49 protein-coding genes and 3 pseudogenes (1 of these 52 running past the window's edge) are annotated in these 57671 nt (G+C 59.6%); 22 read left to right on the top strand and 30 right to left on the bottom strand.

Going from position 1 to position 57671, the window contains the following annotated elements; translation table 11 throughout:
- The coding region (locus tag FPT12_RS02430) for an MATE family efflux transporter (RefSeq protein ID WP_256676574.1) at positions 1-242 on the bottom strand (242 nt) is incomplete at its 3' end.
- A gap of 524 nt (positions 243-766) precedes the next feature.
- Here FPT12_RS02430 and FPT12_RS02435 point away from each other — a divergent pair.
- The gene (locus FPT12_RS02435; RefSeq protein WP_138867792.1) at positions 767-1150 is read left to right on the top strand and encodes a tautomerase family protein; all 384 of its coding nucleotides are present in this window, start codon (positions 767-769) and stop codon (positions 1148-1150) included.
- Between the two features lie 233 nt (positions 1151-1383).
- Here FPT12_RS02435 and FPT12_RS02440 read toward each other — a convergent pair whose 3' ends face one another.
- Positions 1384-2040: a hypothetical protein gene (locus FPT12_RS02440; protein WP_256676575.1), complete on the bottom strand. Its 657-nt coding sequence runs from the start codon at positions 2038-2040 to the stop codon at positions 1384-1386.
- Positions 2041-2136: 96 nt separating this feature from the next.
- Between FPT12_RS02440 and blaOXA the strand changes: the two genes are divergently transcribed.
- A complete protein-coding gene (gene blaOXA / locus FPT12_RS02445; protein WP_145014483.1) occupies positions 2137-2958 on the top strand; it encodes a class D beta-lactamase in 822 nt (273 codons plus the stop codon).
- Positions 2959-3656: 698 nt separating this feature from the next.
- Positions 3657-4457 (top strand): PhzF family phenazine biosynthesis protein, encoded by an 801-nt coding sequence (locus FPT12_RS02450; RefSeq protein ID WP_145014484.1) that lies wholly within the window; start codon positions 3657-3659, stop codon positions 4455-4457.
- A 366-nt stretch (positions 4458-4823) separates the two neighbouring features.
- Here the strand turns inward: FPT12_RS02450 and FPT12_RS02460 are convergent, their stop codons facing one another.
- From FPT12_RS02460 to FPT12_RS02480, 5 genes are all read right to left on the bottom strand, one after another.
- A complete protein-coding gene (locus FPT12_RS02460; protein WP_145014485.1) occupies positions 4824-5153 on the bottom strand; it encodes a hypothetical protein in 330 nt (109 codons plus the stop codon).
- Positions 5154-5396: 243 nt separating this feature from the next.
- Entirely contained in the window at positions 5397-5876 is a 480-nt protein-coding gene (locus FPT12_RS02465; RefSeq protein WP_145014486.1) for a DUF6882 domain-containing protein, read from the bottom strand.
- 7 nt (positions 5877-5883) lie between these two features.
- Positions 5884-6876, bottom strand: coding sequence for a hypothetical protein (locus FPT12_RS02470; protein ID WP_256676576.1), 993 nt, complete (start codon positions 6874-6876; stop codon positions 5884-5886).
- 226 nt (positions 6877-7102) lie between these two features.
- Positions 7103-11482 (bottom strand): response regulator, encoded by a 4380-nt coding sequence (locus tag FPT12_RS02475; RefSeq protein ID WP_145014487.1) that lies wholly within the window; start codon positions 11480-11482, stop codon positions 7103-7105.
- A 42-nt stretch (positions 11483-11524) separates the two neighbouring features.
- On the bottom strand, positions 11525-12682 hold the full coding sequence (locus tag FPT12_RS02480; protein ID WP_145014488.1) for an HD-GYP domain-containing protein: 1158 nt from the start codon (positions 12680-12682) through the stop codon (positions 11525-11527).
- A gap of 441 nt (positions 12683-13123) precedes the next feature.
- On the opposite strand from FPT12_RS02480, the gene FPT12_RS02485 reads away from it, so the two are divergent.
- Entirely contained in the window at positions 13124-13396 is a 273-nt protein-coding gene (locus FPT12_RS02485; RefSeq protein ID WP_145014489.1) for a hypothetical protein, read from the top strand.
- 151 nt (positions 13397-13547) lie between these two features.
- Here FPT12_RS02485 and FPT12_RS02490 read toward each other — a convergent pair whose 3' ends face one another.
- The 4 genes from FPT12_RS02490 to FPT12_RS02510 form a co-directional block, all read right to left on the bottom strand.
- The gene (locus tag FPT12_RS02490; protein ID WP_145014490.1) at positions 13548-13838 is read right to left on the bottom strand and encodes a hypothetical protein; all 291 of its coding nucleotides are present in this window, start codon (positions 13836-13838) and stop codon (positions 13548-13550) included.
- 195 nt (positions 13839-14033) lie between these two features.
- Positions 14034-15212, bottom strand: coding sequence for a cystathionine gamma-synthase (locus tag FPT12_RS02495; RefSeq protein ID WP_145014491.1), 1179 nt, complete (start codon positions 15210-15212; stop codon positions 14034-14036).
- The gene (locus FPT12_RS02500; RefSeq protein ID WP_145014492.1) at positions 15209-16585 is read right to left on the bottom strand and encodes a cystathionine beta-synthase; all 1377 of its coding nucleotides are present in this window, start codon (positions 16583-16585) and stop codon (positions 15209-15211) included. The genes FPT12_RS02495 and FPT12_RS02500 overlap by 4 nt, the downstream gene beginning before the upstream one ends.
- 332 nt (positions 16586-16917) lie before the next feature.
- On the bottom strand, positions 16918-17253 hold the full coding sequence (locus FPT12_RS02510) for a hypothetical protein (RefSeq protein WP_054597088.1): 336 nt from the start codon (positions 17251-17253) through the stop codon (positions 16918-16920).
- Between the two features lie 145 nt (positions 17254-17398).
- Between FPT12_RS02510 and FPT12_RS02515 the strand changes: the two are divergent.
- A pseudogene (locus FPT12_RS02515) lies at positions 17399-17632 on the top strand (DUF3592 domain-containing protein); the annotation flags it as partial.
- A 33-nt stretch (positions 17633-17665) separates the two neighbouring features.
- Here the strand turns inward: FPT12_RS02515 and FPT12_RS02520 are convergent.
- Entirely contained in the window at positions 17666-18148 is a 483-nt protein-coding gene (locus tag FPT12_RS02520) for an ATP-binding protein (protein ID WP_145014493.1), read from the bottom strand.
- 258 nt (positions 18149-18406) lie between these two features.
- Here FPT12_RS02520 and FPT12_RS02525 point away from each other — a divergent pair, with 258 nt between their 5' ends.
- The 7 genes from FPT12_RS02525 (at position 18407) to FPT12_RS02555 (ending at position 24591) form a co-directional block, all read left to right on the top strand.
- The gene (locus FPT12_RS02525) at positions 18407-19447 is read left to right on the top strand and encodes a DMT family transporter (protein ID WP_145014494.1); all 1041 of its coding nucleotides are present in this window, start codon (positions 18407-18409) and stop codon (positions 19445-19447) included.
- A 106-nt stretch (positions 19448-19553) separates the two neighbouring features.
- Complete coding sequence (locus FPT12_RS02530) at positions 19554-20495, top strand: chromate resistance protein ChrB domain-containing protein (RefSeq protein ID WP_145014495.1); 942 nt, start codon at positions 19554-19556, stop codon at positions 20493-20495.
- Entirely contained in the window at positions 20492-21850 is a 1359-nt protein-coding gene (gene chrA / locus FPT12_RS02535) for a chromate efflux transporter (RefSeq protein ID WP_145014496.1), read from the top strand. The genes FPT12_RS02530 and chrA overlap by 4 nt, the downstream gene beginning before the upstream one ends.
- Positions 21851-21934: 84 nt before the next feature.
- Complete coding sequence (locus tag FPT12_RS02540; RefSeq protein ID WP_145014497.1) at positions 21935-22387, top strand: chromate resistance protein ChrB domain-containing protein; 453 nt, start codon at positions 21935-21937, stop codon at positions 22385-22387.
- Positions 22388-22520: 133 nt separating this feature from the next.
- Positions 22521-23561 carry a YncE family protein gene (locus FPT12_RS02545; RefSeq protein WP_145014498.1) on the top strand — a complete coding sequence of 347 codons (1041 nt, stop codon included), beginning with the start codon at positions 22521-22523 and terminating at the stop codon, positions 23559-23561.
- 161 nt (positions 23562-23722) lie between these two features.
- Positions 23723-24334 carry a DNA-3-methyladenine glycosylase gene (locus FPT12_RS02550; protein ID WP_145014499.1) on the top strand — a complete coding sequence of 204 codons (612 nt, stop codon included), beginning with the start codon at positions 23723-23725 and terminating at the stop codon, positions 24332-24334.
- A complete protein-coding gene (locus FPT12_RS02555) occupies positions 24331-24591 on the top strand; it encodes an Ada metal-binding domain-containing protein (RefSeq protein WP_145014500.1) in 261 nt (86 codons plus the stop codon). The genes FPT12_RS02550 and FPT12_RS02555 overlap by 4 nt, the downstream gene beginning before the upstream one ends.
- Before the next feature lie 63 nt (positions 24592-24654).
- On the opposite strand, the gene FPT12_RS02560 is transcribed toward FPT12_RS02555, so the two are convergent.
- Positions 24655-25548, bottom strand: a complete 894-nt coding sequence (locus FPT12_RS02560; protein ID WP_145014758.1) for a LysR family transcriptional regulator — start codon at positions 25546-25548, stop codon at positions 24655-24657.
- A 102-nt stretch (positions 25549-25650) separates the two neighbouring features.
- Here FPT12_RS02560 and FPT12_RS02565 point away from each other — a divergent pair, with 102 nt between their 5' ends.
- Positions 25651-26313, top strand: coding sequence for an NADPH-dependent F420 reductase (locus FPT12_RS02565; RefSeq protein WP_145014501.1), 663 nt, complete (start codon positions 25651-25653; stop codon positions 26311-26313).
- A 135-nt stretch (positions 26314-26448) separates the two neighbouring features.
- Here the strand turns inward: FPT12_RS02565 and FPT12_RS02570 are convergent, their stop codons facing one another.
- The 7 genes from FPT12_RS02570 to FPT12_RS02600 form a co-directional block, all read right to left on the bottom strand.
- Positions 26449-27768, bottom strand: a complete 1320-nt coding sequence (locus tag FPT12_RS02570; protein ID WP_145014502.1) for an outer membrane protein transport protein — start codon at positions 27766-27768, stop codon at positions 26449-26451.
- 161 nt (positions 27769-27929) lie between these two features.
- Positions 27930-29831: an acyl-CoA synthetase gene (locus FPT12_RS02575; RefSeq protein WP_145014503.1), complete on the bottom strand. Its 1902-nt coding sequence runs from the start codon at positions 29829-29831 to the stop codon at positions 27930-27932.
- Positions 29831-30787 (bottom strand): fumarylacetoacetate hydrolase family protein, encoded by a 957-nt coding sequence (locus FPT12_RS02580; protein WP_145014504.1) that lies wholly within the window; start codon positions 30785-30787, stop codon positions 29831-29833. The genes FPT12_RS02575 and FPT12_RS02580 overlap by 1 nt, the downstream gene beginning before the upstream one ends.
- A gap of 81 nt (positions 30788-30868) precedes the next feature.
- Positions 30869-31960: a VOC family protein gene (locus FPT12_RS02585; protein WP_145014505.1), complete on the bottom strand. Its 1092-nt coding sequence runs from the start codon at positions 31958-31960 to the stop codon at positions 30869-30871.
- Positions 31961-32048: 88 nt separating this feature from the next.
- On the bottom strand, positions 32049-32663 hold the full coding sequence (locus tag FPT12_RS02590; RefSeq protein WP_145014506.1) for a TetR/AcrR family transcriptional regulator: 615 nt from the start codon (positions 32661-32663) through the stop codon (positions 32049-32051).
- 253 nt (positions 32664-32916) lie between these two features.
- Positions 32917-33561: a TetR/AcrR family transcriptional regulator gene (locus FPT12_RS02595; RefSeq protein WP_145014507.1), complete on the bottom strand. Its 645-nt coding sequence runs from the start codon at positions 33559-33561 to the stop codon at positions 32917-32919.
- A gap of 2 nt (positions 33562-33563) precedes the next feature.
- Positions 33564-35222 (bottom strand): bifunctional 3-(3-hydroxy-phenyl)propionate/3-hydroxycinnamic acid hydroxylase, encoded by a 1659-nt coding sequence (locus FPT12_RS02600; RefSeq protein WP_145014508.1) that lies wholly within the window; start codon positions 35220-35222, stop codon positions 33564-33566.
- A 294-nt stretch (positions 35223-35516) separates the two neighbouring features.
- Here FPT12_RS02600 and FPT12_RS02605 point away from each other — a divergent pair, with 294 nt between their 5' ends.
- From FPT12_RS02605 to FPT12_RS02630, 5 genes are all read left to right on the top strand, one after another.
- Positions 35517-38417 (top strand): AAA family ATPase, encoded by a 2901-nt coding sequence (locus FPT12_RS02605; protein WP_145014509.1) that lies wholly within the window; start codon positions 35517-35519, stop codon positions 38415-38417.
- Positions 38418-38637: 220 nt separating this feature from the next.
- Positions 38638-38853 (top strand): hypothetical protein, encoded by a 216-nt coding sequence (locus FPT12_RS02615; RefSeq protein ID WP_145014511.1) that lies wholly within the window; start codon positions 38638-38640, stop codon positions 38851-38853.
- Positions 38854-38971: 118 nt separating this feature from the next.
- The gene (locus FPT12_RS02620) at positions 38972-40477 is read left to right on the top strand and encodes a TolC family protein (RefSeq protein ID WP_145014512.1); all 1506 of its coding nucleotides are present in this window, start codon (positions 38972-38974) and stop codon (positions 40475-40477) included.
- A 30-nt stretch (positions 40478-40507) separates the two neighbouring features.
- Positions 40508-41620, top strand: coding sequence for an efflux RND transporter periplasmic adaptor subunit (locus FPT12_RS02625; RefSeq protein WP_145014513.1), 1113 nt, complete (start codon positions 40508-40510; stop codon positions 41618-41620).
- Positions 41617-44715, top strand: a complete 3099-nt coding sequence (locus FPT12_RS02630) for an efflux RND transporter permease subunit (RefSeq protein ID WP_145014514.1) — start codon at positions 41617-41619, stop codon at positions 44713-44715. Before FPT12_RS02625 ends, FPT12_RS02630 begins: the two co-directional genes overlap by 4 nt.
- Positions 44716-44810: 95 nt before the next feature.
- Here the strand turns inward: FPT12_RS02630 and FPT12_RS02635 are convergent, their stop codons facing one another.
- Positions 44811-45506: a tRNA (adenine(22)-N(1))-methyltransferase TrmK gene (locus FPT12_RS02635; protein ID WP_306108830.1), complete on the bottom strand. Its 696-nt coding sequence runs from the start codon at positions 45504-45506 to the stop codon at positions 44811-44813.
- Positions 45507-45715: 209 nt separating this feature from the next.
- Here FPT12_RS02635 and FPT12_RS02640 point away from each other — a divergent pair, with 209 nt between their 5' ends.
- Complete coding sequence (locus tag FPT12_RS02640) at positions 45716-46015, top strand: hypothetical protein (protein ID WP_145014516.1); 300 nt, start codon at positions 45716-45718, stop codon at positions 46013-46015.
- Between the two features lie 40 nt (positions 46016-46055).
- Positions 46056-46235: pseudogene (locus FPT12_RS02645) on the top strand (DUF1810 family protein); the annotation flags it as partial.
- A gap of 161 nt (positions 46236-46396) precedes the next feature.
- On the opposite strand, the gene FPT12_RS02650 reads toward FPT12_RS02645, so the two are convergent.
- The 8 genes from FPT12_RS02650 to FPT12_RS02685 all read right to left on the bottom strand — a co-directional run bounded on the left by FPT12_RS02650 (position 46397) and on the right by FPT12_RS02685 (position 53524).
- Entirely contained in the window at positions 46397-47365 is a 969-nt protein-coding gene (locus FPT12_RS02650) for a fatty acid desaturase family protein (RefSeq protein ID WP_145014517.1), read from the bottom strand.
- Complete coding sequence (locus FPT12_RS02655) at positions 47352-47975, bottom strand: phosphatase PAP2 family protein (protein ID WP_145014518.1); 624 nt, start codon at positions 47973-47975, stop codon at positions 47352-47354. The genes FPT12_RS02650 and FPT12_RS02655 overlap by 14 nt, the downstream gene beginning before the upstream one ends.
- 50 nt (positions 47976-48025) lie before the next feature.
- The gene (locus tag FPT12_RS02660) at positions 48026-49129 is read right to left on the bottom strand and encodes a hypothetical protein (protein ID WP_145014519.1); all 1104 of its coding nucleotides are present in this window, start codon (positions 49127-49129) and stop codon (positions 48026-48028) included.
- Complete coding sequence (locus FPT12_RS02665; protein ID WP_145014520.1) at positions 49126-49860, bottom strand: diiron oxygenase; 735 nt, start codon at positions 49858-49860, stop codon at positions 49126-49128. Before FPT12_RS02665 ends, FPT12_RS02660 begins: the two co-directional genes overlap by 4 nt.
- Positions 49857-50891 carry a hypothetical protein gene (locus tag FPT12_RS02670; protein WP_145014521.1) on the bottom strand — a complete coding sequence of 345 codons (1035 nt, stop codon included), beginning with the start codon at positions 50889-50891 and terminating at the stop codon, positions 49857-49859. Before FPT12_RS02670 ends, FPT12_RS02665 begins: the two co-directional genes overlap by 4 nt.
- A gap of 53 nt (positions 50892-50944) precedes the next feature.
- The gene (locus tag FPT12_RS02675) at positions 50945-52006 is read right to left on the bottom strand and encodes a glycosyltransferase family 2 protein (RefSeq protein WP_145014522.1); all 1062 of its coding nucleotides are present in this window, start codon (positions 52004-52006) and stop codon (positions 50945-50947) included.
- Between the two features lie 426 nt (positions 52007-52432).
- Positions 52433-52783, bottom strand: a complete 351-nt coding sequence (locus tag FPT12_RS02680; RefSeq protein WP_145014523.1) for a hypothetical protein — start codon at positions 52781-52783, stop codon at positions 52433-52435.
- Between the two features lie 132 nt (positions 52784-52915).
- A complete protein-coding gene (locus tag FPT12_RS02685; RefSeq protein ID WP_145014524.1) occupies positions 52916-53524 on the bottom strand; it encodes a hypothetical protein in 609 nt (202 codons plus the stop codon).
- Between the two features lie 737 nt (positions 53525-54261).
- On the opposite strand from FPT12_RS02685, the pseudogene FPT12_RS02690 reads away from it, so the two are divergent.
- Positions 54262-54507: pseudogene (locus FPT12_RS02690) on the top strand (DUF1810 family protein); the annotation flags it as partial.
- A gap of 43 nt (positions 54508-54550) precedes the next feature.
- Here the strand turns inward: FPT12_RS02690 and katG are convergent.
- A complete protein-coding gene (katG, locus tag FPT12_RS02695) occupies positions 54551-56785 on the bottom strand; it encodes a catalase/peroxidase HPI (RefSeq protein WP_178098584.1) in 2235 nt (744 codons plus the stop codon).
- A 356-nt stretch (positions 56786-57141) separates the two neighbouring features.
- On the opposite strand from katG, the gene FPT12_RS02700 reads away from it, so the two are divergent.
- Positions 57142-57671 carry the 5' portion of a hypothetical protein gene (locus FPT12_RS02700; protein ID WP_145014526.1) on the top strand. The gene runs 133 nt beyond the window's last position, so the window shows 530 of its 663 coding nt (coding positions 1-530); the start codon lies at positions 57142-57144; the stop codon falls past the right edge of the window.

Consider the following 57671-nt stretch of genomic DNA (forward strand, 5'->3'; position numbering starts at 1 on the left):
CCCCACGCCTGACCAATCAACACCCCCGCCCCCGCACCGAGGCCAATGACCAGCGCGATGAAGAAAAATACAATCGGGAACATCCCCGACACGGCCGCCAGCGCTTGAGTGCCGAGCATTTGGCCGATGTAGATGCTGTTGATCGTGCCTGACATGGATTGCAGGAAGTTCGACAGGACCATGGGGGCGAGGAACAGGAGGTAGGTTTGCCAGAGGGGGCGTTGGGTGGTTGGGGTTTGCATGGAGGTTCCGTCTCGGGTGGGGATGCCGTGACGGGATTCTACGGGAGGGCGGAATGAGTAATGAACACAAATAATCGGGATCGATCATGTACTCAAAATCGGTGGATGACCGAGTCGATGACTCGCCATTCGGGAGCCTGCATACGTTGCCTCATGCCCATGCTCAACCCTTTGCTGGCACACAGCGCATCGAGCGACAGTGCGGGGTCGTTAGCTGCCAATCACGAATGGGAGGTAACGAAGCGATCATTTGTGACAGGCAGAAATCGGCCAAAAGTGGACGGTGGACACGGTGATGGCAAATGAGTAGTGTCACGGATGCTGCTTTCGACTCTAGAGGGCAGCAGGGCTTGCCGTCATCCGTGTCGCGTTTCTCCCTGAGTAATGTCGCATTTACCGCGTCCACCTCTAAGCTAGGTAAGGACTTACAGGACGACAAGGAACGTTATACGACACGCCATCGCGACAAGAAACGCGACATGGCATGTCAGCTAATAGTAGTTATACGCTTGCAAGGAGTCGCAATGATCACCGTCTATGGAATTGACTACAATTTAAATGCCAAAAAAGCACAGATGTCCGATGTGCTACATAATTGCATGACTACTGTTCTTGGGTTACCCGAAGACAAGCGTGCTCACCGTTTCGTCCCTTTAGATAAAACTAATTTTTATTACCCCGGCGGTAGATCTGAAAAATACACAGTAATCGAAATAAGCATGATTTCTGGGCGAACGGAAGAAACAAAAAAGAAGCTCATAAAGCAAATATTTACAGCCTTTGAGCGAAACTTGGCTATAAATCCGGTTGACGTTGAAATCACAATATTTGAGCAGCCAAGTCATTGCTGGGGATTCCGAGGGATCACAGGCGATGAGGCAACCTTGAGTTACAGGGTTAACGTATAACAAGCGGTTCAAGCCGTTCGCTTCGCTCTCTGGGACCGCGTACCGCGGCTCCTTAACCTAAACGTTAGGCAGTCATGAATATTGTAAGTCCGGCAACACGCCTTCTTGAGGCCATCGCTTAATGATCAATTGCACTGACTTGACCACCCGTTCGCAATTAACTAACCCAGCGTTTGCATCGGACTTCAACGCTCAGTAAACAGCACCGGCAGAGGACGACCCATTGCTGCCGCTCATGCTGTCGTGTCCCAATAGAAGTGGATGTACTCATCTTCATACTCCGCGAACAGCGAAACGATGAACTCCGTTTTCATTGAGTACATCAATAGCGCTCCTACGAAACCTGTGGACTCATGCAGCGGTTGTTTGAGCGGAGCGATCAAATCGATCGCCTGCTCCGCAACCATCTGGTTGAAAACAGCTTCCGATATCTCCTCAAACTTAGCGTCGGAAACGTATCCCGCGAAATAACTTTCTCCTCCAGGCCGCCAATCGATCCATTCCGCGAAAAGCCAGAAATTTAATCCGTTCTCGCCTTGCCGCTTGCGGACTCGGGTTACTCTGATGCGTTCCTCCGATGAGCGGGTTCGAAAGGCGCTTTGTGGATAAGCGGTGTAGTAGATACCGGGACAATGATTGTGCGCTGTCCAAAAAGTCAGTTGCTCACTGGAGAGTTGATCAAAGTCGCTTCTATCGAACATGGAAGAACCTAATGCTTGCGTCGTGCCAAAGGTAAGAGCGCCCGATAGTAGCAAAATGCAACGAAGATCTTTTTTGGGGACCGTCTGCTCTTGGCCGATTGTTGCCTGACAGCAAGGGCTACTATCGACCCGAAGCTGACATTGATACAGCGCCTGCCGGTAGAATTTGCTCGGACTGATGAGTTGCATCCGCCCCAGCGGGCAGGCAACAGTTTTTCCCTACGTTCGCTCAAGACTCTTGAGAGGGGCTTATGGGGGCGCCTACTAACTAAAGGAATAGAACACATGTTCATGCGCAGCGTTGCATTGAGTTTATTGACTCTGGGATTCAGCATTTCAGCAGCACAGGCCGGGACTATCTGCACCATCGTGGCAGATGCCAAAAGCGGTGACGTTTTACAGCAAGAGGGTGATTGCTACCGTCGCGTGACTCCTGCCTCAACATTCAAGATCGCGATAAGCCTGATGGGTTTCGACGCGACTTTTTTGCGAGACGAACATTTTCCGACCTTGCCATACCATCCCGGTGATCCTGATTGGGGAGGTGCTGCCTGGCTGGAGCCTACAGATGCAGTTCGATGGTTTCAGTATTCTGTGGTGTGGTTCTCTCAACGCGTTACTCATGCGCTTGGAGAGGCAGCGGTCAAGCGATATGCCGAGGCATTCGATTACGGGAATACCGACCTGTCCGGTGATCCCGGAAAAAACAATGGCCTTGATCGTGCCTGGATCAGTTCCTCTTTGAAGATTTCCCCTCACGAACAAATCACTTTTTTGAAGAGACTGGTTAACCGCCAATTGCCAGTGAGCCCACATGCCTTTGATATGACGAGTCGGATTTCGCAAATTGCCCAACGGCCCGATGGTTGGAATATTCACGGTAAAACAGGCACGGCCTTTCCTCGAATGGAGGATGGGAGCAGCGATGAAGCTCACGGATACGGCTGGTTTGTCGGCTGGGCGACAAAGGATGAGCATTCGCTGGTTTTCGCCCGTCTAGTTCAAGACGATCACGCACAATCCGTCCCCGCAGGACTACGAGTGCGCGATGTATTGATGGAGCAATGGCCTAAGCTAGCGAACTCGCTAGTGAAAAGAGAAGACTGAAACGTGGCGGGAGCAGCAATGTCCGATTTTGGCCGACTTTGGCCTTTGACGACCGATAGACAGAACGCCGCTTATGTTTAACAGGCCCCCACACCTTCCGCTGAGGTGACCTACCATGACCAACCCAGCCGAAACCGCAATCTTCGCCGGCGGCTGCTTCTGGCTGATTTCTGCCTGTCAGCAAGGGCTGTTATCGACCCAAGCTGTGTAAAAACGTTTTAGAGCAGGTTTGAAAGTCAGAATCGGAACGAAAACCGCGTTCCTGCGAAAATTTCAGGACCCACTGATCTGCAACCAGTGTCAGAATTTACGTAGCAACGCAGACTCCAAAACAGGGCCTGCGTTTTTACACACTCTGGACCCCTAGCTGTCGCTAGAATCAACGGCCGTCCGAGGCGTTAGCGGTCAAAAGTCGGACTCGACAGCGAACAACTTAAGAACTTGGTACTAGATTTGCCTTGGCAGCGGCTCGGCACAGGCGTGCTCTGACGCCATTCACTACCTCATTGGATTATCGCTGCTGAACGGGCATGATCCGTATGTGTATCCCAATATGTACTGGCGCCGATTCCAACACAGCAGGCAGACAATGTCGGGCAGCTGCTGCCGCAGCAGTGGATGCCTTCCTCGCTACGTTAGAGTAGGTTTGGCGCCCCCTAACACTAAATATCCATTACCAAACACTGTGAATCTAAAAAATGCACTTAAAGCGATTTAAATGTTTTGGAGCAGAACCAAATAGCGGCAATGAAGCTTTGGTCATTTTTGAAGGTGTTTCCTCTGGATGGTCGATAGCTGAGCGTCAAAGTTTTGCAGCCGCGCAGAAAGTTAATGCTTGTGTGTTCATCAACATAGTGGAGGGTGGCGTCGGACCGTGCATTCTCGATTTTTATTATCCACATGCCAGAAGTCCTCTCTGTTTTCACGCTTCACTGGCGGCGGCATATTACATGCACACCCATAATGTCGCTGAATATTCTGGGTCAATGCAGACATCTATGAGTAACCAGTTGTTGACCTTTACGCACTCGGGAAATGAGCTGTACATCAGTGTCGAACCGGATCAAGTGAAAAGGCCTGTACCCTCTATGGGTGCCGTTGCAAAACTGCTGGGCTGCGCTGAAACAGCGATCAAGTCCCCCGCGGCAATAGCGTCGGTTGGTAGTCCGAAGCTATTGGTTGAAATGGTCAGTCCAGAGGAGTTGTACGCATTGCGTCCCCAACTAACTGGGATTGTCGAATGGGGGAAGGTGTCCGCTGTGAACGGCGTTTACGCCTACGCGCACCGCGAACTGAATAAGTACGAGGGACGAAATTTCAATCATCTGGCAGAGAACCTGGAGGATGCTGCAACTGGCGTAGCCGCGGGCGCGCTCAGCGTATGCCTGGCAAAAAACATCATCCTGTACCAAGGAGTCATGCTGGGTAATAGGTGTCAAATCAGTGCGTCTAACTGTGATGGAATGATCAGTGTTGGAGGTTTGGTTTTCGAAGCATGACAACGGAGTTTGCCTGCATGGTAACTCGTTTCTTCGCGCGCCGGCACGAAGCGAATCGTCTAACAATAGACGACCATCCGAGGGGCACATTTGCTGGAGGGGGCTTTCCAAATAATACGCAGGCGAATGGAGGTCAAGGGGTAAGGAATGTCGGCTTCTGGCCGATTCTGTTGAAAAAGTCGGTTTGCCCAAACTGCTCGAATACTGATGGGTGAAACTCCCATTTTTTCACACTGCTACGTGAAATCCGAGTCCCGCAGCCTCTGCTGAAGGTAAGGATTTCAATCTCAGACGCATACTTTTCAGCCATGGAAGCCAGGCCGGACTTTTTCAACAGAATCGGCCGATAACAGCCAGACATAGGATTCAGCTACCTGATTTTTTCCGACCAACAAGCCTACGTGCCCTATGACGGCGAGACTGGGACAACATTTTGTCCTCGGCGCAATGCGCCAAGAGCGCAGTCAGCTCAACGTCTATAGGAAAACCATCCTCAAGCCATTTAAGCGCCAGCCCCGACCAATATTCGGAATGCGACGTCAAGGCTGTGATCACCAGCGGCTGCAACACTATATCGGCAGGCAGTGTATATTTTTTGCTAAGAGCTCTTACCGCATCTGGCAAATCAAGTGCAGCTGTTTCGAAAGGTTTCTCAAGCAGTGGCAACAACCAGACATAGCTGAATTCTTCGTTCATCTTCTCCCCCCGATTGTAATGGCGACGTTCCGTATTCCAGAAGGCAGCTCCCAAAGTGGACTGTGAGCACTGGAAAAATAAGAGACCAGTGGACGTTGGGCTGCGGCTACAAAACCTAGGGCGACTCACTCTGAGGAAGCCACTGGTACCATCGTTCGGGTCAACGATACGTTCGCAACCCCCAAAAACTGGGGATATCCTCTTATGACTGAGGTCGGACTCTTCGCAGTGTAAGCAAAGACTTCAGTCGCCAAGAACCTTAATAGACGTGATAGCCAGATAAGTGTTGGGGCCCTCAGATGAAGTTGGTGCCCGGTAGCACCCTACGGCCTTAAAGAAATGAACCGCCGAGGCTGCCAGCTCCCATGCCATCGTTTCGTCTTGAATTGAAAATGCCTGTTCGTTTCCGAATAGATCAAGCCCTGTAATGGCTTGGAGCTGCTTCAGCGGGAGCGCTGCTTGGCGTAATGCAGGTTCAATCGAGGGATTGCTCCAAGCCCATTTCCAACTACACGTTTTGATCGAGAAGCTTCCAATGCTCACGACTTTTGCCTCAACTACCAGCCTGTCGCTGTTATCGAAGAATTGGACTGTGCCAGTGCTTTGCTCGAACCACCAGCGAGCCATCTCTCCGAGCGCATAAATCCGGTTTAGCTCCGCTTGTTTCAGTAACAGTTCATCCGTCACCATCATTAGAAACGCTTCAAATTCATCGTCTGTCATAGTTTCCCTAAGGTGACTTTTTCGAGTGTGAACCAGATTTCATCACATAATGAATCGCCTCTGGTAGAGGACATCCGTTGGCGTCCGCTAACGGCCGATTACTGGCTGTCTCGTCCGGCCGGGGGCCGACGCTGGCTTGCGCCCTGTCCACCAGCCGTTGCACCCACTCGGCATCCTGGTTATTGACCACGGCGTAGCGGTCCGGGGGGAAAAAGGCCCAGTGATGGGCGACCTCGACAAGGCGCTTGAGCTCATCGGCAGACACCCAATACGGCGTGTCGACCAATGGCATCGGCGCGCCGCCGAAACGCCGGCCAAGAGGGAGGTTGGTGCCGGGGGCAAAGGCGATCGCCAGTTCCTGGCAGGGTTGCATTTGCTTGTCCGGCGTGGGCATTTTCCCAACCCGTCCATAGTTGAAGCTGCCCGGATATTCTTCCTTGAGCACCAGCCAGTGGCCCGCAGTAGTCTTGGCCAGGACCCATTGCGACACACCGCTGTCTTGCACGCATTCAAGCTTGCCGTTTGTCCATTGCATGAGGGTGTAGCAGTCCGGATCATAATCGGAGGACCACAGGCTGGTGCCAGATACCAGGCTATGGTGCTCAAGCTCGGCCAACCCTTGGTCCGGCATGGACTGCCAGTAGCGTTTGGTCGGGTCGTGGGCATCGCGCAAGAAGTTGCGTAACCCCCAGGCAGCCATGAAGAGCAGCGTCGCGAGAGCAAGCCAGCCAAAGGAGGCTCCGACGATCCGGTCAATATCCAGGCCGGGGGCGAATAACGAGCGATAGAGCAACAGGCCCAGTAAAAACGCGATACCCGGCAGAACAGGGCCAAAGCACAACGGCGGCACTAACACCTCGATCCAGCTGAAGCGGTGCCTGGACGCGTGCTCCCGCGCCCAGGCTTGCTCCTGGGCGAGCATCGGCGCCTGTTCGCGTGGGGCAATGCCAGGGGCGGGTGTCTGAAAGCGCATGGACAGTGTGTAGGGGTCATCTCTCATGGATCAAATCATGCTCTTGAAGTAATCGCTCTTCGGATACTTGAGTCATTCCTGCAACTCAGATCCAGTGACGTCCGACGCAGAATAAGGCGTAAGAATGAAATGCATACCTTCGAGTGACCGTATTGGCCGTTTTCTGCCTGTTGTGATTGACCAACATCGACCCAAACCGGCCAGTCGGTCTCCAGTTGCCAGGAGAGGTCAGTAGCTCCTCTCCTGGCAAAACTCACCAGTCCTGCAACAGTTCCAGGGCGTTATCAAAGTCGAACAACTCCACCTGCTCAGCGACCAGAGCCAGACGCTTGGCCAAGGTTCGATCGAGTGACAGATTGCGTAGCTCGGCAAGCGCGTCCATGGCTGCCGTGTCGCTTTCGGCCAACAGACCTTTGAGCCTGTTCAACTGCTCGCTCAACTCGGGGCCATCCTGCTGGGCCTCGCCCATCGATGCTGGGGCGTTTCCGGCGAGGCCGGCCAAGGCGGCCAATGTCGGCAGCAGGCAACGCTCGACCTCTGTCGCCAGCTCTTGCACCACCATAGCGGGCTCGTCGTTCTGGCAGGCCAGCTCCAGCACAGCGGCGGCCTGCGCTACGGCCCTGGCACCGATGTTGCCGGCCGTGCCGCGCAGGCTGTGAGCCACACGTCCGGCCGCGCTATCATCCGAGTCGGCCAGTGCGGCCTGGAATTGCTCGGCAAAACCTGTCTGAGTGTCGCGAAACTTGCAGAGCAGGCGCAGATAGAGTTCTCGCCGGCCCATACAGGTCGCTAGGCCGGCAACCATATCAATGCCCTCAAGACGATCCGGCAGCCCATCTGACAGGCCTGCATTTGGCGATGCTGGAGCGGCCTGTGGCCTGATCCATTTTGCCAGTGTGGCGAACATGTCATCGACATTGAGTGGCTTGGATATATGGTCGTTCATGCCACTGTTCAGGGCTCGCTCGCGATCACCGTCCATGGCATTGGCGGTCATGGCGATCACCGGCAAAGCATTAAAGCGCGGCTGTTGGCGAATCCGCTGGGTGGCGGTGTAGCCGTCCATCACCGGCATTTGGCAATCCATCAGCACGCCGTCGAAGTTGCCGTCCTCGGTAAGGATGTCCAGGGCCTCCCGGCCGTTCCTGGCCAGTCGCAGCTGTATTCCGACACTCTCCAGCAGCTCGCAGGCCAGTTCCTGATTCAGCTCGTTGTCTTCTACCAGCAACAGCCGGGCTCCATTCAGGCTGGCTACGGTGCTGGCATTCTGTTGGGAGCGTTCGCCGGCCCGTGTATCGCCGTGCGGGCCTTTACCCAGCACCTTACCGATGGCTTCGAGCAAAGAGGACGGTGTTACTGGCTTGGTCAGTACCACCGGTAACTGGATGCCCTGTCGCTCGGCTTCCTCGCGTGCCTCTTCGCGGCCAAAGGCGGTGACCATGATGACCGACGGCGTATGCATCAGGCTGGCGGAATGCATTCTACGCACGGCTTCTATGCCATCCATGCCGGGCATCCGCCAGTCCATCAGCACTAGATCGTAGGGCAGCACCCTATGCTCGGCATCGGCCAGCATGTGCAGCGCCAGGCTACCATTCTCCGCGACATCCACCTCCAGGCCAAAGCTGCGCGCCATGCCCGAGAGGATTTCACAAGCACTAGCGTTGTCGTCCACCACCAGCACCCGCATACCCAGCAGTTCGTCGGCCTTGAACATGCGACGCGGCTGAACGCCTTGCTGCACGCCAATGCGTACCTGGAAATGGAACGTGGAGCCGACCCCCGGCTCGCTCTCAACCCAAATGCGGCCGTCCATCAGCTCCACCAACTTCTTCGAGATGGACAAGCCCAGCCCGGTGCCACCGTACTTGCGCGTGGTCGAGCTGTCGGCCTGACTAAACGACTGAAACATGCGCGAACACTGCTCGACGGTCATGCCGATGCCAGTGTCGCGTACCCAGAAATGCAGCTGTACGCGCTCCTCGTGTGTGCCAACTTCTTCCACGCCGACCACAATCTCGCCGCGCTCGGTGAATTTGGCAGCGTTGTTGCCCAGATTGATCAGCACTTGACCCAGGCGCAAGGGGTCTCCGAGCAGTGCGGTGGGTAACTCAGGCTGGGTCTGGAACAACAACTCCAGGCCCTTGTCCTCGGTCTTGAGGCCGATCATGGCGGCGAAGCTGTCGAGTACGTCCTCCAGGTGGAAGGGAGTTTGTTCGAGGTTCATCCTGCCGGCCTCGATCTTGGAGAAGTCGAGGATGTCGTTGATGATCCCCAGCAGGCTCTCCGCCGAGCGGTGCACTTTTTCAATGTAGTTGCGTTGGCGATTATCCAGTTCGGTACGCAGCGCCAAGTGGCTCATGCCGATGATGGCGTTCATTGGCGTGCGGATCTCGTGGCTCATGTTGGCGAGGAACTCGCTCTTGGCCTGGGTCGCGTCCTCGGCCGCCGACCTGGCCTCTGCCAGTGCAGTCACGTCGATGTTGATGCCGGTTGCGCGCAATGGCTTGCCATCAGGCGTGCGTGAGAAGCGGTTGAGCGATTTGAACGTGCGCACCAGCCCATCGTTTTGCCGCACGATGCGGAAGTCGAACTCGACGCGATCATCGCCACTTTGGACTGCGCTCTCGAACGTACTACTGATACGCGCCACGTCATCGGGATGCACCAACGCCTTCCAGTGCTCCAGAGTGCCACCGAATCCGCCAGGCTCAAGCCCGAACAGCGTTTCGAGCTGTGGCGTCCAATAGTTTTTACCGCTGACCAGATCAACGTCGAATAGACCGATGTCGCCGGCCTCTTGCGCCAGATTCAGACGATCGCTGGCAGTACGTAGCTTGGCCTCCATCGCCCTGCGCTCACTCACGTCTCGCACCGAGGCACAAACGCAGACACCACGCCCTTCCAAGCGGGGCAGATGGGACAGGCCAATTTCCACGGAGAACAGGCTGCCGTCCTTGCGCACGCCGTGCAGGTCATTCAAATCGCCGCCCATCTGCCGGGTTCCGCCGCTGGCAATAAACCCGTCGCGTAGCCGAACATGCCGCTCGCGGGCGGCCTGCGGCACCAGACACTCGATGCTGGCACTGATCAGTTCGCCGTGTTCGTAGCCAAACAGGGCATCCATCTGCGGGTTGGTCATCAGGATGCGGCCGTCGGCGCCCAGCACCAGCATGCCGTCCGGTGCCGCCTCGATAATGCCGCGGTACCACGCCTCGGTGGCGCGCAGTGCCACCTGCTGAGCCTCCAGCTCCCTGGCCTGGTGTTCCAGTTGCAAGGTTTGGGCCCCCATCTCGTCAGCCTGGCGCCGAGTTTCCTGCAGCAGCGCCTGGGCCGCCTCGCTGCGCTCCATAATGGCCATAGCACCGGCCAGCCTCGGTAGCACTTCCTGCAGCAGCAATGCCTCATTCTCTTCCAACGGGCGAAAGCCGGCCATTTCCACAACCCCGAGCAGACGCTCGCCACGCAGCACAGGCTGAACCAGCAGATGGCTGGCGAAGGCTTCACCCAACTGTGCGCGCACACGCCAGAACTGCTCAGGTAGATTGTTGAGCTGGCGGGGTTGGCGATCCAGTGCACACTGGCCAAGTAGCCCTTCACCGAGCTCGAGCTCAGCGCGCAGTGGGTGCTCACTGTCCACCGCATAACCACCCAGCAATTGCAGGCGTGGTGCGCCTTCATAGAGAACGTACAGCGCCCCTTGGCACATACCCAGCTGTGGCGCGATGCGGCAAAAAAAAGCTTGGGCCAACTGCTGCGGCGTCTCTGCCTGTTGCAGATCCACTTGCAGGCGCGAGGCATGGGTTTTGACCCAGCGCTGGCGCTCAAGTTGACAAGCCTCCAGTTGCAGCGTGGCGATGGCGCGCGCCAGGTCGCCGGTTTCGTTGCGCAGGTCGGTGTGAGGAATCTGACCGTACAACTTGCCGGATGCCAGTTCGTCAACCGCCGCGCGTACGCGGTTCAGCGGCACGCGGATGGAGCGGCTGACCAGCCAGGTCAGCAGCAAGGCCAGCGTCGAACCGCCCAGCAGCAATACATAAGTGATCGTGCCGCTACGCCGCGCATACTCGGCCAGATTTTTCGCCGTATCGTGGATGTCGGCTTCCTTGTTTTTCTCTATCTGGATGAGCAGCCCGTCGCTTTCCTGCTCCAGCGCGAGAAATTCCTTACTGTTGAGCAACGTCAGCGCCTGACCCAGGGAGCCCTTGCCGACCAACTCCAGCGCTTCATCGCCATTTTTTTGCAGGCGCTGCAATACCACCTCAAACGCCAACAAGCTGTTGAGGCTGCTCTGTCGCCGCAGCGTTGGACGAACCTGCTCCAGGGCCTCGTGCAGACGCTCCTGAGCGACGGCCATCTGGGCTCTGGCGCTGATGCGGATGTCCGCGTTGCTGGTAGCGACGGCGCGTTGCAGTGCCAGCAACAGATGCGGCAGCTGCACCCGAACCTCCTGCACATGCTGGATACCGACCAGATCCTGCTGGTACAACTGCTGCATTTCGTACCTGAGTGAATACTGGGTGCGTAGGCTTTGCACGCCCAGCATCAGGATCAATATCAGCAGCGCCGCGAAGCCGATGATCAATTTACTGCGCAGGGACAGGCGCTCGAGCAGCTCGAACAGTCTGTTCATATACCGCCTCGTTTAGCTTGGTGTGCAGAATGATGCAAGGGCTCAGGGCTGCTCAGCGATCTGCTCTAGTGAGGCCAACTGCTTGGCCATGTCCTGATCGCTGTCGGCGAACCGCTCGGCAATTTCCCGGAACCGTTCGGCATTGGCCAGAAAGGTATCGCAGATGTCTGGGTCGAAATGCGAACACCGGCCTTCGCGGATAATTTCCACCGCCTGTTCATGGGGCATACCTGGCTTGTACACGCGGCGGCTGATCAGCGCATCGTAGACATCCGCCACGGCCATCAAACGGGCGCTGATGGGGATGTCGTCGGTGGCCACCCCTTGCGGATAGCCACTGCCATCCCATTTTTCCTGGTGGCCGTAGGCGATTTCCTTGGCCAGATGAAGGAAGTCGACGCCTATCCCTAACTGATCCTCGGCGTGTTGGATGGCATCGCGCCCCAATGTAGTGTGGGTCTTCATGATCTCGAACTCTTCCAGAGTGAGACGTCCCGGCTTGAGCAGGATGCGATCGGGAATGCCGATCTTGCCGATATCGTGCAGCGGTGCCGACTTGAACAGCAGCTTGATGGTTTCCTCGTCGAGGAAGTGGCGGAAGCGAGGATGCTCGCGCAGTAGCTCGGCCAGCAGTTTGATGTAGTGCTGGGTACGGCGAATGTGGTTGCCGGTTTCGTTGTCGCGGGTTTCGGCCAGCGATGCCATGGCGTGGATGGTGACGTCCTGGATGGCGGTCACCTCGCGGGTGCGGCGCTGCACCTCCTGCTCCAGAAATTCGTTCTTGTCACGCAGGAAATCCGCAGCCGCCTTGACCTTGATCTGGGTCGCGACCCTGGCCATGAGTACCGGGGGGATAATCGGTTTGGTGATGTAGTCCGCAGCGCCCAGGGTCAGGCCGCGAATCTCGTCCTCGGTGGCAGCCATGGCGGTAAGGAAAATGATCGGAATGTGGCGAGTGCGGGTGTCAAGCTTGAGCTGCTCGGCAACGTCGTAGCCGGACAGGCCTGGCATCATGATGTCCAGCAGGAGCAGGTCGGGAAGTGGGTCGAGCTGGAGTAGACGCAACGCTTTTTCGCCGCTGTTGGCTGCCTTGACCCGATATCTGTCCTTGAGCAACTCGGCTATCAATATCAGGTTGTCGGGGGTGTCGTCGACCACCAGAACGGTGGCTGATGGATAAACGTTCTGCATGCTATCCATAAATGTTGGCTCCCTTGCCTGACAATTAAGGGGAGGCCGCACCCACGCCTTTCCCTTGCAGGCAAGCGTAGCTAGGAAAATCTGCAATCGCCAGGAGAAAGTCGGAGGCTTGTGGGTGTCCGTATATGGCCGATTTCTGCCCCTCCGGTCTGGCTACTTTGGGCTCAGGCTGTGTAAAAACGCAGGCAGTGTTTTGAAGTCTGCACCGCCACGTAAAATTTGCCAGTAATGGGTTGATCAGCCGGACTGGAAATTTGCGTAGGAAAGCGATTTCGTTCTGGTCCAGGGCCACATCAATACAGATCCTACAGCAGCCTCAGAATCCCTCACCTTTCCCCCTGATTGGATGAAGCTTATAGTCCCCCCGTCGCCCATATGGCGACCAGGTTTGGCGACCTGCTGATCGGATCAGCCCTTTAAATCTGATTCGGAGCTCCACCCATGGATAGATACATGCCCCTCACCGGAATCGACCTGATCCCGGCCTCCCTGCTCATCGACACCCAAGCCCCACTCGACGTGCTGCAAGCCACCGCCGACTACCGCATCCGCACGGTCACACAACTCCTCGAAAATATCGCTTTTCGTGCCGACATCGAGAGCGACACCGTGGTGCTGGCCGACTTCGCCAAGCTGCTGGCCATTCCATTGCGCGATGGGTGTGATGTGATGGATGTGATCGGCAGACGCTTGCGGGCGCAGGCGTCGAAGTGAGTGAAAGCGGGGGGGTCTGAAGGCGTAATGCCTGCCCGTTAAGCGTTTAAAAGATCGCAGCCTGCGGCGGCTCCTACGAATTGGCGTAGGAACTGCCGCAGGCTGCGATCCTGGCGATGCAAACATATCGTGAGATTATCGGGACGGTGCGCTATTTGATTTGCACAATGACCGGGCCTTCTGTGACGATCGGCGGGTTCGCGTGGATATGCGAGGCGTTTTTCTGAATCCAGTCGCGTGCGACTTTCAAGCTCGCATCGCAGCCGGCCTTATCCGTGCAAACCGTCACTGCCGTACCGCCATCACCGGTATTCAGCAGTGTGTAGCTGACGAGGCCAGGCACTGTCCGCAGGGTCGCTTCGACGTCGGCGTTGCGCTGTTCTAAAAGCGTGAAAAACTGCTTTGCTCCAGCACCCAGGTAGGTTCTTATCACCGCATACATAGTCGTCTCCTTTGGGAGTCCCGTCTTGATGCCCATCCAGATCCGATGATGGCCGCTATCGCTCAGGTTTCAGTTCACTCCCGACTTATTAAGCTTAGCCAAACGCTGGCGATAAACGAGATGCAACGACTACCGGCCGATTTTGGCTGTTTGTCGTTAGCGCCCCTTCGTGAGAGGCGGCTAGCGACCCATTGCTCAGATCTGCGCCAGCGCCTGGGCCAGGTCGGCGCGCAGGTCTTCGACATCCTCGACCCCCACGGACAACCGTATCAGCGCATCGCCGATGCCAAGCTGTGCGCGGGTTTCGGCGGGGATGCTGGCGTGTGTCATGATCGCCGGGTGCTCGATCAGGCTTTCGACCCCGCCCAAACTCTCGGCCAGGGCGAAGATCTGCACACTCTCGAGGAAACGCCTGGCGCCAGCCAGGTCGCTGTTCAGGTCGAGGGAAATCATCCCGCCGAAACCGCGCATCTGCCGCCGCGCCAGTTCGTGCTGCGGGTGCGACGACAGGCCCGGATAATAGACGCGCGCCACCTGCGGCTGAAGCTCCAGCCATTGCGCCAGTTTCAGCGCGTTGCTGCAGTGGCGTTCCATGCGCAGCGCGAGGGTCTTCACCCCGCGCAAGGTGAGAAAAGCGTCGAACGGCCCGGCGATAGCACCCACGGCGTTTTGCAGGAAGCCCAGGCGCTCGCGCAGTTCGGCATTCTGCCCGACCACCGCAATGCCGCCGATTACGTCGGAGTGGCCGTTCAGGTACTTGGTCGTCGAGTGCAGCACGATATCGAAGCCCAGCTCCAGCGGGCGCTGTATCCACGGACTGGCAAAGGTGTTGTCGGCCACACAGATGATGCCTCGCTCGCGGCAGATGCGCGCGACGGCGGCGAGGTCGGTGAGGCGCAGCAAGGGATTGCTCGGGGTCTCGACCCAGACCATCCGCGTGTCGTCCTGTAGCGCCGCTTCGAAGACCGCCAGGTCGGTCAGGTCGACGAAGCTGAAGCGATGCCCGGCGCTGCGTTGACGCACTTTGTCGAACAGGCGGAACGTACCGCCGTACAGGTCATTACCGGAGACGATGTGCGAACCGGCGTCGAGCAGTTCGAGCACGTTGGAGATTGCCGCCAGCCCGGAGGCAAAGGCAAACGCCTGGGTCCCGCCCTCGAGGTCCGCCACGCACCGCTCCAGCGCAAAACGCGTCGGATTGTGCGAGCGCCCGTAGTCGAAGCCCTTGTGTACGCCGGGGCTCTGCTGCAAGTAGGTGGAGTTGGCGTAAATCGGCGGCATCAACGCCCCGGTGGTAGGGTCCGGCGTCTGGCCGGCATGGATCACCCGGGTGGCGAAGGCCTGTGGCGTGGCGTTTTCATCGTGCTGGCTCATGTGAGGGATCTCCGCAAGTGATTGAGCATGTCGACTCGAGTGATCAGGCCGTGGAAGCCCGAGGCGTCGGCGATGATCGCCACCAGCCCACGGTCGAGTTCCGCCTGCAGTTGAGCCAGGCTGGCGCCAGGAGGCAGGGTTTCGACCTTGTTGGTCATCGCGCTGGCCACGGTCATACGAAAGTGCGAAGCGTCTTTGTGTACGCCCAGCAGAATATCCGACTCGTCGATCACCCCGACCAGCCGCTTTCCGCCCACCAGCACCGGCAATTGCGATACATCCGCCAGGCGCATGCGCTGGAACGCGGTCAGCAGCGTGTCATCCGGTCCGACGCTGATCACCCGGCCATCCTCGAAGCGCCGCGCGATCAGGTCGCGCAGATCGCCGTAACGCTTGCGAGCGAGCAAGCCCTGATCGGTCATCCACTGGTCGTTATAGATCTTCGACAGGTAACGGGTGCCGGTATCGCAGACGAAGCTGACCACCCGCTTTGGTTCGGTTTGCTCGCGGCAGTAGCGCAACGCTGCCGCCAGTAATGTACCGGTCGAAGAGCCACCGAGAATGCCTTCGGCGCGCAGCAGTTGGCGCGCATGATCGAAGCTTTCCTCGTCGCTGATCGAGTAGGCGTGGCGCACGCTGGAAAGGTCGGTAATCGATGGAATGAAATCTTCGCCGATGCCTTCCACCGCCCACGAACCGGGTGTGCCGAGGGTGCCGCTGCGGCTATATTCGGCCATCACCGAGCCGACCGGGTCGGCCAGCACCATTTCCAGGTTCGGCTGCACGCGGCGAAAGAAGCGGGTCAGCCCGGTCAACGTGCCGGCCGAACCGACACCGACGACGATGGCATCCAGATCATGCTCGGTCTGTGCCCAGATCTCCGGAGCGGTGCTGCACTCATGGGCCAGCGGGTTGGCCGGGTTGTTGAACTGATCGGCGAAAAAGGCGTCGGGAATCTCCTGCGCCAGCCGCGCGGCAACATCCTGGTAGTACTCGGGATGGCCTTTGCCGACATCAGAGCGGGTGATGTGCACCTCGGCGCCCATCGCCTTGAGGTGCAGGACTTTTTCGGTGGACATCTTGTCCGGCACCACCAGCACTACCCGGTATCCCTTGGCACGGCCGACCAGGGCCAGGCCGAGGCCGGTGTTGCCGGCGGTGGCCTCGACGATGGTGCCGCCAGGTTGCAGGCGGCCATCGCGCTCGGCGGCGTCGATCATCGCCAGGCCGATGCGGTCCTTGATCGACCCACCGGGGTTCTGCGATTCAAGCTTGAGGAACAACGTGCACGGGCCGGTATCGAAGCGGCTGACGCGCACCAGCGGCGTATTGCCGATCAGACCGAGCACGGCCGGGCGAGAGTTGTTCGGCATGTCTTCACCTCCTTGCGGACTATCACATTGGATGGACTGCAACCGACGGTGAGTCAACATGCGTCCATCGCAGGAAATATCTCGCTTGGACCATAGGCCGGGATTGTGCCGCCCGCAACTTTGCGCAGCCAATCGGTAGCGTCGCCGACGGCCTCAAGCCCTCCTCGCAGGGCAAGCGTATTGCATTCGATGCTCCCGGCCGTACGGTTATCGATGGACCTGTCACAACAATAATCCCGCCGCCATTTCGCGCAACGAGCACAGACAAAAAAGCCCGGAAACCCGGGCTTTTTTACGTCAGAGCGCACTCGCCAGTAGGCTGAGTACCGCGTTTACTGAACGTTTTTCAGCTTGATCACATCGCCGGAAATCTTGGTGGTGTAACCGGTCAGGACCCAAGCCCAGAACCATTTTTCCTGCACCTGGGTGTTGATCATTGCATCGCCGCCCTTGGCCTTGATCGCCGCGTCCTGAGCACGAACAAAACGGCTGTTCTGCTGGATCGGGATGCAGCCAAACAGCATGAGGCCTGTGGCGCTCGCTTCACTGTGACCCAGAACGGTGTATTGGGTGCTGTCATAGTGCTGGGTTTTCATCGAGGTGCCGGTGCAACCCGCCAGAACCAGGCCAAACAGTACAACGGCAACAACTTTGCTGAGGTGCTTCACTGAATTACTCCATGAGAAAAAGCCCGGGATCCATCTCTCGAGCGGCGCATACTTTAACGGATGTGATGATCAAAATGGTATCAGCCGCGAAATCCGTTAAACCGCCCGACACCTGTGATAAAAATACCGGTCCCGCTTCTGGAGTCTGCCCCGCGCGCTGATTTTCATTCCGCTGGGCCTGTGTCTGCTCTACCTCACCCTATGGCTGGTCGAAGACCGGCTTGGCTTTCTGGCCCAGGCGCAACGCGCCGAAGGGCATGTCAGCGCCCTGAACGCGGGCGGCAGCCACCCACAAATTGACTTCACCGACGCCACGGGCAAGGCGTTCAGCTACCCCGAGAGCGGGTTTATATTCGGCTACGCGGTGGGCGACTCAGTACCACGTGGCCGCCCAGCGCAAAGTTGATCGTTGCTAATGCGCAACGACAACCAGCCCCTCCTCCTCACCCGGAATGCTGAAGTAGCGTGTGATCAGATCAAACTCGGCGTCTGTGGCTGCAAAATCATGTGCGCCCTCGGCGTTCCGTGCGTGCAATCTGGCGCGGCAAGTCTCTTCGTCGACATCCAGATAATGCAGGCAGTGCTGCGTTTGTGCACGATCTGCCAAGGTGCGCAACCACTCACGATCAGCGACGGTGTTTGCAGGAAAATCCAGTACCACGCAAACACCTGCCGCAAGCATGTTGGTGACCAACGGCCCCAATACCCCACGAATGCGATGTGCACACCGCACATAATCGCTCACCGAACGGATCTCTCCGGGGTAAAGCATCGAAAGCCAATGGTCTTCGCTGAGTAGGATGGCAGCGTGGTTGTCGGCAAGTACTTTTGCCAACGTCGATTTACCGGACGCGATCTTGCCGCACATCAAATGCAACGTAGGTGTAGTAGTCATGGGATACGTTCCTTCATATCGGGCAAAGGATAATGCCCAATGCTTGCTGCCAGGACAATCGACCGGTTGAGTCCCCATCGTATAGTGGACAGTCATTGCCCAGGACACCGCAGTTTGGCGCTAGGGCAGTGCTTTTTTGCCTGGAATGAACGCCAACCGGGCATCATGCTCGAGTAGCGCGATATCATTGGCAGTATTGGTATTTCTGATGGCCCGCAGGGCCTGAATCTCCTTGAACGTTTAAGGCACTGAGCCCCCATGAACCTGAGTATTTTCTACGCCTTGAGCGCGGCCGCACTGTTTGGCGCCAGCACCCCGCTGGCCAAACTGCTGGGTGTTGAGGTCTCGCCGATTTTGCTGGCGGGGCTGCTGTACCTGGGCAGTGGCCTCGGCTTGACCCTGGTCAGGTTTATCCGTGACCGCGGCTGGCAGGCAACCGGCCTGACAGCTGGCGAGTGGCCGTGGCTGATCGGTGCCATTGCCTTCGGCGGTGTGCTTGGGCCGGTGGCATTGATGTTCGGCTTGACCCTGACTTCAGGGGCCGCAGCCTCGCTGATGCTCAATCTGGAATCGGTACTGACGGCGCTGCTGGCCTGGCTGGTGTTCAAGGAGAACGCTGATCGGCGAATCGTTGCGGGGATGTTGGCCATCGTCGCTGGCGGAGTGTTCCTGGCCTGGCCGCAGGACTCGACACAGGCGCAAGGCTGGATCGGCCCGCTGGCCGTCGCGCTGGCCTGTGCCTGCTGGGCCATCGATAACAACCTGACCCGCAAGATCTCGGCCTCCGATGCCCTGTTCATTGCCGGTATCAAGGGGCTGGCTGCGGGAGCGGTCAACTGTACGCTGGCGCTATCGTTGGGGGCCAAACTGCCGAACATTGCCACGCTCGCGCCGATACTCCTGGTCGGTTTTCTCGGTTACGGCATTAGCCTGGTGCTGTTCGTGCTCGCCCTACGCGGCCTGGGCACGGCACGCACCGGCGCGTACTTTTCGACCGCGCCGTTTCTGGGGGCGGCGATAGCGATTCTGATCCTCGGCGAACCGGCGTCACTGACGTTCTGGATCGCTGCCCTGCTGATGGGCATTGGCGTGTGGATTCACCTCACTGAAAGCCATGCGCACGACCACCAGCACGAGCCGCTCCTCCATGGTCACCGGCACGTTCACGATGAACACCATCAGCATGAGCATGACTTTGAATGGGATGGCAGCGAACCCCACAGTCACGTTCACCAACATCAGGCGATCCGCCACAGCCACCCGCACTTCCCGGACATTCATCACCGGCACAAGCATTGAAGCCAGTTCAGGCAAACCGACAAAATGCTTTGCCGCGCGAGGGCTTTTCAATCGGCCCGGAGAGGAATATTGTAGAGATACAAACTTTTTTTGAATGTATCTCTACATGAAAAATTGGCTCGCATTAATCCTTGGCCTACCGACCGCCAATGCCACGGAGCGCATGCGAGCGTGGCGCGCCCTGAAAGCCTCTGGAGCGGCGGTGTTACGCGATGGCGCCTATCTGTTGCCGGACTCCGACGCCTGTCGTGAAGCGCTGGCCTCGGTCGAGCGCGATATTCTGGCCATCAATGGCACCGCCTATGTCCTGCCTGTCGTCGACCCAAATGGCGAACGCTTCGTAGCGTTGTTCGACCGTAGCGATGAGTACAGCAAGCTCGGCGCCGAGATCGATGCCTGCCGTGCTCAGCTCAATACCGAGAATGCGCTGGCGACCACCAAGCAGATTCGAAAGCTGCGCAAAGCCTATGAGCAGCTGACGACTATCGATTATTTTCCTGGCAAGCCGAAGCAGCAGATCGACGCGGTTTTGCAGGAGCTTGAGACCGCTGTCAGTCGAGCATTGTCGGCGGACGAACCCCATAGCCGCGACCAGCCAATCGTGCCGCTGAGTCTCGCGGACTTTCAGGGTCGCGTATGGGCAACACGCAAGCGGCCCTGGGTTGATCGACTGGCCTGCGCCTGGCTGATTCGGCGCTTCATCGATCCAGACGCTCAGATCCTCTGGCTGAACAGCCCGCAGGACTGCCCAGCCGATGCCCTGGGTTTTGATTTCGATGAGGCGACCTTCAGTCATGTCGGCAATCGTGTGAGCTTCGAAACCCTGCAAGCCAGCTTTGAAATCCAGGAGCCCGGCCTGGAGCGCATTGCGGCCCTCGTGCATTACCTCGACATCGGGGGTATTCAGCCGGTGGAGGCTGCCGGCATCGAACGGGTGCTGGCCGGACTACGCGAAACCATGACTGATGACGATCATTTGCTGGCGGCTGCGAGCGCCATCTTCGACGGCCTGCTTGCCGCGTTTGTGAAAGAGGAACAACCCCAATGAGTAAGGTATCTCCATCGCTCGTTGAAGAGGAACTGCCAAGGCCCGAGACGATCAGTTTGCGTGAGGCGTTCTGGTTCTGGCTCAAGCTTGGTTTCATCAGTTTCGGCGGGCCGGCAGGACAGATCTCGATCATGCACCAGGAGCTGGTCGAACGACGGCGCTGGATTTCCGAACGGCGATTTCTGCACGCCCTCAACTACTGCATGTTGTTGCCAGGGCCGGAAGCCCAGCAGTTGGCAACCTACATCGGCTGGCTGATGCATCGAACCTGGGGCGGCGTCATCGCAGGCGGGCTGTTTGTGCTGCCCTCGCTGTTCATCCTGATTGCCTTGTCCTGGATGTATATCGCCTTCGGCGACGTACCGATGGTCGCCGGGCTTTTCTATGGCATCAAACCGGCCGTGACCGCCATCGTGGTGCAGGCGGCACACCGAATCGGTTCGCGAGCGCTGAAGAACAATTGGCTGTGGGCCATGGCGGCGGCGTCATTCGCGGCGATATTTGCATTCAATGTCCCCTTTCCTCTGATCGTGCTCAGTGCGGCCTTGATCGGCTACCTGGGTGGCCGTTTTGCTCCCGAGAAGTTCCGGATCGGAGGCCACAGCGCTGCCCAAAAATCCTATGGTCCGGCATTGATCGATGACGATACCCCCTCCCCCGAACATGCCCGGTTCAGTTGGTTGAAACTGGCGCTGCTGGCACTCATCGGCGCGGTGTTATGGGCGTTGCCAATGGCGATCTTGACCACGCTCTTTGGCTGGGAAGGTACCTTGACCCAGATGGCCTGGTTCTTTACCAAGGCGGCACTGCTGACATTTGGCGGCGCCTACGCGGTGCTCCCGTATGTCTACCAGGGCGCCGTCGGACACTATGGCTGGCTGACCCCGACACAAATGATCGACGGCTTGGCGTTGGGGGAAACCACGCCGGGGCCGCTGATCATGGTGGTGGCTTTTGTCGGCTTTGTCGGGGCTTATGTTTCGCAGGTGTTCGGCGCCGACCAGGTGTTTCTCGGCGGCGCCGTCGCGGCGACGCTGGTGACCTGGTTCACCTTCCTGCCTTCGTTCCTGTTCATCCTCGCCGGCGGCCCGCTGGTGGAGACGACGCACAACGAACTCAAGTTCACCGCGCCGCTCACCGGGATCACTGCCGCTGTGGTTGGGGTGATTCTTAATCTGGCAGTGTTCTTCGGCTATCACGTGCTGTGGCCCAAAGGGTTCGGCGGCACCCTCGACTGGCCCTCTGCGCTGATCGCCATTGCCGCAGCGATTGCCTTGTTTCGCTTCAAACGTGGCGTCATTCAAGTACTGATGGCCTGTGCGCTCATAGGTTTGGCAGTGCATCTGCTGCGCTAGCGAGCGTGCGGCGATCAAACGTTTCCTGGCAGGCATCGGGCCTGCCGGATCATCCAGCCTGTCGAACCAGGCAGGAGGTGTTCCATGAGGTGGATTACCCGTGAACGACCCAAGATTGATCGCATCGCTTGTCCTTGGCTGATCACTCGCTTTATTGATCCACAAGGCGAGTTCTTGTACGTCCCCAGCAAAGACGTTCTGCGGTTTGCCGCTGAGAAAGATGCAACGCCTTACGATATTCCGGGCGTCGAGCTTTCCCACGTAGGTGAGCTGTGCAGCTTTGATGCGTTCCTGAAGAAGTACCAGCTCAGTGACCCTGCCCTGCAGCATTTGGCCAAAGTCGTGCGTGGGGCGGATACCTCCCGCCTTGATCTGACGCCGCAATCGGCTGGGCTGTACGCGATTTCGCTGGGACTGTCGCAATGCTTTGCCGATGACCAGGAAATGCTTTCGCACGGTTTGATCCTGTATGACGCGCTGTACGCCTGGTGCAAGGAGTGTCAGGGCGAGACGCATAACTGGCCTCCGCAGATGTGAAGAGGCCTGTTCACACCGAAGCCCGGCCCTGAGCCGGGCTGATGACCCGTGAAACACTGAACGTTCTAATCCTGCATTACCGGGACAAAGGCAGGGCGATTGACGTCGCCCTGCCCGAGCAAAAGAGGGCCTTATGAACATACGGCACAAACGACGTTTTGCTCTGCCAGTCTTCGCCGCCCTGTTGACGGCGCTAGCTGTCATGAACATCGCGAGCCTTCGTGACGTTCAGGCAGCAGACGAACCATCGACCAACGACCTGCCACTGAAACATGTCACCGACATTCCGTTGCCCGGTGGCGCTACTCGGCTTGACTACGAGAGCTACGATCCAGCGCGCAACCTGTTGTTCATCGCCCATTTGGGTGACAGCGAAGTGATCGTCTTTGACCTGCGTGAGTCCCGCGTCGCTGGACGCATTGCGAACGTTTCGTCGGTGCACGGTGTGCTGGTTATTCCTGAGCAGTCGCGTGTCTACGCGTCGGCGACGGGCACCAACGAAATCGTTGCGATTGACGAAGCGACCCTGGCAGTTGTCAGTCGTATGCCCGGCGGTGTCTATCCAGACGGCATGGCTTATGTGCCCGACCTTCACAAGCTTTACGTATCGAACGAAAACGGCAAGACCGAAACGGTAATCGACGTGAGCACCAACACTCGCGTTGCAACGATTCCCCTGGGAGGTGAAGTCGGCAATACACAATATGACCCTGTATCACGACACATTTTCGTCAATGTCCAGACACGTCAGCAACTGATCGAGATTGATCCCGCAACCGACCGGATCGTTGCGCGCATTGATTTGCCGGGGGCAAGAGGCAACCATGGCTTGTTGATCACCCCGCGTGACCGGCTGGCCTTTATCGCGTGCGAAGGTAACGACAAGCTCCTGGTACTGGACATGCGCACGATGCAGGTTATCCGGGCGTTCGATACTGGAGGAACCCCTGATGTGCTTGCGTTTGACCCCGTGCCGGGCACACTTTATGTGGCTGCAGAGACAGGCATAGTGTCGATGTTCCACGTCAAGAACACCGTCGTCACGAACATCGGCAGTGGCCGCGTAGGCCCGCATGCGCACGTCGTTGCCGTGGATGCAGCGACACACCGCTCGTATTTTCCGCTCAAGGATATTGATGGGCACCCGGTACTCCGGATTATGGAGCCCCAGTAGCGCATCCGTGCTGCGGCAATCTCGGCAACTGGAGTTTTGATGGCTGAATGCGTTAATGGCGCTGCAACCTGCGCGACAATTTGAGCGCAAGAGACCGGGTGCGATCCTGCGGGCAGACCTTTAATCTGCCTGCAGTACCTGAACTTCTGCCTGGAATTTCCATGCCCTATCACCCCGCCAGCCAATACCTGTCCGCCATCGACCCGGACTGGGCGCGACACATCGCCGCCATCGGCCCCTGTCTGCACCAGCCAAAACCGGCTCGCGATCCCTACGAAGCGCTGGTTCGGGCCATTGCTTATCAGCAACTCCATGCCAAGGCCGGCGATGCCATTCTCGGCCGTTTGATCGCGCTGTTTCCCGACTCGCCGTTCCCGACGCCCGAGCAATTGCTGGCCTGCGAATTCGAGGTGCTGCGCAGCTGTGGTTTTTCCGGCAGCAAGATCGCCACGCTCCAAGGTATCGCCCAAGGCGCGCTGGAGGGGCTGGTGCCGGATCGTTCAAACGCGCTGTCGATGAGCGACGACGCACTGATCGAACGCCTGACCCGGTTACGCGGTGTCGGCCGCTGGACTGTCGAGATGCTGCTGATCTACACCTTGGAACGCATGGACATCCTGCCCGCCGACGACTTTGGCGTGCGCGACGGCTACCGCCGTTTCAAGAGCCTGGAGCAACAGCCAAGCCGCAAGCAGATGGTCGATATCGGTCAGGCATGGAGCCCCTATAGAACCGTCGCGGCCTGGTATTTGTGGCGAGTGCCGACCTCATGAAACGCTTTGTGCTGATCAATGCTCAGGGCAAACCGCTAGACAGCGCCGAACCCGGACAAATGGGTGGTCATCGACAATCGCGAATTTACGGTCGACTCGACTGCCCTGCTGCACTGCGTGCCATTGCCCGTGGCGGCTATGTCGCGCACCGGGTATTTTTCGCCGATGAAACCACTGCCCGCGCCGCGGGTTATCGACCGTGCGCGGTGTGTTTGCCGCTGGCGTATATGGAGTGGAAAAAAGCATCCAGTCAATGAAGCGCTCACCTGCGACCGGGATCAATCACAGGTCAATGCGGCCTGGACAACTCAAAAGCCGGCTCAAGTCGCACCAAAGCGGGCGATTGCAGCCTCGATAAATCGTCGGAGTTTGGCTGTTCTCTGACGATTTGCCGTGTAGAGCAAATGCATGTGTCGGCTCGGCGCTTCGAAATCAGCCAACAGTCGCACCAACTCGCCGCTTTGCAGCGCCGGCTGAAGGAAGTCTTCGGATCCAAGGACAATTCCAAAACCGTCAAGCGCGGCTGACAGCAATGCTTTGCTCTCGTTGACCTGCAAACGACTGGAGACCTGTACCTTATGAACGGTGGAGCCTTTGCAGAACTGCCATTCGCGGTCGGCCGGGCGGGACCAATAGGCATATCCCAAACACTCGTGGCTCTCAAGATCAGCCGGTGTTTGTGGCGTTCCGCGCGCAATCAGGTAGCTCGGTGCCGCGCAGGCCACCAGCCGATAAGGGGCCAACGGTCTGGCGGTCAGACTGGAGTTGGCCAAGGGGCCGATCCGGAAAGCCACTTCATACCCCTCTTCCACCAGATCGACGAAGCGGTCCGTCAATTGCAGATCGATTTCCACTTCAGGGTGCTGACGCAAAAAATCCGTCACGAACGGCATAAGGTTATAGGAACCGAAAGTCACGGGAGCACTGATTTTCAGTTTGCCACGAGGGGTGTCGTTCATGATTTGCGCAAGGGAGTCGGCAGCCTGGGCTTCGCTCACAATATGCTTGCAGCGTTCGTAGTAAGCACTCCCCAGTTCAGTCAGGCTTTGCCGCCGGGTAGTACGGTTCAGGAGCCGCGCCCCGAGCCGGTGCTCAAGAGCAGCAACATGCTTGGCCACCATCTGCGGCGACATGCCCAAGCGCTCGGCGGCGCGGGCATAGGAGCCTGATTCCGCCGCCATCACAAAAGCGCCCATGCTCGTCAAGCGATCCATCATTCAACACTCCTGGTAACGAGACTAAGTACACGATCGTTATTTATCCCCTATTGGTTGCCAATCATCATAGCCTCTCCTACCAACCAACGGAGTAAGGACATGCGGATAGGCATTATTGGCGCAGGGTTCATCGGACGTGCAGTGGCGCAATTGGTTATAGCTGCCGGGCATGAGGCAATGCTCAGCAATTCACGTGGGCCACAGACCATGAGCAGCGTGCTCAGTGACATTCCCGGCAGTAAAGTCGGGACCCTCGAGGAGGCTGCGCAGTTTGGTGAAGTGGTTCTCGCGGCAATCCCCCTGGCGCATTATCGAAGCGTGCCGGCCAAGTGGCTAGAGGGCAAAACCGTCCTGGATGCCAACAACTACTACCCGGAACGAGACGGCCACATTCCCGTCCTGGACCGATTCGAAACCACCACCAGCCGCCTGCTCGCCGAACACCTGCCCCACTCCAGAGTGGTCAAGGTTTTTAACGCAATCCTCGCTCAAGACCTGGTGCAGGACTCGCGCCCGAAAGCTGCGCCCGACCGACGCGCACTGCCGATCGCTGCGGATGACCCGGTTGCGAAAGCCTTGGTGATCACGTTGCTGGACGAGATTGGGTTCGACGCTGTCGATGCTGGCAATCTCGATGAAAGCTGGCGATTCGAACGGGCCAAACCCGCCTACTGTATCCCCTTGGATAAACAGGGGCTGAAGGTTGCCTTGGCAGCGGCTCAGCGGCAGGTTGAATTGCCTCATGGATCGTGGCGCCGCTGAATAGCCCTCCCCCCACTGGATCGAGAGAAGACCTGGAGTTGCCGCCCCCCACTCACCGCCGCAAAACGTGTTCGCGGCAGTGGGTGCTGATTGACAGGCAACAATTGGCTCCCTTGAAAAGGGCTGTCGCGTCAATCAGTACCGATAGGTTGCCTGCACTGAAATTCCGTTCGCACTGTTTTCATAATTGGCACTGTAGGCCGGTTGAAGACCGGAGCTGTTCGGCTGGTTTACCGAGGCTTTGGAATCCCAGAGATAACCATAAGCAAAGTCTATGGTCAGATCGGGAGTCGGCAGATAAGCGCCGCCAAGGGTCACGGCCTGGCGGTTGCCAACCGGAACGCGCACGCTGCGATCGGCATTTCCAATTGGCGACGGATCATAGGCGTAGCCTGCGCGCATCAGCCATTGCGGGGTCAATTGATAGGATGCGCCAACTGCGGTGGACCACGTGTCGTGCCAGTTCAATGGTTCGCCCACACGCTCCAGGCCCGCACTCTGGCCAAGGGCGGAAACTTCGCTGTTGATTGCCTCGAACTTTTCGAGCCGGCTCCAACGTTTCCAGGTGGTCCCCAGGTATCCCGTCCAGCGACTATTGAAATGATGGGTGATGGACGTATCCACCGATTCGGGCATAGTCAGATTTATCGTGGCGGGATAGTTTCCGTCCAGCGGGATAACGCTCGGGGAGCCGGAAACCTCGGTATGCCCTTTGAGGTGATAGTTCACCTTCGAGTGATAGTTAATCCCCCAACTCGTTGCATCACTCAAGTCAACCAAGAGGCCGACGTTATAGCCAATTGCCGTGTCATCGCCTTTGATGGTGACCCGTGTGTCCTGGCCGTTGTTCAGGGTGCCGGTGGCCAGGTAATTCTGAAGATTGGCATCGAAATGGTTGATGGTCGGCCCGCCACCAATGGACACGTAATCATTGATCCGATAGGCAATGGTGGGCTGCAGGGTTACTTCCTTGGTCGAGCTATAGGAACCATGGTAGCGGCCCTGAAAACTGCTCTCGTAGTCATTGATCAGACCACTCGGAGCATAGAGCCCCAAACCAATCGAAAGCCGATCATCAAGCGGCGTCGACATATAGGCGAAGGGCACGACCGCCAACGGTACCGAGTTCCCCTTACTCGTTCCTGCGACACTGCCGTGAGCATCACTAATGTCATCGCTCCCCGAGAGGATCGCGGCCCCGCCGGAAATCTCACTGCGCTGCAACTTGGTCAAGCCTGCAGGGTTTCCGTAGATGGTGCTGGCGTCCAGCGCGGATGACGACCTGCCCGCATAAGCCGTTCCCGCACTGCTGGCACTTTGTTCGTTAAGGGCAATGCCATTGGCACCTGCCAGTGTAGAGGCGCTGAGCAGTGCCATGGCACTGGTGAGCTTGATCCACGCAGCACACTTTTGCTGAGCAGAGAGACACTGGATCGCACGGTTATTCAATTTCATTTTCCACCTCTCTTTTATTGTTTTTGTTGGTTGCACGCAGGCAAGGCTTCGCCTTCCTGTGCACTTGTCAGTGCCGGTTGGAGTGGATCGGAGTTGTGTAAAAGGCCCTGACTGATGAGTGCCAGGGCAGGTTTGCTGGAGTTACGGAAGCGAATTCGGGCTCATTTAAGCCACTCGACCTGAAAGCTATAGTGTCCAAGGAGAGGAGCCAGGACTTCCTGGCCAATTCCAGCCCTGATGCAAGCGACCGGCCCACGGCGATTATCCTGCACGACCTCCACTGCGATATTCGAAAGCCCCAAGCGCTCTACTGCCTGATGGACCACCCTGGCAATCTCCCGCAGCTGCAAGGCAGGCTTGAATATCTTGCCCACGGCAGTCAGTGGCAGTGCTTCGAGGATTTCAATGCGTTTGGGAACTGCCGCCCGCTCGCTGATGTTGAGATAAGCGAACGCCTCAAGCTCTTCGGCGTTGCAGGCTTGCCCGGGGCGCAGTTGAACGTAGGCAACCGGCACCTCGCCCGAGTAGACATCGGGGCTGCCGATTGCAGCGGCCAGGGCGACGGCGGGATGCGCCTGTAGAGCCTCCTCGATTTGCTTGGGATCGATGTTGTGGCCGCCGCGGATGATCAACTCCTTCTTGCGTCCGGTCAGCCAGAAGTAACCTTGCGCATCCTGGCGCCCCAAATCCCCCGTATTCAGCCAGCGCTGACCGTCGATATCGATCCAGAGGCCGCGGTTATGACTCTCCTCCAGATAGCCAACGAAGAGGTTCGGGCCACTGATGGTGATGAGGCCGGTCTCATCCACATTGGCGTCACGCAGGTACTCTCCAGAATCATCGAGCACAACCGCGCGCATATTCTGGTAGGCGATCCGCACCCCGATGGAGCCGATACGGCGCTCGCCGTGGGGCGGATTGATCGAGGAAACGCAGGCACCCTCCGTCAGGCCATAACCTTCAAGGATCTTTACCCCGGTCCGGCGCTCGAACTCCCGGAACAGCTCGGCCGGCATCGGGGCGGCGCCACACATGGCATAGCGAAGACTGGAGAGGTCGCGGCCCTGCCATTCATTTTGCAAAAGTGCGGCATAGACAGTGGGTACGCCGGAAAAGAAGTTGATACCGAAGTGCTCGACCATCTCCCAGAATCGTCGGATCACTCCCTCGCCACGATACCCATGAGGCGTCCCGAGGATCACCTGGTCGCCTTGAGTCCAAGGCATCAGGCCCGTCACCAGCTGTCCATTGACATGAAACAGCGGCAGGCCACAAAAGATAACCTGGCCACTGCTGCGTGGCTGCAGGTGAGCGGCCATGGCCCATGCATTGAAGACTTCCGAGCCATGGGTTCGCGCGGCGATCTTCGGGAGCCCGGTGGTGCCGCCCGTACAGATGTAGGAGGAGCATTCATCCTGGCGGATTTGCCGACCGCTCTTCAGGTGTGTGTGCGGCTGAGTATTCATCAGCGATTGCCAATCATGGATCGCGATTGCGCTGTGCACGGCTCGTTCCTTCAGTGCCACGGATTTCAGGATCCCGCGCACAGGTTCGGCGACATAGGGTTCCATGCTGACCCAAACGACAGACCTGACCGCGGGTAACTGATCCAGCTGCGAAGCCAGTTTGGGCCACAGATCGCTACCCGGAGTCGGTGCGAGCGTCACCACCACGGAGGCCTTCGCGGCATTCAGCAAGCCGGCCATCTGCTTGGCTTCGAGCAGAGGATTGATTGCCATGACGATGCCTGCCGCCTCCCCGCCCCAAATAGTGAAATGGGTTTCCGGCAGGTTGGGCAGGATGAACGCAAGCACCTCGCCCGGTTTTATGCCCAGGTCATGGAAGGCATTCGCCGCACGGGTGATATCCGCGAAGAGCTCGGAATAGCTCCAGTCGTGGGTGTTTTTGAAGTCAGTGGCGTCGGCGAAGAAACTCAATGCGGGCGCCTCGGGAGTGCGATCAGCCGTACGTCTGAGCGCTTCATAAGTGCTGGACGCCAGGCCACGCTCCGACAAGGGGACTCGTTCGATATTTTCGATGTCGTTCAGGGTCTGCACCGTCATCAGGCTTCTCCCACAACTCGGTTGCGTTGCACGCCAAGGTCGATCACGCCATCGGCGCTACGAATGCGCGCCTCGACCACATCACCCGCCTGGAGATACTGCGTCCGGCCTTCCTGCGCCTTGAGGAAAAGCTTCCACTTGGTGGCTTCCGGCATCAGGGCCGCAATGCGCTGTTTGGCAGGCGAAGGTACCGTTAGCGCGCAGCCCGCAGGGGTACCGGTGGCGATCAGGTCCCCGGGGGCGAGATCCTGCACGCGGGAGAGTTCGGTCAGGGTTTCAGCGGGGCCGTAAACCAGGTTCGCCGTGCTGTCGTTCTGTCGCACCTGGTCGTTGACCGTCAGGCGCAGCTGCAGTGCTTTCAGGTAATGCATGTCCTTGGCATCCAGAAGGCAGAGGTAGGGACCGACCGGGCCAAACGTGCGGAAGCTCTTGCCCTTGTAGAACTGCATCTGGGGAATCTGAATGTCACGAGCGGAGTAGTCATTGACGATGACGACGCCGGCGATGAACTCATGCAGGTTGGCGTCGGTGACAGTCACGGCGCCGCTGATCGCACGTTTCATCACCAGCCCCAGTTCGATCTCGTAGTCAAGGAAGCGCACGCTGCGCGGCTTGATCAGGTCGCTGTCAGCCGCCACCAGGCAACTCGTCGCCTTGGTGAAGATCATGTTGAATTTCTTCGCATCCGGGTCCATGCCCGACTCGATCATGTGCTGGCGATAGTTGGCGCCCTGGCAGACGAACTGCTGGTTACGAGTCACCGGCGACAGCAGTTTCACGTCGCCTGCATCCAACTCCGTACCGCTCATTCGAGCGAGGTCGTCGATACTGTTCTGGCAAATGAAGTCACCAGTGGTTTCAAAAACACCGGGGACAACAGTGATACGGCCTTGGCGTAGCACGCCCCAGTGGATACCGTTCTGAAACTCAAAGCGGACTACGTGTACAGCAGACATTGAAGGTACTCCTGGAGCGTGTTTGTCCCGCGCGCGGCAGCACGAGAACTGTGGTGTTGTTCTGAGGAAGGGCTGGCGGATCTACCCGAACATCCGCATCAGCGTTATCAACTTGCGAAATGTCAGGTCCGGGCTGCGCCGCAGGTTACGGATCAGCGCACGCAGATTGGTCACGTTCATCTTGGGTTTGGTAAAACTCTTGGGCATGCGCTGCCCCCACTGCGCCATCGCCTCGGGACTCACGGGATGGATGCCCGTAGGCTGAGCATCCGTGAAGATATCCCCGTCGCAGTAATGCTCGTGTTTATCGCCCCAAGGGTCTTGCCAGTAATCGAAGATCTGACTGCCCAGGATGTGCCGGCCGATTCCCCAGGAGTGCTCCCACCCCCGCTCCCGCAGGACGCGCTGCCCCATGCCCACCGCATCTGCATCGACGACCTCATAGGCGCTATGGCTGTAGGTGGCCATGAACCCTTGCGCTATCGCGAGCGTGTGGTGAGCCGTTGGAATCTCACCAAGGTCAAGGCGCATGAAGGCGACGATCGGTGTACCGTCGGGAAGTACCTGCACATCGCTGGGAATAAACCCGAAATGCTGCGTATACCAGGCACAGGTCGCCTGATAGTCAGCCACTTCAATCACGATGTGGCCGAGTTTGAGTACTTCAGGCGGTGCAATCGGCGGACGCTGAGTCGAGTTGATGCGTGGCTGATCTTGCGTCAGATTCCACGGAAGTGGGGCTCTGTGCACCAGGGTCTTACCTGGAGCCTGGTCGCAAACGGCTTCCACAACGAACCCTGAAGGATCGGTCAGCCGGACGTAATGCCCGCCGCCTGGATGTGCCGATTTCTCGACCGATGACGCGCCCGGGATTCGAGCCAGCTTGTGCAGATCCTCGAGAGACTGGACTGCCAGTCCAAACCCGACAAAGCGTGCGTGGTCTGCACGATGGACACGGTAACAATAGGCAGCCGGTCCAGTGGCGCGCAGATAGAGCGTATCGGCGCTCTGATGACTGACCGTCAAACCGAAGTCCGTCAGGAACCGCGCCGCCTCGTTCAAGTCCGGACGTTGAAAGATCAGGTGAGTCAGATCCCGGGCCTTCACCGTCGGCTGCGGATGCCGGGCAGGATGTTGTGTCGCCAACTGGCACATTTCATTTTTGTTGTTCATTGTTCTTGTTTTCCGGTTTTTCAGGACAAAACGATCCCCGCACCTCTGAAAATGCCAGAGGTGTTTTTTGTCGGGTCGGTTACCGCGCTCAGTCGAGTGGGGGAAGTGCCGGCAGCTCTGTGGTCGCCAGCGCTCTAGCCTCTTCGTGAGGCACGCCCAATGCCCGTAGCACCAGCTCGGCCGTGTCAGAGCCCGATTCGCGCCACGTTCTGTGCCCTTCCAGCACCAGGAAAATCGAGCCGAGGACGCTGCTCGATATCAGCGTCAGTACCGAGAGCAATTGCTCCTGCGCAAACGTGTACCGCCCACTGGACAGTCCGCTCAGAAGATCCGTAGTCGCTTGGCTGCTGAACATTTCGCGCAATGAAGAATTGCTCATGGCGAATTTATGTATGAACGCCCCCCACTGGGGATCCTCATGAGCTCGACGAATGAAGAAGCGAATGCCATTGGCAAGGCGCTGAGCCGGATCGGAGAGGGTATTGAAGCTCTTGTTGACGCGCTCATGCATCTCTCTCGCGAGATAGCCGGCGACCTCCTCGAACAGGTTTCCCATGCTGCCGATATTGCTATAGATCGTACCACGCGCCACGCCTGCCTCTTGCGCAAGGTCGAGGATGTTCACCTGGGAGGTGCCTTTTTCAGCGAACAGGCGAAAGGCGGCTCGGTGAATGCGGCGCTGTATCGGATTTAGGGATTCCACGCTCTCTCTCCAGAATGACTTGATGAGCCAATTGAACACTAGTGTTCAATTGCAGTCAACAAGGTTTTTTGAATTAAGAACGTACCCCACAATAAAAACCGTTATACGCCCCGTTACTTTGGACGTGCTGAGTGATATGGCAAGGCCAATGAGGGAGGCTTATAGATTTCTACACACCGACGAAAATGAACACAAGTGTTCAGAAGCGTGGAGCTTCTGGCAGGGCCTGGCGGGCCGAAGGTGACATCAGTACTTAGGGGAGCGGCTTACCGGCGATTCGCTTGGCTCTGGCAGGTGTTGCGCCCAGAGCCTTGAGAATCATCTCGGCGACCCGCAGATCGTGCTCCGGCACCGTACGCCCCTCGACCACCGAACGCATCGCTCCGGTGGTGCACGATACGACCATGTCCAGGGCGACCCCTTCGTCCTCGTAAGCCAAAGTACCCGCGCGCAGGCCATCACGCAGGTCGCCCAGCACATGGGCAGCCAAGCGCGAACGCATGGTCTGATCGGAATGGATGATGCGCAGCAGCGCGTTGGCCCATTGATGGTCGTACGCGGCCCGGCATACGAACATCCGCACACCAATCGAAAGCCGCTGCGCGCCGCAGTGCACGTCAGAACTCAAGGCGGAAATGGCATCGGAGAACTCGCTCGCCATGGCGATCCCAACCGCCTCGAGCACTTCGTCGCGTGTTCGAAAATAGTTGTAGATGGTGCCGTTGGATACCTCGGCCTCCGCAGCGACGTCGAGCAGTGCAATCTCCCCCACCTCCTTGCGCGCGACAAGACGCAATGCCGCGTCCACCAGGCCGCGACGGGTGCGTTCACGCTTCTTGTGGCCTCGGGTGAGAGGCTCTTGCGCAGTTGCTTCTGAAGGACAAGTGGGGGACGGCATCTTCAGGCTCTTAATCGAGGGGGTTCGTTGATGGTAATGGAAACGCTATCGGCAGTGGAATTGGTGTGCGCCATCAGGATCTGGCAGTCTCGAACGAGACTGCCAGCCTCTACGCCGGGAGCGTGGTGCATGATGATGCGGTCAGGGCGAATCGCGACGAGCGTGCCTTTGGCAGCCAGCGGCAGGATGTCATGGTTCAGGTCTTCGATGAAGTCACAACGGCCGCCGGAGCGTTGGCCGCGTGTTCTGATTTCCAGGAAATGCCCGCCCATCTTTTCCCAGGAAACGACTTGAGCAGTGGTCAGCAGTGACAATGGGTCTACGCCGAAACCAACCAGGGTCAGGTTGTCCCCAAGCGCATCGTCGCTCAGTTGGATCTGCTTTTGCAGAGTGCGAACCCAGGCCTGGGGAAACAGGCTGCCACGTACCAGTTTGTCGCCCCGACGGTGCTTCACGAATAGCCCGTGCCTGAAGATGTTCTTCGGCTTGATATCCAACTGTTCGAAGTACCTCCGGGTAGCGGGAGTCAACGTCAACATGCGCATCAGGCCGTGGATGAAGAAAGCCGCGAGCTTGTTCTTGGGCATCACCAGGCGGCCCATGAGTTTTGCCAGATTAATCATCGCCTGAGCATGGGGGCGGCGCTCTTCGTCATAGGTATCGAGCACCGCGGGCGCGGCATAACCGCGAAGGACCCAGGCCAGTTTCCAGGCCAGGTTGGCGCCATCTCGAAGTCCCGCTACGAGACCTTGCCCGACAAAAGGCGGCGTGATGTGCGCGGCGTCGCCGGCGAGGAAGACGCGGCCCTTGCTGAAGCTGTTGCAGCAGCGCGCATGGAATCGATACACCGCCTTGCGTTCGATTTCCAGCTCCTGCGGTTTGATCCATGGCGCAATCAGCCGGGCGATGCTTTCCGGGCTTTCCAGCTCTTCGCGCGATTCGCCGGGTTGCAGCATGAACTCCCAGCGCTCCCTGCCGCCGGGTGCGGGCATGTGCGGCGTTGGGCGCCGTGGATCGCAGAGAAACTCAATATGATCAATGGCTGACTTATGCCGGTTCATGACATCGACAATCAGCCAATCCTCCGCGTAGGTCTGCCCTTCGAACTCCTGGCCTATCAGTGTTCTGACCCTGGAGCTTGCACCATCCGCACCGACCACGTACTGGGCGCGAACGGAATGCGAACGCCCCTCCTGATCCCGTACGGAGGCGACGACGCCGTCCGCCTCCTCGACCAGGCTTTCGAGCTCGAAGCCGCCCAGGCTGGTCACTGACTTCAGCCGGGAAACCTGGCTGCGCATCGCTCGTTCGAGGTCGGGTTGATAGAAGGTCACAAGCTTGGGGTGGCCGTCGATACACCCAGCAGTGTTGGCGCGACCAAATTGCCCGAGAACCGGTGAGTGCATCTTTACTTCCGGGATAGCGATCTTCTCGAAAGCCTCCTCCGACAATCCGGCGAGTTGCAGGATACGCAGCGCCTCGTTGTCCAGGGCAATGGCGCGGGGCATTAGTACGATCTCATGGATCTTGTCCAGCACCAGTGTCTTGACCCCATAGCGGCCGAGCAGCGCCGCGATTGTCGCACCGACCGGACCGTTACCGACGACCAGCACATCGACGGCGGCGGGCGGCAATTCGGATACTTTCTTGTTGTTGTTCATATCGAGCCCTTGTTGTGATTGAAGTCGTGGGACGCGCAGGTCTCATCGTCAGGCAATGTGAAGGTATGCAAAATTGAGAGATATTTCAATATTGATGTTTTAGTCATTAATTTTTTGAGATCATTGCCACACCCAAATGAGTCCACTTGGGCTGTGCTCAACCGGATGCCTGAGGAGTGAAGTCACGCTGCGTCAGTTTCCGACCGGTGAGGCTTGGCTTCTGAGCCGATCAGCGTTGTCATGGAAGCCATGCTTCACAGCGCACAACTATGTTTTAGCCTTCAGGAATCAAACGTGGCGCGTCCGCAGCCCCATCCGAACCCCGTCCAGCTCTGCTTCGTCGAGTTCGAACTCGACGAGGCCAACGCCTGCTTGTTACGTAACGGAGAAGCCGTGGCGTTGGCGCCGACGCCCTTCACCCTGCTGTGCGTACTTGCACGCCAGCCGGGATCGCTGGTGACCAAGGATGCCCTGCTTGATGCCGTGTGGGGGCATCGGTTTGTCAGCGATTCAGTCCTGAAGACCGCCATCAGCGATCTGCGCAAGGTGTTGGGCGACGACCCCAGGCAGCCCCGTTTCATCGAGACGGTGTCGCGGCGCGGCTATCGCTTCATCGCCGCGTCGTCCCCTGCCCCTTCGATACCGCCTGCAGCCACGACGTTCCCCGCCGCTGACGCGCAACCGTCGCCGCCATTCATCGGGCGCACCGACGAGGTTTCAAGGCTGCAACGAGCGTGGGAGCGGGCATGCGGCGGCCAGCGTGCAGTGGTCTGGCTCGCCGGAGAACCGGGGATTGGCAAGACCACATTGATCGAACATTTCCTCGCCAGCCTTGGCGGCGGCATCGCCTGCGCACGCGGCCATTGCGTGGAACACTACGGTACCGGCGAACCCTACCTGCCGGTGCTGGAGGCGTTAGCCGATCTGTGCCGCAGCGACCTCACCCTGCCAGCGCTGTTGCGCGCCGTGGCACCGACCTGGCTGCTGCAACTGCCATGGCTGAGCACTACAGAGGAACGGGATGCATTGCGGCGCGAGCTTGCTGGCATCGGCCCGGATCGCATGCTGCGGGAAATGGGCGAACTGCTGGATCGCTACACGGAGCAGCGCCCGCTGATGCTGGTGACCGAAGACCTGCACTGGAGTGATCGGGCGACGGTCCAGCTCATCGACTATCTGGCGCGCAGACGTAGCCGCATGCGGTTTATGTGGCTGTCGAGCTTTCGCCTCGCCGAGGTGGTAGCGCTCGATCATCCGCTCAGCTCGTTGCGCCACGAACTGCGCCTGCAACGCCTGTGCGAGGAAGTGGTGCTCGATCCGTTCTCGGAAACCGAGGTCGCTGCCTATGTTGCGCTACATTCGGCCTCGTTGGCGCGAGATGAAACTTTCGTGCGGGCCCTGCACGAGCGCACTGACGGTGTGCCGTTGTTCGTATCGTCAGTCATCAGTGAGGTGATGGACCCAACAGACGACGATGCCACCATCGAGGCCCGGCTGGCAGGATTGGCGGTCCCCGAAAACCTCGCGGCCATCATCGATCACTACATCACCAAGCTCGGACAGGAGCAGCGTACGCTGCTCTCGGCGGCAGCGGTGTGCGGCGTCGAATTCCGGGTCGAGACGGTTTCGCGGGCCCTCGAGCGCGACCTCGCGTCTGTGGCCGACACCTGCGAGGAACTGGTGCGCGAGCAGGTATGGCTCACACAGTCGAAGGCCGCAGAAGCTGAAGAGACGGCAGAGCCACCCTACTCGTTCCGGCATGCCCTCTTCCGCCAGGTGCTGTACGACCGCACGCCACGCTCATTGCGCACCCACCTCCATCACCAGGTGGGCGCCGCCCTCGAACGCGAGCGCACGGCCGGCGTGCCGGTCGCGGCCTCGGAGTTGGCGATGCACTTCGACCGCGCCCGGCAGCCGATGGTCGCGCTGCGCTACTACGCCGAGGCCGCAGAAGCCGCGTTGCTGCACTTCAGCCCGGCCTTGTGCATCGGCCTCACTGAGCGCGCGTTGGTCCTGCTGACGCAGGCACCGAAGGGGACCGAGCGCGATACGCTCGAAATCACCTTGGCCACACTGCAGGGCGTGTCGGCTTTCCACACGTTCGGTGTCGGCAACGAAGCCAGGAACGCGTTCGAACGCGCGTACACGTTGCTAGCGGACGTACCCGAGCATCCAATGCGCGGTCGCCTGCTGCACGGATTCGGCTATCTGCTGGGTCTGCGCGGCGACTATGCGCTGGCGCTGGAGGTGGCGGAACGTGCCGAAACCCTCTCGTCCGAGACGAACGATCCAGCGCTCATGCTGGCCGCGTGTATCGTGCAGGGTGAGGTGCATCACCTTCAGGGTCGCACGCAAACGACCCGCAGTTGGCTAGAGCGCGCCCTCGCGATTGCCGAGCCGCTGGACATCGGGGCGAACGAGATTTTTGCGGCCGATCCTCAGGTCATGCTGCACGGAATGCTGGCCATAGAGTTCGTGCGTTCTGGCCTGATTGTGCAAGGCCGAGCCCACATGCAGCGAGCGCGGACCCGCGCGCAGGCGCTTCGCCAACCGATGACCTGGCTGGTCGCCACCTGGCAGGAAGTGTTGATCGAGGTGCGGATGGGCAACCCTGTGCGTGTGGCGGCGCTGGCTGACGACCTGCAGAAGCTGGTCGATGAGTATTCGCTCGCGCTGGGACGTACGGCTTGCCGCTGGTGGCGCGGCTGGGCCGACGCGCGCAACGGATCGCCGCGTGACGGCTACCGACGCATCCGCCAGGCCTACGAAGAACACACCGGGCTCGGCATGCGCTCCGGCGCCAGCGAGGTGCTCGGCTATGCCGCCGAGGCGTTGCTGCTGGCGGGTGATTACGACGTCGCGCGAGCCGAGCTGGAGCAAGCACTACGAGTAGGAGAAGAACTGGGCGAGCGCGTATACCTGCCGCAACTGTTGCTGCTGGAGGCAGCGATTGCGCGGATGCAGGGCCGATTCGACGCCGGCAACACTGCGGTTCGGCATGCGATTGAAGAGGCTCGATCCCAGGAAGCTCCGTGGCTGGAATTGCTCGCGCTGGTCGAACTGTGCGAGCACCACGACGCCACGGCCGAGGACTTTCAGGCACTGGCTACGCTGGTTGACCAGTTGCCCGAAACGGATGGAACCGAGCTGGTGAAATGTGCGCGCTCGCTGCTTCTGGCTGCAAGGCCCGCTTGAAGAGTTAAAGGCGCAAAACCTGTGGGAGCGAGCCTGCTCGCGATAGCGGCGGGTCAGCTTACATTGATGCTGAATGTACCGCCGTCATCGCGAGCAGGCTCGCTCCCACAGGGACTGCGGTGTTCATGTCTGTCCCGACCGAAGTCCGACCTTTCGCTTACGACTCCACCCAGGGGACGGCCTACGCTGTCGTCGAACTTTCCCGAGCCCCTGGTCTGCGATGATCCTGAACCCTGAATCCAAGTACCCGAGCCGCCGCTCGTACGTAGTGAAACTGCGCAGCGATGCTGCGCCGGGGGCCCTCGTGGGCCGCCTCGAAAACCTCGTCACCGGGCGTCAGCGCGAGTTCTCGTCCGCCGAAGAGCTGCTGGAGTCGATCGCTTCGGACCTCGTGTCGGCGGCCGGCGAACACACGGCAGATGCCGACGGCGAGTGACGTCTGCAACATCAATGAGCGCTCGATATGGCGACCGAACGGCGACGCTTCGCTGACGACTTCGCGCCTACCGGGCCCTACGCTGTTGCCATTCTCGAATCCACACGAGTCCAATGCGATGCCGCGACTTCCAGTTTCCTTTCCACTGCCCCTCCACACCGGTCGGGCGACCTTGCAACGGGCCGGGCTCGCCGTTGCAGCCGTCCTTGCCACTTCGATCGCCCTCGCCCTGGGCGGTTGCTCCACCCCGGTCGTCAAGCCGTCGGTCGAACTGCCGAGCAACTTCGCCGCGAGCACATCCTCCGAGATGGAACCTGAGGCGGCGTGGTGGGAGGTCTATCACGACCCGGTGCTGACGGACCTGGTGCGCCGAGCAGCGCGCGAGAACCGCGACGTCAAGATTGCCGCCGAGCGCCTGCGCGCCGCGCGTGCCGGCGAAACGGTCAGCCGTTCCTGGCTGTTCCCGAGCGTCGGCGCATCCGCCTCCGGCAGCGATAGCAGCACCGGCTACAACTCGGCCACGAAACAGGCTCTTCCGGATACCAAGACCGCCGGTGTGGGCCTGAACGTCTCGTGGGAACTCGACCTGAGCGGCCGCCTGCGCGCTGGCGCAGCGGCGGCCAACGCCGATGCGCTGGCCACGGAGGACAGCATGCGCGGTGTACGCCTGCTGGTGATGAGCGACGTCGTCAGCAACTACTTCACACTGATCGGCGCGCAGCGCCAGGTCGCGACGCTGCGCGCCATCTCGGCGATGCAGGACGAGACGCTGCGCCTGGTCACCGCGCGCCAACAGGCGGGGCTGGCATCCGCCTTCGACGTCGAGCGCGCACAGACCGACGCCTTGTCGGCACGGGCGCAGATTCCGCCGCTGGAAACGCTGGCCGCGGTGTCGCGCCATCGTATCGCGGTGCTGGTCGCCGACCAGTCCTTCAATACTGCGAACATCCAGTCCTCGAGTAGCGATGTGGCGGCGGTGCCCGAGGCCAAGCCGGGCCAGCCCGCCGCGCTGCTGCAACGTCGACCTGACGTGCTGGCGCTGATGGCGCAACTCGACGCAGCCAATGCGCGCCGCCAACAGGCCGCGGCTGAGTGGTTCCCGCGGCTCTTCCTCGGCGCGTCCTTCGGCCGCCAGGACCTGAACCTGAACGGCGTAGATCTCGGTGCTGCGCGCTTCACCAACGTGGCGGGCCTGCTGGCAATGCCGATCTTCAACGCCGGGCGCACGCAAGCGATCAACGACGCTGCCGAAAGTGCTCAACAAGAGGCGCTGCTGCGCGCCGAAGACGGCATGGTACGGGCGCTCGAGGATGTGGAGAACGCCCTCGTCACGCTGACGCAGGAACGCCGCCGCGCCGGATCGCTGCAATTGGCCGCCGCGTCTGCGGAGTCTGCGCAGAACCGCGCCCAGTCGCTCTATAACCGCGGGCAGATCGACCTGTTGCCGCTGCTGGATTCGCAGCGGGCGCGCCTGGCGGCACGGCTGAACGCCAACGACAGCAACACTCGGCTGCTGCTCGATAGCGTACAGCTCTACAAGGCACTGGGCGGAGGCTGGCAGGTGTTCGAACAACCCGCCACCCCCACAGCCGCTACCAAAGCCGACCGACCACCACTTTCCTAAGAACCTATCGTTTCTCAAAGAGGAACCGCCTTGAAGAACTCCCTTACTGCGGCCGGCGCCCTGGCCGTAGCCGTCATGCTGTCCGCCTGTAGCCCGGACCGTCCCGCCGTGCAGGCACCACGGCCGGTGCGCACCGTTGAAATCAACTATGACAATGCCCGCGAAGTCAGTCGCTACGTGGGCACCGTACAGTCGCGGCATGAAGTCGACCAGGCCTTCCGCGTCGGTGGCAAGGTCGCCCAGCGCAAGGTCGATGTAGGCCAGTTTGTGCACGAAGGCGACATACTGGCGGTGCTGGAGGACAGCGACTACCGCCTCGCTGAGGAAGCGTCGCAGCAGCAGTGGACGGTTGCCGTCGAGCAGACGCACCAGGCCGACTCGGACCGCCAGCGCTTGAGCGCGCTGAAGGTTGACGGCTCGGTCAGTGCGGCCGACGACGAGCGTGCCCATACCAATGCCCAGACCGCACATGCGAACGCCGAGGCCGAAGCGCGAAAGCTTGAACTCGCGCGCAACCGGCTCAAGTACACCGTGCTGCGCGCGTCTCGAAGCGGCGTCGTCACGGCTGTGCGCTTTGAGGCGGGGCAAATCGTGGCAGAGGGTCAACCGGTTGTTTCGGTGGCGAATCCGGATGAATCCGAAATTGTCGTCGATGTACCCGAGGATCAGTTGTCCGTCTTCAAGGAGGCGCGGTTCAAGGCCTCGCTGGCCAGCGCGCCAAACGAGACCTTCGATGTCACGCTGCGCGAGCTGTCGCCACAGGCTGCGGCGCAGACGCGCACCTATCGCGCGCGGCTCAAGCCGGTGAAGGCGCTGCCACTGGGCGCCACCGCCACGGTAATGGCCGAGCGCAAGATGACCAATGTCTCGGTGGCAGCAGTACCCGCCACGGCACTGACGCAAATCGGCGGTCAGCCGGCGCTGTGGGTGGTCACGCCCGCGGGCAAGGATCCGGTCGGCACCGTCGAACTGGAGCGTGTCGCCGTTTGGGGCTACCGCAACGACGAGGTGCTCGTCTCCGGGCCGCAGGCCGGCGTGTTGATCGTCACCGCCGGGGTCCAGAAGATGACATCCGGACTCAAGGTCGCCCTCCCCGGCGCGGCGATCGTTGACGCGAATACCACGCAGCAGGCCGCCCGATGAACAACTTCAACCTCACCGACTGGGCGCTGCGTCATCGCGCCATCGTCCTGTTCATGCTGATCATCGTAGCAGTGGCCGGCGTCTTCAGTTTCACCCGGCTCGGTCAGCTTGAGGATCCGAGCTTTTCCGTGCCCTCCATGACCGCGATCGTCATCTGGCCGGGCGCAACCGCCCAACAGATGCAGGACCAGGTCCTCAATCGCATGGAGAAGAAGTTCGAGCAGATCGACAACTTCGAGAAGGTGGTCACCTACGCGCGGCAAGGCTACGCGGGCATGACGCTGACCGTGCGCGGCGGCACCTCCAAGGCCGACCAGCGCGAGGCCTGGTACCAGGCGCGCAAGAAACTCAACGACCTGAGCCGTGAGCTGCCTGACGGCGTGATCGGCCCGATCGTCAACGACGAGTACGGCGACGTGTATGGCCTGATGTACGCAGTCAAGGGCGACGGTGTCGGTCACGCCGAGCTGTCGGACGCGGCCGAGGACATCAAGCGCAGCCTGCTGAAAGTGCCGATGGTCAAGAAGATCGATGTCATCGGCAAGCAGGCCAAGCGTATCTACGTCGAGTTCTCGCACGAACGCCTGGCAGCGCTGGGCATTACACCGCTGGCCATCGCCGAAAGCCTGAAGAGCCAGAACGCCCTGTTGCCCGCTGGTCAGATCGACACCAACGGCGACCGCGTCATGGTGCGCGTGAGCGGCCAGTTCGCCAGCGAAGACGCTATCCGCAATGTGCCCATCACTGCGGGTGGGCGGCTGATCAAGCTCGGCGACATCGCGACCGTCTCACGCGGCTTTGAGGATCCGCCAACCTACACGGTCCGCCACAATGGCCAGCCGGTGCTGATGCTTGGCATCACGATGACCAACGACGGCAATATCGTAGACCTCGGCAAGGCGATGGAGACAGCGGTCGACAAGATCCAGTCCGAGCTGCCGCACGGCGTGGAACTGGAGCGCGTGGCCGACCAGCCCTCCACGGTGAAGGACGCGATCTGGGACTTCGAGCGGTCACTGATGGAGGCGCTGATCATCGTGATCGCGGTGAGCCTGGCCAGTCTCGGTTGGCGCACAGGCCTTGTGGTCGCGACCTCGGTGCCGCTGGTGTTGGGTGGCGTGGCGCTGGTGATGTTGGCGATGGGCTGGAACCTCGAGCGCATCTCGCTCGGTTCGCTGATCATCGCACTCGGGCTGTTGGTCGATGACGCAATCATCGCTATCGAAATGATGGTGGTGAAGATGGAGGCCGGCATGGACCGCGTGAAGGCGGCCGCCTTCTCCTACCAGTCCACCGCCATGCCGCGACTGACCGGCGCACTGATCACTGTTGTGGGCTTCTTGCCTATCGGCCTCTCGAAATCCACCACCGGCGAGTACGCGGGTGGCATTTTCTGGATCGTCGGCGCCGCAGTGCTGTTCTCGTGGATCTGCTCGGGTATCTTCACGCCGTACCTGGCGGTCAAGATGCTGCCCAAGGATTTCGGCAAGCACCAGCATGCCGGCGATCCGTATGACTCGAAGTTCTACCGTAAGCTGCGCGGCCTGATCGACACCGCCATCGAGCGCCGCTGGGTGGTCATCGGCGCAACGTTTGGCGCCCTGGCGCTGGCTCTGGCCGGCATGAAGTTTGTGCCGCAGCAGTTCTTCCCCAACAGTTCGCGCCCTGAGCTGGTCGTCGACCTGCGCATGAAAGAAGGTTCGTCCTTCGCGGCGACCACCGAGCAGGTGAAGCGGATGGAGGCGCAGCTGTCGAAGGATGAAGAGGTCAAGTACTTCACCGCCTACACCGGCGCCGGTGCGCCGCGCTTCTATCTCTCGCTCAACCCCGAACTGCCGAATCCGGGCTTTGCCCAGTTCGTCGTGATGACCAAGGATCTGGAGGCGCGCGAGCGAGTGCGTGCGCGGCTGATGGCCGCCGCCGACCAGCAGTTCCCGCAGGCGTGGGTGCGCGTAACCCGGCTTGAGCTGGGGCCGCCCGTCGGTTACCCGGTGCAGTTCCGCGTCGTCGGCCCCGATACCCAGGTGGTGCGCAAGATCGCCCGCGATGTAGAGAAGGTGGTCGCGTCCAACTCGAAGGTGCGCGACCTCCAGCTCGACTGGAACGACCCGGTTCGCACACTAAAAGTGCAGCTTGATCAGGACAAGGCAAGCGCGCTGGGCCTCACCCCGGCCGACGTGTCGCTGGCAACCCAGACCGTGATGAACGGCGCAACCTTGTCGCAACTGCGTGAGCACGAGGACCTGATCGACATCGTCGCCCGTGCCGTGCCTGAGGAGCGCTTGAACCTCGACACACTGAAAGACATCAACCTGTACACACGCCAGGGCACGGTAGTGCCGTTGTCGCAAGTTGCACAAGTGCATTCTGAGCTGGAAGAACCGGTACTGTGGCGCCGCAACCGCGACATGGCGATCACGGTGCGTGCCGACGTGAAGGATGGCGAGCAAGGTGTATCGGTGACGCAGGAAATCCAGCCGTTGCTCAAGGACATCGAAGCCAAACTGCCGACGGGCTACCGCATCGACGTGGGCGGCGCGGTGGAAGAAAGTGACAAGGCCAACAAGGCGCTGCTCGCCGTGGCCCCGCTGATGCTGATCACCATCCTGTTGCTGCTGATGCTGCAACTGCAGAACTTTTCCCGCATGTGGATGGTAATGCTGACTGCACCGCTGGGCCTGATCGGTGTGGTGCCGGCGCTGTTGGTGTTCCAGTCGCCGCTGGGCTTCGTCGCAATCCTGGGCATCATCGCGCTGGGTGGCATGATCATGCGCAACTCGGTGATCCTGATCGACCAGGTGCAAACCGAAATCGCTGAAGGGCGCGCCCCGTGGAATGCCGTGCTGGACGCCGCCATTCACCGGGCCCGTCCGGTGATGCTGACGGCGCTGGCCACCGTGCTCGCAATGATCCCGCTCACCCGAAGTGTGTTCTGGGGACCTATGGCCATTGCAATCATGGGCGGCCTTACCGTGGCGACGCTACTGACGATCTTCTTCGTTCCGGCGCTGTACGCCGCATGGTTCAAGGTGGGTCGTCAGACGGTCGCTGGTACCCAACTGATGAAGGGGGAGGCCGCGCTCGCTTCTGAGTGATGAGTGCCGTGGTGTTGTGCTCCCGGCCTCATCACTATCAGGAAAAGTCGCCTTGCCTGATCGCCGCTCGGCGACTTTTCGCCCTCCCCCCGGGCTCAAGCCAGCAGGTCGCTGATCCACCGTACCTGCCGGGCGATGCCCTGCACCTTCTCCTCGGGCATGGCCTGCCGCGCCCGGGCGAAGTTGCTCAGGGTCTTCTGTTTCTCGCGCAGCATGCGCTGCCACTTGGCCAGGAACACCGGACTGCGTGCCTGCATCTGCAGCGGGCCGAAGTACAGCTCCTCGGCCGTGTACATCACCGACCCGGCGCGTTCGGCGACGATGATTTCGTAGTCGAAGCGGTTTTCCCGCAGCACTTCCTCGCAGAGGATGCGGTAACCATTTTCCATCAGCCATTGGCGCAGCGGCTGCTCGCCGCCGTTGGGTTGCAGGATCAGGCGCTCCTGCCCGCTCAGGCGCGCCTTGCCGCTGTCGAGAATGTCGCGGATCGTCTCGCCGCCCATGCCGCAGATGCTGATCGCCGTGATCCCGTCTCCCGGCTCGATCGCCGCCAGGCCGTTGGCCAGGCGCACGCTGATCCGCTGGTCCAGGCCGTTCTCGCGCACGGTGCGTTCGGCCGAGCAAAACGGCGTCAATGCCACCTCGCCAGCCACCGCCGCCGCGATAGCGCCACGGCGCATCAACGCCACCGGCAGGTAGCCGTGATCCGAGCCGATATCGGCCAGGCGCGCACCTGCTGGCACATGCCCCGCCACGCGTTCCAGACGCATGGACAATGTCTGTTCGTTCAACTGCTGCCCCTTTTCACCACGAACGTCCGGCACCTTTGGCTGGATCGGGGCGCGATTCTGTCGGGCAACGCCGTGCATTTCAACTTTATGCGACCAACCTCCCTGACAAGCAACGTGCAACGCAGGCATCATCATGAAAAAGGCAGTGCAGAACACCGTCTAATCTGAATAGAACACGACCGCACTCTTGATACGGGGGAAATGGGATGATGACCGGAATAACAGCGCGCCAATGCTCGTCATGGGCCCTGCTCTCCCTGCTTGCCATCAACCTGGCGCTGACAGCCGGATGCTCAAGCAAAACTGCCGCGCACCGCTATTCGACCTCAAGCACAGCCTCGAACTGCTACGCCAAAGCGCTACCCGCTGCCGGCGAAGGCGGCTTGGCCTGGGGCTCCACTTTGGGCATGGCTCGGCAAAAATCCCTGGATAATTGCAAGCGCTATGCCAGCCGATCCGGTGGCACGCCAAGCACCTGCCAAGTGGTGTCGGCGGAGTGCAAAAAGTAATAGCGCGTTTGCAGTGTTTGCCAATTGAGGGAGTACAAGCATGCAAGATCCCTTCAATCTTCTTCGCTTCGTCGAGGCCCAGCACCCGGTTTTTAGCCGAGCCATGGAAGAGTTGCGTGCCGGGCGCAAGACCAGTCACTGGATGTGGTTCATCTTCCCGCAACTGCAGGGCCTCGGGCACAGCGAGATGGCCCGGCGCTTTGCCATTTCTGGTACTGACTTTCAGCCGACAAAAAACGTAAACACCTATCACAACTACTTGATTAAATTAAACAACCCCCAACGCAAACCACCAAAAAGTTAATAACCACTATGATTTACACAGCATATTTACATGCCAAACTCCTCTAACAGGTCAGATATGCCGGAGTTGGCGGTGTCTCACATTAATTCCGGTGATTTGCGCGCTGGGTAGCTGATGTCCCGCACCACCCCGATATAGCCGTTGTAGAGATTGTCGGCAGGCAGCAACTGCCGGGCCGCCAATTGCTCATGCACGCTGCGCAGGTGGTAGAACGGCATGCGCACATAGAGGTGGTGCTCGATGTGGTAGTGGATGGCATGCGGGCCGAACACAAAGGTCTGCCAGTTCGCGCGGACAATGCTGCGGGCATTCTGGCTCTGGTCTTCGCTGGCGGGCATGCCGGCGTGCTCCATGATTGCCCGCACTCGGCCCATCAGCGGCAGCAGGGTAATCGCCGGCAGCAGCCACAACCCCGGGTAAAGCCAGGGATGCCCGCTCCAGCTCAGCAGGCCGAACAGCAATCCGTTGCTGATCACCATCGACAAGACCTCCCCAAGGACCTGCCCATGGGATTTATCGACCTTGGGCATGATCGCGCGGTAGTCGCCCCGGGCGAACTTGAAGATGCTGATGAAGTAGCCCACCCCACACAAATCCGCCAGTAGCCGTGTGGCCAACTTACCCCGGGGCAGCGGGTAGTCCCCCAGGCCAAAGACCCCGACCACTGGGTCGTCATGCGTCATGGGTTGGCGATGATGCTTCAGGTGACCGCCACGGTAGGTTTGCAGCGACAGGAACAGTGGGCCCGCGGCACACCATTGCCCGATCAAGTCATTCAGTTTCTGCCGGCGCAGCAGTAAGCCATGGGCGCTCTCATGCATGATCACCGCCAGCGCCAACTGGCTGCGGGCAATGATCAGTGCCGCCAACAGGTAGATCACGGGATGTGGCCAAAGCGCGGCACAGGCGAAGGCGGAGGCGATCAAGCCCCAGTCGGCCAGCAGCGCCAGCAGGCTGATCCAGGGTTTGAGGGCAAACAGCTCGGCGTCGGGGGCAAAGGCCTTCAACGCCCGGTTGTCACCGGCGCGAGATCTAGGCTGGGGCACGGGCGCTGCTTCCTTGTGTTTGGGTGGCAAGGGCACAGACCAGGGCCAGCAGCACGCCGCCTGCGACATCGATCAGCGTGTGTTGTTTGAGGGTCAGCGTCGACAGGCAGATAAGCAGGCCGGTGCCGCCGACCAACCACCGATAGCGAACGCACCAGAGCGCCCGACAGGCCAGACAGGTCACCGCCACATGCAGGCTTGGGCAGCCATTGGACGCCTGGTCCAGCTGCCACAGCCGGCTCAGTCGCTGGTGCAGAAAGGCGTTGTCGATCAAGCCGATATCCGGCCTGGGAATGAATTCGGGAAACAGCCAGAAGCACACGATCGCCACTCCAAAGGCGATCCCGGTGGCGCTCTTGAAGGCCCTGAAAGCGTTGGCGCTGGCGTAGGCCGCCGCCAGTAGCACAAAAGGAAAGAACAGCACATACACCCACCACGATTGCGCAATGAACGGGATCAGTTGATCCAGCGGAGTGACCCAGTTGTAGCGCGGCGTAATCAGGCGCTGCAGGCCAATAAAAATACTCAGGCCCAGCAGCAGCCCCAGGAACGCAACCAGCGCCTGCCGATAATTGGGGCCCGGGATCAGGTGCTGCAAGGGCTTGCCCATGGCGGCTCGCTTATAGAGTGGAGAATGAATGACGGCGCACGGCAGCGCACTCACAGGCTGAGCAAGCGGCTGACCCAGGCATCGATCCGCGCCTGGGCGCGCTGCCTGCCTGTCGCACCTGCTGCAGCTGACGGCTCAGCCGCGGCCGCGTCTGTCAGTTGTGCCGCTGCCTGGGCCACCTGGCGCCGAAAATCGGCGGCGTCGCCGCGCCAGGTCACCACCCGGTGCAGCAACTGCAGCTGGGCGGCGCGCGCAGCATTGGTGGCCTGTTCGGGCTGGTCGCTGAGGACCAGGATAATCGGTCGCTGATAGACCCGGGCGATCGACAGTGCGGCCATGCCCGGCGCGGATACCATCAATCGCGCCTGCGCCGCGCGACTGGCCCAGAGCGGGTCAACCCCGAGCCAGCCACTGCGCCCGGCGTAGCCCTCACCCACCAGGTGCGCGCCCAGGCCGGCATCAGCCAAGCCCGCGCTCAAGGCATCGGCCAGGGCGGGCTCGCTGAAATGCGGGTTGAGGTACACCGCCGCACCATCGGCGGGTAGCTCCGGCAACGCAGCGGCGGGGGCCACTGGTGTCGGCAAGCGATACAGGTCCGGGGCCTTGGCATCATCGATCTCATAGGCAAAATCATGTTCGATGCAGGCACGCGCCGCGCCAATCTGGCGGCCGACGATCCAGCCGAACAGCCGTCCGAACTGGCGCGGCCACATGCCGTCAAAATTGTTGATCAGCGCGACCTTGAGGCTCGCCCCGTACACATGCACGACCTTGCGTCGCCAACCGGGCAGCATGCCCATGTACAGCAACGCCGGGTGGAAGGAATCGTTGATCAGCAGATCCGCGCTGCGCAGCCAGCGCCGCAGGCGCAGGATATCGTGCAGCATCCGTCCCGGGCGAAACAGGTAATGCGCGACATTGCGATTGGTCGCCTGGCGCAGCATGTTCTGCTCGCTATCGAACTGCACTGCATAGTGCTGCGAAAGAAGCGTGGCCTCGATGCCGAAGCGCCGGAGAAAGTCCTGCCCTTGTTCCGAGGTGGTCAGCACCTGGACCTGCGCCCCGGCCTCATGCAGCGCATGCACCAGCAACTGCGCGCGCATCAAGTGGCCACGAGCATCGGCGGTGGCGAGGTAAAGAATCCTTGAACTCATCGAGTACCGCCGCGTACACCGCCCAGCACCGAGCCGGCGACGTACATCGCCAGTGCCCCGGTGACGCCAAAACTGGATTCGACGGTGCGAATGTCCTTCAGCAACAGCTCCAGGTGCGCCCATTCATGGGGCGCCACGATGCGCCGCAGCGTGTTTTCGCACAAGCGTACGTGGGCTTTCTCGTCGGCCAGGACACGTGACAACAGCGGATACAGCCCATGCTCGGTGCCTATGACCGCGCAGTGACGGCTCAACACGCGTTCGGCCATCTGCTCGGCGCACAGCCCGGTCGCGTAGGCAGGCACCAGCAGGCCGTGCTCGAAATGCGCCGCGTAGCGATGCGCCAGGCGTTGCCAGCGCAGGATCTTGCGTCGGCTGAGCCAGTCTGGTTCCAGGCGCGTTGTGCCATCATCGCCGACACGGCGCAACGCTTCGACAAACAGCGTCACGTGCCGGCGCTCGTCGGCCAGATGCTGTTCGACCTGGCGTTCGAGCCAGGGCGGCGACTGCGGCAGCAACTCTTCCAGCAGCGTACGTTCGGTCGCGTCTTCGCCGGCCAGGTACATGCGCAACAGCAGCCGTTCCCCGCGCAGGGTGCGGTGCAGGCGAAGCAGCGCGGCACGCTTGATGCGATCCACCAGGCGCGCTTGCACTGCACCCAGGCCCTGGGCCTTGGGCGTGCTCAGGCAGTTGACGTCCGCCGCGCTTGCGCTGTGGTCGAACACACTCATTGCACGGGCTGCGCGGCAGCGTCGCTGACAGCGGATGCCGGCGCGGCTTGCGAGCTACGGTGCCAGGCCAGGATCAGGCCGATAAAGCTGTCGCGCATAAAGGCGGATGCGCAAGCGTTGGCCGCCGGGAAAGCTTCCTCACGGCCGTTGTAACGCAGGTAACCCTTGCCGTTGATTGCGCCCAGTTCCAGGGTGTCGCGTTTGTTCAGGCCACGCTGGCGAACGTCCTTGAGCAGCGGGCTGTCCTCAAGCCCAAACACAAACAGCTGGCGTTGTACCACCCACATCGGGATCTGGCCGCTCAGGGCCTGCAGGTTGAGGTTCCAGGTCCCCTGGGCCAGCAACTGATCCAGTTTGACAGTCTCTGGTTGCCCCGAGGTAAAGCTGGCGCGCAGCAGTGCCTTGGAGACACGGCCAACGCCAAGGGCTATGGTGATGTCGTCGGCGCTAGGGTTCTGCGCATCGCTGGGGCGTACCACCACGAAGTAGCTGGCCACCCGCGCGGCAATGGACGGCTGCGCCAAGACGTTGCGCGCCTGCTCGGCAGTGAACAGCACACGCTCGCTGGCGCCTTCGCTGACGCTGATCTGATAAGGGTCAAGGACGATGTCACTGAACTTGCCGCGCACCGGCGAATGCACATAGGTCTCGGACTTCCACACCTTGCCCGAGCGCCGCAGCAGCACATGCAAGCTCAGGGGCACGCGCTGGCCATCGGCGGCGAGGCCGCTGCCGTGCAGCAGCACGTCGCCGATCACGGTTTTGCTGTCGTGAAAGGCGTCGGCGCCAATCACAATGGCGTGGGATTGCGGGTCGACGCTGGCATGGGCGTCCGCCACATCCAGGGCGATGCGGTTGCAGTTGCGCTCAACGCTGCCCGTGGCGACTTCGGCGCAGCCGCTGGCCGAGGCGAAGTGAAACACTCCGCGGCCGCTGAATTCGGACAACTCGGCGTTGGCCTGGCCGCTTAGAGCCAGCAAGGCCAGGCACGCCATGGAGTAGCCGAATGAGGCAATCGAACATGTTTTCATGGGGACCTCCTGTGGGCACGCAACCTGCGTTCGACGATACGGCGCGACGCGGATCAATCCAGGTTACGGTGATAAGACAGCGCTTCACTGTGAAGGGCGCTCGCACGACCAGCACTGATACCCAAGCCACGGACCAACGCGCCCGCGGTGTCGAGCAACGACATGCCGATGACGATGGCCGTCGCCCCAAGGCGCCGTACCCCGCGCAGGGGCGGCAGGTCCTGATGGTTGAGGGCGCGCAAGCTGTAGCCCAATCGCCCGACCATCACGCACAAAGGGCCGATCGGCCCGCTGCGCCCGAGCCATTGCAGCCAGCCCGGCATATAGGCACGTACCAGATACGGCGTAAGGTCGACACTGTCGCCGCCCCTGAGCCAGCGCAACTTGACCACTTCACCATGGCTGTCGGGCAATCGATGCTCGGTATGCGCGCCCGGCGCATAGGCAACCGCCACGCCCGCGGCTTGCAGGCGCAGACCCATGACCTGGCAATGGGCACGATAAACGCCATTCAGCGGCTCGTATCGGTACTGCTCGAAAGTGTCACAGCGAAAGGCCGCGTTGTTGGCATAGAAGTTACGCGTGGCGCCGTTACGCAAGGGGCTGGGGAAGTACATGAAGTCGATGGCGGTCAGTGCACTGCCGGTGATGCTCGGCGCATAGCTGGTGCGCCCGGCGACCGCGACTGGCGCGTCGGACTGGGCAAAGGGCACCAGCAACTGCTCCAGCCATTGGGCACAGGGGATGCAATCGGCATCGGCAAAGACCACGTACTTGCAACGTGCTTGGTCGACACCGTCGAAGCCGACGTTCTTGGCATCGTAGTAGCCGGTGAGCGCGTCGATTTCGACGAAGTCCAGCGCCCGGCCGGCCAGTGTACAAAGCGCTTGGCGCGCCTGCAGATCGAGGCCGTCGTGGGTGACGACCCATTGAGCCAAAGACTGCGGCGAGACACTCTGCTGGGCAAGCCTGGCGATCAGGCGCTTGAGGCTGCCCAAGGCTTCCAGCGCATCGTTGCCGCCGCGCAGATTGTTGGTTTCCAGCACCAGCGCGGTTTGGGTAGTAATCCTCTCCAGGCACTTGAGCCTGTCATCGCGGTGCGACAGCAGCGACATCCGGGCTATCATTTCTTGGCTATCCATTTCGGCGTATATCTGAAAAGGCAGGACTGCTTGCCGGACTTGACGGGCGGCTCGGGGGTGTCACGAGCCGCAGTAGCTGCTGTGTTGTTCTCATAATGTACTCATGACAGGGTATCGCCAAGCAAGCATCAGACGCTGCAAGGGTATCAACCAGTGAAAAAAATCAAAGTTGATTTTTGACAACTAAAGATACTCAAAAAGATCTTTGGTTGATGGTATCAAAATAACGATAAAGGTTCTAACCGTGAAAATATCGCCCATTTACGCCAAGTCTTTGACCAAATGCGCCAGCGATACCTGCATTTAATGAGATGGTCAGCCCGCCGAGGACCACGGGGGGAGTCTAAACTTGTCGGGGCGTTCTCTTCACCCAAGGTGGGATATCGATACCCAGAAGCATCATGGTATGTAACCCTCATACCGAGGGTGTTTGCTGCCGATCGATTTAAGGGGCTGTGTCTGGTGATCGACCCAACGGTTGGCACCGACCCCCTCCTCGCCCAGCGCTTGTAAGGCTTTCGCGAGAAGGACCTGGGTTTCCTGACGATGCCGACGAATGGCCTGCTCTCGGACCACATCACCTTTGATGCACACATGCTCATCACAATTGAGGCAATCTCGATAAAGCTGACACGGCAGCATGGAAAAATCGTGCAGGCAATACCCCAAATCCGTTGTATGGGCGGTCATGATTTCCAGCGTCGCAAACTGATCCCGTGCAATCAAACTACTCGGTGGAATACTCGCCACGTGACCTACTGACTTTTCCGGATCACCTAAAGCGGACCTGGCTAGCGCCAATACATCCCTATCGGATTGGTGGTCTTAGCACTTGTTTTGTCCGAGCTTGGCTCGACCGCTCCATTTGGCGATGTCGAGTTGCTATAATCCGCCCATCTGCGCCACGGTATTTAAAAAATGGCGAAATTGATGCGTCGTGATTTGCATTGGACTGCCGTCTAGCTCACAGCAACCGAAGCGATCGAAAATACTGTGGGTAGTGCGTGTACCAGATAATTGATTCTGAATATAACCGGTATCTGGCAAGACGATCACCCCACGGTACGTTCCCCACGCCTCGGCTAACTCATTCAGGCGCGTCAAGCAAAGCACTTCACTGTATTTCAGGTTGTTCTTCTGGTCCGCCAGCGGAAAGTTGGCTGGCAGCATCGAAATGATCACTCGTTCAATGTCCGCGAACAGAAACCTCGGGGCATTTTTCTGCTGCGGGTCATAAGGGATGTGTTCCTCGATCCCATGCTTCCTGCACCATCCCGCCCCACGCTGGGTGTGATTGCTATTGGGGGGTGGGCCGGTAAAAACAATCGCACTCACCTGGTCCGAGCTAATTAACTTCTGCCCCCGGAGCACCTCCAACTCCACGGGTAAATACATCGCATCAGGATGCTGCTCGTACCACCGTGCCACTTCTCGCGCTGGCGTGGAAATAGTCCTGAGCTTACTCACCGCCTCTCCAGCAACACTGGCCATGGATTGCACCACACATTTGTTCAGTTAAGCCCTCGCGAGGTGTAACATTGGAAAAGCGTTGCACTGAAGGAATGCGAGCCTTTATGGCTGTAGACACCAGTTCCCGGAGTTTTTCCAGCCCAGTGAAGTGTGGATTTCCGACCCCAGCTTTTAGTAACTGATCGGTCGCAATCCAGTCAAGGTATCGGGCAATGTATAAGAGCCGTATGGCAATAGTGGCGGGATGAATTTTCTGCGAACTAGAGTCACTGATAGAACATGGCCATACAAATATCCCATCCCTGGATCGTTTTCTATCGCCCGCTGCGATTGGCAATTTACACGCCCCAACGATAGCTTCTATGTCTCCTACCGTTAAAAAATGACCATCGCGCAAACGGGCGCACAAATCTATCTTTAGTTCACCAATAACAATGAACAGCAGCATAAGCGACCGAAGCGCCTAATGAAGTGTGCTCGTTGACAAATTAGCCGTTCGTAACTCTGTCAGTACCCAAAGTGTGGTTCTGTGCACGGGCATACCGTCTTGCCCAAGGCAAAGTACGGGGAAACGCTAACCATTGTCGAACCGCATGAGCTTGATTCTGTAAGGGTTCATTGTTTACACACTCACAAGGTAAACAATAATAAACCCTAGACTAAAATCCCTCTTTACGCAAAAAACCACACTACCTGCTTGTTCCTATTATATTTTTCCGACAAATATTTACGCTTAAGAAGAAGTCAGCCTATCTGCCGAAGCCCGGGCCTATCTGCTGCATGATGTGTTGGGGCCACGGCTGGAGGAAAACGTCAGTACCCTCCTGCAACACCGCGACAAGAGTGCGCCGGCCATCCTCGGCCACCCCGAAGACTTGAAGTTGCACTCCTGCCTCACGCTATTCGCCAGTATCAAGCCCGAACAGCCCCTGTTCCGGTTGGCCCTCGATCAGTTTTTCGGCGGCGAGCCAGACGCCAAGACCCTGTACCTTCTTGAGGAATAAGGTCGAGGTGGCCCACTCCAAGACCCTGGGCCCAACACTCGTGTTACCTGAGCTCGAAGCGGTCGAGATTCATCACCTTGGTCCAGGCTGCCACGAAGTCTTTCACGAACTTCTCCTGCGCGTCGGCACTTGCATAGACTTCGGCCAAGGCCCGCAGTTGCGAGTTTGAGCCGAAGACGAGATCGACACGAGTGCCTGTCCATTTGAGGTCGCCGGTTTTGCGATCGCGTCCTTCAAACTCTTCATTGGCGTCCGAGACTGGCTTCCATTCCACGCCCATGTCGAGCAGGTTGGTGAAGAAGTCATTGGTCAACGCTTCAGCTCGCTTCGTGAAGACCCCGTGCGGGGTTTGTCCGACGTTGGTGTTCAACACGCGCAGGCCGCCAATGAGCACCGTCATTTCTGGCGCGGTGAGTGTCAGCAGTTGCGCCTTGTCGATCAGTAACGCCTCGGCCGGTACGTGATATCGGGTCTTGAGGTAATTGCGGAAGCCATCGGCGATGGGTTCGAGAAACCCGAAAGACTCCACATCCGTCTGCTCTTGGCTCGCGTCCATCCGCCCCGGAGTGAACGGTACCGTGACGGTGTGACCGGCATTTTTCGCCGCCTGTTCGACACCTGCGCTACCGGCCAGCACGATCAAGTCCGCCAGCGAGATCTTTTTGCCGCCTGTCTGCGCGCTGTTGAACTCACTCTGGATTTTCTCGAGGGCCGCCAGCACATTTGCCAATTGCCCAGGCTGGTTGGCCGGCCAGTCCTTCTGCGGGGCCAGGCGCAGGCGCCCACCGTTGGCGCCACCACGTTTGTCGGAGCCTCGGAAGGTGGAAGCCGCCGCCCAGGCAGTTGATACAAGCTGCGAGACTGTCAGGCCACAGGACTGGAGCTTGCTCTTGAGTGAGGCGATGTCGCTGTCGTTGACCAGGGCATGGTCGACCGTTGGAACAGGGTCTTGCCAAATGAGCTCTTCGCTCGGCGTTTCCGGGCCCAGGTAGCGCGAGAGCGGCCCCATGTCGCGGTGGATCAGCTTGAACCAGGCGCGGGCGAACGCGTCATCCAACTGATCCGGGTTTGCCAGGAAGCGCCGTGAAATCGGTTCATAGATCGGGTCGAATCGCAGGGACAGGTCCGTGGTCAGCATGGTCGGATTACGCCGTTTGGACGGGTCGTGAGCATCCGGAATGATGCCCGCGCCAGCGCCGCCTTTCGCCGTCCACTGGTTCGCACCGGCCGGGCTCTTGGTCAGTTCCCACTCGAAACCGAACAGGTTCTCCAGGTAGTTGTTGCTCCACTTCGTGGGTGTCGTGGTCCAGGTCACTTCCAGGCCGCTGGCGATGGTGTCGCCACCTTTGCCGGTGCCAAAGCTGCTCTTCCAGCCCAGGCCCTGCTGTTCGAGGCCAGCGGCTTCGGGGTCGGGGCCCACATTGGTTACAGGCCCGGCGCCGTGGGTCTTGCCGAAGGCGTGGCCGCCGGCGATCAGTGCCACGGTTTCTTCGTCATTCATCGCCATGCGAGCGAACGTTTCACGGATATCCACCGCAGCAGCGACCGGGTCCGGGTTGCCCTCCGGGCCTTCCGGGTTGACGTAGATCAGGCCCATTTGCACCGCAGCGAGCGGTTTCTCCAGCTTGCGCTCCTGGACAGTAGGGCTCTCATCTTTGCCATAGCGCACGTCGCCCCCCAGCCAGGTTTTTTCGGAGCCCCAGTAGACGTCCTCATCCGGTCCCCAGACGTCCGGACGGCCTCCGGAAAAACCAAAGGTCTTGAAGCCCATGGATTCCAGCGCGACGTTGCCGGTGAGGACGATCAGGTCGGCCCAGGAGATGTTACGACCATACTTTTGCTTGATCGGCCAGAGCAGTCGACGTGCCTTGTCGAGGCTGACGTTATCCGGCCAACTGTTGAGCGGCGCGAAGCGTTGCTGACCGGAGCCGGCACCACCGCGCCCGTCACCGGTGCGGTAGGTGCCTGCGGCGTGCCAGGCCATGCGAATAAAGAACGGACCATAGTGTCCGAAGTCCGCAGGCCACCAGTCTTGCGAATCGGTCATCAGTGCATGCAGGTCTTTCTTGAGCGCCTTAAAATCCAGCTTTTTGAACGCTTCGGCGTAGTTGAAGCCCTCGTCCATGGGGTCGGACAGGGACGAGTGCTGGTGCAGGACCTTCAGATTGAGTTGGTTCGGCCACCAGTCGCGGTTCGACGAGCCACCGCCCGCGGCGGCGTGATTGAACGGGCATTTCGATTCAGTTGCCATGTGTGAGCTACCTTTGGTCGTGTTCATCCGGCTATCCGGCCCCGCGTGGGCGCAATAGCGACGAGCGAAATCAATGACATAAGCTGCTGGGCCAACAATTCGATCAATTAATCGTCGTGGTCACACGGGCAATCCGGATAGCGGCAATCGAGTTACCAGCACGGTGGCCCACGGCAAGCCTAGTACGCTTCTGACTTATTCGTATCTCTTATCAGGTCTCAACCGGCCAGTTTTCACCAGCGCTCCGTTAAGGTTAGCCCCCTATAAAGCACTCAGCTAATAGGTGGCGTATCAGATCCTGATAGGCCTAGTCTTTTACCTGACACCCAAGGAAGGAATAGACCTGATACGCGACGCACGCCTGTGCGGGAGAGGACCAGAGCATGAATAAGTGCCGGCGCTGCACGGCCGTCCACGAAGCTGGCCACGCCCTGGCCTTTTGGTGGAATGGTCAGTTCATAGAGCGCGTCACTGTGCGTACCAGGACAGAAGCCTGCACCGGCCCAATGATTGATCTGCGCGGCAACCCGCAAAACGTAGAGGGGTTGGTTGAGGCCGATTACCTGGTCCCGCACCCATCCTTCGACGCGCCCGGGATTGCTGAATACCTGCCTTCTATGGTCGATTCCATTGAGCGCGACCTTCTCGATTGCTTCGCCGGCCCGGTGGCCGAAGCAGTCTACAAGCGCACCAGATCGGACAAATTCATCTGGGGCAGCGGCAGGGGCGACCGGTGCCGGGGTTACGAATTGATAAGTTTGCTGCCTGTACGAAAGCTGCTCGACGCCGAGTCCCAGGCAATCGCCCGCTCCTTATGTCTGGTGCGTCACTACTGGCCCGCTGTCACCGCTGTCGCGGATCTTCTACAAGAGCACGGCACGGCTAGCGGGGAAGCTATAACAGCGCTGCTGTG

The sequence above is a fragment of the Pseudomonas sp. H3(2019) genome, assembly GCF_007713465.1.
Taxonomy (GTDB): Bacteria; Pseudomonadota; Gammaproteobacteria; order Pseudomonadales; family Pseudomonadaceae; genus Aquipseudomonas.

What these genes read in the sequence shown, in the direction of transcription:
- FPT12_RS02435 (WP_138867792.1), top strand. Translation starts at nt 767, where the DNA reads ATGATCACCGTCTATGGAATTGACTACAATTTAAATGCCAAAAAAGCA.
- FPT12_RS02440 (WP_256676575.1), bottom strand. Translation starts at nt 2,040, where the DNA reads ATGCAACTCATCAGTCCGAGCAAATTCTACCGGCAGGCGCTGTATCAA.
- blaOXA (WP_145014483.1), top strand. Translation starts at nt 2,137, where the DNA reads ATGTTCATGCGCAGCGTTGCATTGAGTTTATTGACTCTGGGATTCAGC.
- FPT12_RS02450 (WP_145014484.1), top strand. Translation starts at nt 3,657, where the DNA reads ATGCACTTAAAGCGATTTAAATGTTTTGGAGCAGAACCAAATAGCGGC.
- FPT12_RS02460 (WP_145014485.1), bottom strand. Translation starts at nt 5,153, where the DNA reads ATGAACGAAGAATTCAGCTATGTCTGGTTGTTGCCACTGCTTGAGAAA.
- FPT12_RS02465 (WP_145014486.1), bottom strand. Translation starts at nt 5,876, where the DNA reads ATGACAGACGATGAATTTGAAGCGTTTCTAATGATGGTGACGGATGAA.
- FPT12_RS02470 (WP_256676576.1), bottom strand. Translation starts at nt 6,876, where the DNA reads ATGAGAGATGACCCCTACACACTGTCCATGCGCTTTCAGACACCCGCC.
- FPT12_RS02475 (WP_145014487.1), bottom strand. Translation starts at nt 11,482, where the DNA reads ATGAACAGACTGTTCGAGCTGCTCGAGCGCCTGTCCCTGCGCAGTAAA.
- FPT12_RS02480 (WP_145014488.1), bottom strand. Translation starts at nt 12,682, where the DNA reads ATGGATAGCATGCAGAACGTTTATCCATCAGCCACCGTTCTGGTGGTC.
- FPT12_RS02485 (WP_145014489.1), top strand. Translation starts at nt 13,124, where the DNA reads ATGGATAGATACATGCCCCTCACCGGAATCGACCTGATCCCGGCCTCC.
- FPT12_RS02490 (WP_145014490.1), bottom strand. Translation starts at nt 13,838, where the DNA reads ATGTATGCGGTGATAAGAACCTACCTGGGTGCTGGAGCAAAGCAGTTT.
- FPT12_RS02495 (WP_145014491.1), bottom strand. Translation starts at nt 15,212, where the DNA reads ATGAGCCAGCACGATGAAAACGCCACGCCACAGGCCTTCGCCACCCGG.
- FPT12_RS02500 (WP_145014492.1), bottom strand. Translation starts at nt 16,585, where the DNA reads ATGCCGAACAACTCTCGCCCGGCCGTGCTCGGTCTGATCGGCAATACG.
- FPT12_RS02520 (WP_145014493.1), bottom strand. Translation starts at nt 18,148, where the DNA reads ATGACTACTACACCTACGTTGCATTTGATGTGCGGCAAGATCGCGTCC.
- FPT12_RS02525 (WP_145014494.1), top strand. Translation starts at nt 18,407, where the DNA reads ATGAACCTGAGTATTTTCTACGCCTTGAGCGCGGCCGCACTGTTTGGC.
- FPT12_RS02530 (WP_145014495.1), top strand. Translation starts at nt 19,554, where the DNA reads ATGAAAAATTGGCTCGCATTAATCCTTGGCCTACCGACCGCCAATGCC.
- chrA (WP_145014496.1), top strand. Translation starts at nt 20,492, where the DNA reads ATGAGTAAGGTATCTCCATCGCTCGTTGAAGAGGAACTGCCAAGGCCC.
- FPT12_RS02540 (WP_145014497.1), top strand. Translation starts at nt 21,935, where the DNA reads ATGAGGTGGATTACCCGTGAACGACCCAAGATTGATCGCATCGCTTGT.
- FPT12_RS02545 (WP_145014498.1), top strand. Translation starts at nt 22,521, where the DNA reads ATGAACATACGGCACAAACGACGTTTTGCTCTGCCAGTCTTCGCCGCC.
- FPT12_RS02550 (WP_145014499.1), top strand. Translation starts at nt 23,723, where the DNA reads ATGCCCTATCACCCCGCCAGCCAATACCTGTCCGCCATCGACCCGGAC.
- FPT12_RS02555 (WP_145014500.1), top strand. Translation starts at nt 24,331, where the DNA reads ATGAAACGCTTTGTGCTGATCAATGCTCAGGGCAAACCGCTAGACAGC.
- FPT12_RS02560 (WP_145014758.1), bottom strand. Translation starts at nt 25,548, where the DNA reads ATGGATCGCTTGACGAGCATGGGCGCTTTTGTGATGGCGGCGGAATCA.
- FPT12_RS02565 (WP_145014501.1), top strand. Translation starts at nt 25,651, where the DNA reads ATGCGGATAGGCATTATTGGCGCAGGGTTCATCGGACGTGCAGTGGCG.
- FPT12_RS02570 (WP_145014502.1), bottom strand. Translation starts at nt 27,768, where the DNA reads ATGAAATTGAATAACCGTGCGATCCAGTGTCTCTCTGCTCAGCAAAAG.
- FPT12_RS02575 (WP_145014503.1), bottom strand. Translation starts at nt 29,831, where the DNA reads ATGACGGTGCAGACCCTGAACGACATCGAAAATATCGAACGAGTCCCC.
- FPT12_RS02580 (WP_145014504.1), bottom strand. Translation starts at nt 30,787, where the DNA reads ATGTCTGCTGTACACGTAGTCCGCTTTGAGTTTCAGAACGGTATCCAC.
- FPT12_RS02585 (WP_145014505.1), bottom strand. Translation starts at nt 31,960, where the DNA reads ATGAACAACAAAAATGAAATGTGCCAGTTGGCGACACAACATCCTGCC.
- FPT12_RS02595 (WP_145014507.1), bottom strand. Translation starts at nt 33,561, where the DNA reads ATGCCGTCCCCCACTTGTCCTTCAGAAGCAACTGCGCAAGAGCCTCTC.
- FPT12_RS02600 (WP_145014508.1), bottom strand. Translation starts at nt 35,222, where the DNA reads ATGAACAACAACAAGAAAGTATCCGAATTGCCGCCCGCCGCCGTCGAT.
- FPT12_RS02615 (WP_145014511.1), top strand. Translation starts at nt 38,638, where the DNA reads ATGATCCTGAACCCTGAATCCAAGTACCCGAGCCGCCGCTCGTACGTA.
- FPT12_RS02620 (WP_145014512.1), top strand. Translation starts at nt 38,972, where the DNA reads ATGCCGCGACTTCCAGTTTCCTTTCCACTGCCCCTCCACACCGGTCGG.
- FPT12_RS02630 (WP_145014514.1), top strand. Translation starts at nt 41,617, where the DNA reads ATGAACAACTTCAACCTCACCGACTGGGCGCTGCGTCATCGCGCCATC.
- FPT12_RS02640 (WP_145014516.1), top strand. Translation starts at nt 45,716, where the DNA reads ATGACCGGAATAACAGCGCGCCAATGCTCGTCATGGGCCCTGCTCTCC.
- FPT12_RS02655 (WP_145014518.1), bottom strand. Translation starts at nt 47,975, where the DNA reads ATGGGCAAGCCCTTGCAGCACCTGATCCCGGGCCCCAATTATCGGCAG.
- FPT12_RS02660 (WP_145014519.1), bottom strand. Translation starts at nt 49,129, where the DNA reads ATGAGTTCAAGGATTCTTTACCTCGCCACCGCCGATGCTCGTGGCCAC.
- FPT12_RS02665 (WP_145014520.1), bottom strand. Translation starts at nt 49,860, where the DNA reads ATGAGTGTGTTCGACCACAGCGCAAGCGCGGCGGACGTCAACTGCCTG.
- FPT12_RS02670 (WP_145014521.1), bottom strand. Translation starts at nt 50,891, where the DNA reads ATGAAAACATGTTCGATTGCCTCATTCGGCTACTCCATGGCGTGCCTG.
- FPT12_RS02675 (WP_145014522.1), bottom strand. Translation starts at nt 52,006, where the DNA reads ATGTCGCTGCTGTCGCACCGCGATGACAGGCTCAAGTGCCTGGAGAGG.
- FPT12_RS02685 (WP_145014524.1), bottom strand. Translation starts at nt 53,524, where the DNA reads ATGGCCAGTGTTGCTGGAGAGGCGGTGAGTAAGCTCAGGACTATTTCC.
- katG (WP_178098584.1), bottom strand. Translation starts at nt 56,785, where the DNA reads ATGAACACGACCAAAGGTAGCTCACACATGGCAACTGAATCGAAATGC.